At 38.1% G+C, this 43912-nt stretch carries 50 protein-coding genes and 1 pseudogene; 28 read left to right on the forward strand and 23 right to left on the reverse strand.

The features are described from left to right. A partial coding sequence (locus C4E06_RS18580) for an RNaseH domain-containing protein (protein WP_157951183.1) occupies positions 1–1632 on the forward strand: 1632 nt, incomplete at its 5' end. Between the two features lie 254 nt (positions 1633–1886). Then, positions 1887–2045, forward strand: a complete 159-nt coding sequence (locus C4E06_RS28165) for a hypothetical protein (RefSeq protein ID WP_198648805.1) — start codon at positions 1887–1889, stop codon at positions 2043–2045. Here C4E06_RS28165 and argJ read toward each other — a convergent pair. The 5 genes from argJ to C4E06_RS18605 all read right to left on the reverse strand — a co-directional run bounded on the left by argJ (position 2023) and on the right by C4E06_RS18605 (position 5958). Further along, positions 2023–3267 carry a bifunctional ornithine acetyltransferase/N-acetylglutamate synthase gene (gene argJ, locus C4E06_RS18585; protein ID WP_107669568.1) on the reverse strand — a complete coding sequence of 415 codons (1245 nt, stop codon included), beginning with the start codon at positions 3265–3267 and terminating at the stop codon, positions 2023–2025. The two genes, C4E06_RS28165 and argJ, sit on opposite strands and share 23 nt — an antisense overlap. 244 nt (positions 3268–3511) lie before the next feature. Further along, positions 3512–3934 (reverse strand): ferredoxin, encoded by a 423-nt coding sequence (locus tag C4E06_RS18590; protein WP_107669570.1) that lies wholly within the window; start codon positions 3932–3934, stop codon positions 3512–3514. Then, positions 3934–4320 (reverse strand): DUF1257 domain-containing protein, encoded by a 387-nt coding sequence (locus C4E06_RS18595; protein WP_107669572.1) that lies wholly within the window; start codon positions 4318–4320, stop codon positions 3934–3936. The genes C4E06_RS18590 and C4E06_RS18595 overlap by 1 nt, the downstream gene beginning before the upstream one ends. Positions 4321–4376: 56 nt before the next feature. Then, positions 4377–4592 carry a DUF2997 domain-containing protein gene (locus C4E06_RS18600; RefSeq protein WP_107669574.1) on the reverse strand — a complete coding sequence of 72 codons (216 nt, stop codon included), beginning with the start codon at positions 4590–4592 and terminating at the stop codon, positions 4377–4379. 253 nt (positions 4593–4845) lie between these two features. Continuing rightward, positions 4846–5958 (reverse strand): ABC transporter permease, encoded by a 1113-nt coding sequence (locus tag C4E06_RS18605; RefSeq protein WP_107669576.1) that lies wholly within the window; start codon positions 5956–5958, stop codon positions 4846–4848. Between the two features lie 139 nt (positions 5959–6097). Between C4E06_RS18605 and C4E06_RS18610 the strand changes: the two genes are divergently transcribed. Both C4E06_RS18610 and C4E06_RS18615 read left to right on the forward strand, forming a co-directional pair. Continuing rightward, the gene (locus C4E06_RS18610; protein ID WP_107669578.1) at positions 6098–6991 is read left to right on the forward strand and encodes a carbohydrate ABC transporter permease; all 894 of its coding nucleotides are present in this window, start codon (positions 6098–6100) and stop codon (positions 6989–6991) included. Between the two features lie 34 nt (positions 6992–7025). Next, a complete protein-coding gene (locus C4E06_RS18615) occupies positions 7026–8006 on the forward strand; it encodes an adenosine deaminase (protein WP_107669580.1) in 981 nt (326 codons plus the stop codon). Here C4E06_RS18615 and yidD read toward each other — a convergent pair whose 3' ends face one another. Then, positions 8007–8231, reverse strand: a complete 225-nt coding sequence (gene yidD / locus C4E06_RS18620; protein WP_107669582.1) for a membrane protein insertion efficiency factor YidD — start codon at positions 8229–8231, stop codon at positions 8007–8009. 125 nt (positions 8232–8356) lie between these two features. Between yidD and C4E06_RS18625 the strand changes: the two genes are divergently transcribed. Further along, a complete protein-coding gene (locus C4E06_RS18625; RefSeq protein WP_107669584.1) occupies positions 8357–9232 on the forward strand; it encodes an alpha/beta fold hydrolase in 876 nt (291 codons plus the stop codon). Between the two features lie 259 nt (positions 9233–9491). Here the strand turns inward: C4E06_RS18625 and C4E06_RS18630 are convergent, their stop codons facing one another. Beyond that, positions 9492–10829, reverse strand: coding sequence for a hemolysin family protein (locus C4E06_RS18630; protein WP_107669586.1), 1338 nt, complete (start codon positions 10827–10829; stop codon positions 9492–9494). A gap of 219 nt (positions 10830–11048) precedes the next feature. Between C4E06_RS18630 and C4E06_RS18635 the strand changes: the two genes are divergently transcribed. After that, positions 11049–11231: a DUF4278 domain-containing protein gene (locus C4E06_RS18635; protein WP_107669588.1), complete on the forward strand. Its 183-nt coding sequence runs from the start codon at positions 11049–11051 to the stop codon at positions 11229–11231. Between the two features lie 59 nt (positions 11232–11290). Beyond that, entirely contained in the window at positions 11291–11695 is a 405-nt protein-coding gene (locus tag C4E06_RS18640; protein WP_107669589.1) for a hypothetical protein, read from the forward strand. Between the two features lie 82 nt (positions 11696–11777). On the opposite strand, the gene C4E06_RS18645 is transcribed toward C4E06_RS18640, so the two are convergent. Together C4E06_RS18645 and C4E06_RS18650 are read right to left on the reverse strand one after the other, a co-directional pair. After that, positions 11778–12248, reverse strand: a complete 471-nt coding sequence (locus tag C4E06_RS18645) for a PAM68 family protein (protein ID WP_107669591.1) — start codon at positions 12246–12248, stop codon at positions 11778–11780. Positions 12249–12389: 141 nt separating this feature from the next. Next, the gene (locus C4E06_RS18650) at positions 12390–12722 is read right to left on the reverse strand and encodes a hypothetical protein (RefSeq protein ID WP_107669593.1); all 333 of its coding nucleotides are present in this window, start codon (positions 12720–12722) and stop codon (positions 12390–12392) included. Between the two features lie 519 nt (positions 12723–13241). On the opposite strand from C4E06_RS18650, the gene C4E06_RS18655 reads away from it, so the two are divergent. From C4E06_RS18655 to C4E06_RS18665, 3 genes are all read left to right on the forward strand, one after another. Further along, a complete protein-coding gene (locus C4E06_RS18655) occupies positions 13242–13619 on the forward strand; it encodes an alr0857 family protein (RefSeq protein WP_107669594.1) in 378 nt (125 codons plus the stop codon). A 228-nt stretch (positions 13620–13847) separates the two neighbouring features. Continuing rightward, complete coding sequence (locus C4E06_RS28170) at positions 13848–13997, forward strand: hypothetical protein (RefSeq protein ID WP_198648806.1); 150 nt, start codon at positions 13848–13850, stop codon at positions 13995–13997. After that, positions 13987–14181 carry a hypothetical protein gene (locus C4E06_RS18665; protein ID WP_107669596.1) on the forward strand — a complete coding sequence of 65 codons (195 nt, stop codon included), beginning with the start codon at positions 13987–13989 and terminating at the stop codon, positions 14179–14181. The genes C4E06_RS28170 and C4E06_RS18665 overlap by 11 nt, the downstream gene beginning before the upstream one ends. Positions 14182–14234: 53 nt before the next feature. Here C4E06_RS18665 and C4E06_RS18670 read toward each other — a convergent pair. Then, a pseudogene (locus C4E06_RS18670) lies at positions 14235–14606 on the reverse strand (transposase); the annotation flags it as partial. Positions 14607–14938: 332 nt separating this feature from the next. Here C4E06_RS18670 and C4E06_RS18675 point away from each other — a divergent pair. After that, the gene (locus C4E06_RS18675; RefSeq protein WP_107669598.1) at positions 14939–15433 is read left to right on the forward strand and encodes a pentapeptide repeat-containing protein; all 495 of its coding nucleotides are present in this window, start codon (positions 14939–14941) and stop codon (positions 15431–15433) included. Positions 15434–15494: 61 nt separating this feature from the next. Here C4E06_RS18675 and C4E06_RS18680 read toward each other — a convergent pair whose 3' ends face one another. Beyond that, complete coding sequence (locus C4E06_RS18680; RefSeq protein WP_107669600.1) at positions 15495–16037, reverse strand: transposase; 543 nt, start codon at positions 16035–16037, stop codon at positions 15495–15497. Positions 16038–16272: 235 nt separating this feature from the next. On the opposite strand from C4E06_RS18680, the gene trpB reads away from it, so the two are divergent. From trpB to C4E06_RS18705, 5 genes are all read left to right on the forward strand, one after another. Beyond that, on the forward strand, positions 16273–17514 hold the full coding sequence (gene trpB / locus C4E06_RS18685) for a tryptophan synthase subunit beta (RefSeq protein WP_107669602.1): 1242 nt from the start codon (positions 16273–16275) through the stop codon (positions 17512–17514). Between the two features lie 96 nt (positions 17515–17610). Next, complete coding sequence (gene rnc, locus C4E06_RS18690; RefSeq protein WP_107669604.1) at positions 17611–18333, forward strand: ribonuclease III; 723 nt, start codon at positions 17611–17613, stop codon at positions 18331–18333. Positions 18334–18335: 2 nt separating this feature from the next. Beyond that, the gene (locus C4E06_RS18695; RefSeq protein WP_107669606.1) at positions 18336–19079 is read left to right on the forward strand and encodes a dienelactone hydrolase family protein; all 744 of its coding nucleotides are present in this window, start codon (positions 18336–18338) and stop codon (positions 19077–19079) included. Positions 19080–19299: 220 nt separating this feature from the next. Continuing rightward, complete coding sequence (locus tag C4E06_RS18700) at positions 19300–20247, forward strand: TAXI family TRAP transporter solute-binding subunit (RefSeq protein WP_107669607.1); 948 nt, start codon at positions 19300–19302, stop codon at positions 20245–20247. Positions 20248–20271: 24 nt separating this feature from the next. Beyond that, positions 20272–20868 (forward strand): DUF3011 domain-containing protein, encoded by a 597-nt coding sequence (locus C4E06_RS18705; RefSeq protein ID WP_107669609.1) that lies wholly within the window; start codon positions 20272–20274, stop codon positions 20866–20868. A gap of 91 nt (positions 20869–20959) precedes the next feature. Here the strand turns inward: C4E06_RS18705 and C4E06_RS18710 are convergent, their stop codons facing one another. Both C4E06_RS18710 and C4E06_RS18715 read right to left on the reverse strand, forming a co-directional pair. Beyond that, positions 20960–22159 carry a glycosyltransferase gene (locus C4E06_RS18710; protein WP_232826298.1) on the reverse strand — a complete coding sequence of 400 codons (1200 nt, stop codon included), beginning with the start codon at positions 22157–22159 and terminating at the stop codon, positions 20960–20962. 17 nt (positions 22160–22176) lie between these two features. Next, positions 22177–22932, reverse strand: coding sequence for a DUF2993 domain-containing protein (locus tag C4E06_RS18715; protein ID WP_107669613.1), 756 nt, complete (start codon positions 22930–22932; stop codon positions 22177–22179). Between the two features lie 266 nt (positions 22933–23198). Between C4E06_RS18715 and C4E06_RS18720 the strand changes: the two genes are divergently transcribed. From C4E06_RS18720 to C4E06_RS18730, 3 genes are all read left to right on the forward strand, one after another. Then, on the forward strand, positions 23199–23558 hold the full coding sequence (locus tag C4E06_RS18720; RefSeq protein WP_198648809.1) for a hypothetical protein: 360 nt from the start codon (positions 23199–23201) through the stop codon (positions 23556–23558). Positions 23559–23692: 134 nt separating this feature from the next. Continuing rightward, the gene (locus tag C4E06_RS18725; RefSeq protein ID WP_157951185.1) at positions 23693–25300 is read left to right on the forward strand and encodes a ShlB/FhaC/HecB family hemolysin secretion/activation protein; all 1608 of its coding nucleotides are present in this window, start codon (positions 23693–23695) and stop codon (positions 25298–25300) included. A gap of 47 nt (positions 25301–25347) precedes the next feature. Further along, the gene (locus C4E06_RS18730; protein WP_107669617.1) at positions 25348–25941 is read left to right on the forward strand and encodes an ACP phosphodiesterase; all 594 of its coding nucleotides are present in this window, start codon (positions 25348–25350) and stop codon (positions 25939–25941) included. Position 25942: 1 nt separating this feature from the next. Here C4E06_RS18730 and C4E06_RS18735 read toward each other — a convergent pair whose 3' ends face one another. Continuing rightward, positions 25943–26155, reverse strand: coding sequence for a DUF2839 domain-containing protein (locus tag C4E06_RS18735; protein ID WP_107669619.1), 213 nt, complete (start codon positions 26153–26155; stop codon positions 25943–25945). A 494-nt stretch (positions 26156–26649) separates the two neighbouring features. Here C4E06_RS18735 and C4E06_RS18740 point away from each other — a divergent pair, with 494 nt between their 5' ends. The 3 genes from C4E06_RS18740 (at position 26650) to C4E06_RS18750 (ending at position 28297) form a co-directional block, all read left to right on the forward strand. Beyond that, complete coding sequence (locus C4E06_RS18740; protein WP_107669655.1) at positions 26650–27069, forward strand: DUF1824 family protein; 420 nt, start codon at positions 26650–26652, stop codon at positions 27067–27069. Positions 27070–27164: 95 nt separating this feature from the next. Next, entirely contained in the window at positions 27165–27926 is a 762-nt protein-coding gene (map, locus tag C4E06_RS18745; RefSeq protein WP_107669621.1) for a type I methionyl aminopeptidase, read from the forward strand. A 2-nt stretch (positions 27927–27928) separates the two neighbouring features. After that, positions 27929–28297, forward strand: a complete 369-nt coding sequence (locus tag C4E06_RS18750; RefSeq protein ID WP_107669623.1) for a glyoxalase — start codon at positions 27929–27931, stop codon at positions 28295–28297. A 3-nt stretch (positions 28298–28300) separates the two neighbouring features. Here the strand turns inward: C4E06_RS18750 and C4E06_RS18755 are convergent, their stop codons facing one another. Then, positions 28301–28903 (reverse strand): Uma2 family endonuclease, encoded by a 603-nt coding sequence (locus C4E06_RS18755; protein WP_107669625.1) that lies wholly within the window; start codon positions 28901–28903, stop codon positions 28301–28303. 103 nt (positions 28904–29006) lie between these two features. Between C4E06_RS18755 and C4E06_RS18760 the strand changes: the two genes are divergently transcribed. Together C4E06_RS18760 and sbcD are read left to right on the forward strand one after the other, a co-directional pair. After that, complete coding sequence (locus C4E06_RS18760; RefSeq protein WP_107669627.1) at positions 29007–29615, forward strand: hypothetical protein; 609 nt, start codon at positions 29007–29009, stop codon at positions 29613–29615. A 58-nt stretch (positions 29616–29673) separates the two neighbouring features. Beyond that, the gene (gene sbcD / locus C4E06_RS18765; protein ID WP_107669629.1) at positions 29674–30894 is read left to right on the forward strand and encodes an exonuclease subunit SbcD; all 1221 of its coding nucleotides are present in this window, start codon (positions 29674–29676) and stop codon (positions 30892–30894) included. 22 nt (positions 30895–30916) lie between these two features. On the opposite strand, the gene C4E06_RS18770 is transcribed toward sbcD, so the two are convergent. Together C4E06_RS18770 and C4E06_RS18775 are read right to left on the reverse strand one after the other, a co-directional pair. After that, positions 30917–32503, reverse strand: coding sequence for an FAD-dependent oxidoreductase (locus C4E06_RS18770; RefSeq protein ID WP_107669636.1), 1587 nt, complete (start codon positions 32501–32503; stop codon positions 30917–30919). 108 nt (positions 32504–32611) lie between these two features. Further along, complete coding sequence (locus C4E06_RS18775) at positions 32612–33391, reverse strand: response regulator transcription factor (RefSeq protein WP_107669637.1); 780 nt, start codon at positions 33389–33391, stop codon at positions 32612–32614. A 322-nt stretch (positions 33392–33713) separates the two neighbouring features. Between C4E06_RS18775 and C4E06_RS18780 the strand changes: the two genes are divergently transcribed. Next, positions 33714–33965 carry a DUF6761 family protein gene (locus C4E06_RS18780; RefSeq protein ID WP_107669639.1) on the forward strand — a complete coding sequence of 84 codons (252 nt, stop codon included), beginning with the start codon at positions 33714–33716 and terminating at the stop codon, positions 33963–33965. Between the two features lie 59 nt (positions 33966–34024). Here C4E06_RS18780 and grxD read toward each other — a convergent pair whose 3' ends face one another. The 3 genes from grxD to C4E06_RS18795 all read right to left on the reverse strand — a co-directional run bounded on the left by grxD (position 34025) and on the right by C4E06_RS18795 (position 36238). Further along, on the reverse strand, positions 34025–34348 hold the full coding sequence (gene grxD, locus C4E06_RS18785) for a Grx4 family monothiol glutaredoxin (protein ID WP_107669641.1): 324 nt from the start codon (positions 34346–34348) through the stop codon (positions 34025–34027). A 172-nt stretch (positions 34349–34520) separates the two neighbouring features. Next, positions 34521–35795 carry an RNA-guided endonuclease TnpB family protein gene (locus C4E06_RS18790; protein ID WP_107666431.1) on the reverse strand — a complete coding sequence of 425 codons (1275 nt, stop codon included), beginning with the start codon at positions 35793–35795 and terminating at the stop codon, positions 34521–34523. Between the two features lie 188 nt (positions 35796–35983). Continuing rightward, positions 35984–36238, reverse strand: coding sequence for a BolA family protein (locus tag C4E06_RS18795; protein ID WP_107669643.1), 255 nt, complete (start codon positions 36236–36238; stop codon positions 35984–35986). Between the two features lie 286 nt (positions 36239–36524). On the opposite strand from C4E06_RS18795, the gene lepA reads away from it, so the two are divergent. Beyond that, positions 36525–38336 (forward strand): translation elongation factor 4, encoded by a 1812-nt coding sequence (gene lepA / locus C4E06_RS18800; protein ID WP_107669645.1) that lies wholly within the window; start codon positions 36525–36527, stop codon positions 38334–38336. Positions 38337–38520: 184 nt separating this feature from the next. After that, on the forward strand, positions 38521–39489 hold the full coding sequence (locus C4E06_RS18805) for a ribonuclease III domain-containing protein (protein WP_107669647.1): 969 nt from the start codon (positions 38521–38523) through the stop codon (positions 39487–39489). 54 nt (positions 39490–39543) lie between these two features. Here the strand turns inward: C4E06_RS18805 and hemN are convergent, their stop codons facing one another. Together hemN and C4E06_RS18815 are read right to left on the reverse strand one after the other, a co-directional pair. Beyond that, entirely contained in the window at positions 39544–40941 is a 1398-nt protein-coding gene (hemN, locus tag C4E06_RS18810) for an oxygen-independent coproporphyrinogen III oxidase (RefSeq protein WP_107669649.1), read from the reverse strand. Between the two features lie 140 nt (positions 40942–41081). Further along, positions 41082–41837 (reverse strand): heme oxygenase (biliverdin-producing), encoded by a 756-nt coding sequence (locus tag C4E06_RS18815; RefSeq protein WP_107669651.1) that lies wholly within the window; start codon positions 41835–41837, stop codon positions 41082–41084. Positions 41838–42438: 601 nt separating this feature from the next. Here C4E06_RS18815 and C4E06_RS18820 point away from each other — a divergent pair. Further along, on the forward strand, positions 42439–43479 hold the full coding sequence (locus tag C4E06_RS18820; RefSeq protein WP_107669653.1) for a catalase family protein: 1041 nt from the start codon (positions 42439–42441) through the stop codon (positions 43477–43479). Between the two features lie 35 nt (positions 43480–43514). Here C4E06_RS18820 and C4E06_RS18825 read toward each other — a convergent pair. Next, positions 43515–43912: pirin family protein (locus C4E06_RS18825; protein WP_370051348.1), on the reverse strand; the 398-nt coding region annotated here is incomplete at its 5' end.

Raw genomic sequence — 43912 nt, forward strand, 5'->3', positions numbered from 1 at the left:
CATAAAGCAGAAACAGAAAAACAATTTCAAGCTAGAAAAAGAAGATTAATCAAAACTCACGAAACTCAGTTAAGAAACTGTAAGCAGAAAAAAAGAGAGTTAGAAGATGAATATCAAATCAGACGAGAAGAATTAATCAATAAACAAAAAAGAGAACTCGAAGATTTAAAGTCAAAACCAGCAGAAAAAGACGAAGAATTTAAAAGAAGATTGGAAGAATTTAAACAAAAAAAAGAACAATGGCAAGCAGAATTAAGAACCGCTATTGTTGATTCTGGTATTAAAAACTTAACTCTTTGGCTATGGCATTTTAAAGACTATAATCTACAAGATCGTCTCAAAGCTATTCAATATTGTTTAGGTATTTCAAATACAGAAGATGGTAGTTATTCTTTTGATGAAGGATTAACAATTAATATTAAAACTCAAGAAATGGGCAGAATTGCAGAGAGATTAAATTTATCTGTTGACGAAAGACCAGATAATCAGACAATAATTGAAGCTACCGAACAAAGAATTACTGAAATTAGAGAAATAGTTCAATCTAATAGAGATAATATTGCCGAACATACAGCAGTCTGGGTCGAACTATATGGTCAGGAAATTTATAAATTTACTAATAGAAAATATACTCCTTGGTGCGATCCAAAAAATGCTATTAAATTGGGGTTTGCCAAGCTAGGTTTTGTCAGCAAGTTTATAACTCCACAAAGAAAAAGCTACAAACACAAAGCAATTACTAGCTTAATAGAATTCTTGCGACAGTTAGGGGTTAGAATTGCACCTTCTAATATTCAATTAAGTAACGTAGATTCTAATACTTCGATTAATGAAGTAGCATTATGGCTAGTAAATAAAACAGGTGGAACTACAATTAATAATCAATCTTTAATTTTACCTGTAATGGTGAGAATGGGTTCAGATTCTCAACAAATAGAAGCAATTTTTCCTGGTAATGATGTATGGATACCTTATCGGGAAGTATTAACTAAAATCAATGATGCTGAAAGCTGGAAAAACGACGATAAAGGCAAAAATAAAGTTAGAACTTTTATACAACAAACACTTAAAACCAAAGAACTAAGAAATAAACCCACAATACTTTATTGTAAAGCAGAAAATATCCGTTCAGCTTGGTCTTGGTTACAAGATACACAAATATCTAACAAAGGGCTATCCTTTTCAGATAAAAAAGATAAAAAGCAAATATTTGAAGAATTTCTAGGTTTAAGAGTAATTCGATTACGAAATAGCGAAACCCCCGAATGGTTTGCTGTAGATGGCGAAAAAATATCGGGATTCGTGACGGGTTTATTTAAAAAAGAAAATAGCGATCGCGTATTCTATAGCTTGGGAAACAAAAGCGCACAAATGACTGGGCAAAACTCGGATTCAAAAATTAAAAATCCCGAAAAAAGTTGGGGACATCCATCACTTTTAGAAATAACGATCGCCTATCATCAACCAAAAGATAACTTGACAGAATTAGCGGCGATCGCACACGAATCAAGAAAAGGTATTTTACAATATGCAGATTGTTTGGAAGTCCCGAGAGTTTTACACTATGCCAAGCAAATAAATGAATATGTCTTGATGGCCAATGAAACGGAAAACGAAGATGAAGAAAACTGAAAGCGATCGCACTAAACTAAACTTGCTATTAAAATAATTTCTGAAATCAGATTAAATCGATGAAAGTCAGATTATTTACTGTTATCGTCTCCTAATTACCTTCTAAATACAATTGTGTCTTATCTAAATTGAATTGATTATAACATCCCCCAAAAGCATGAAAAAAAATCATCTGTTATGGGGAGGTGACATAGAAAAATAAATTGTTTGAATAGAAATAACTTTAATTGAGATATATTTGAGGAGTGCTACTTATGTTATACAAACCCCTAAAAATAATGGTTATTACTGCTACTATTTTCGTGTGGATCAGACTCCTAGCAGGAACCGTAGAAGTCTTTAATAATCCTGATCAAAGCTTATTAGATAATCAGAGGATCGCTTCAGAATCTAAGTCGTATATTCAGCGTTAATCTTGACATAATCATAACTTAAATCACAACCCCAAGCGATACCTTTTCCTGAACCATTGCCGACGCAAACGGAGATTAAAACGGTATCTTCTTGTAAATAGGTTCCTTGTGCAGCTTTTTTCATGTAATCACTGGCTGCATCACGATCATAGGGCAAGGGTTGTCCATTTTCCATCATCACATACTCACCCAAGATAATGCGTAAATCTTCTTGATGAAACATCACCCCAGCGCGGCCGGCGGCGGCTGCAATACGGCCCCAGTTAGGATCACGACCAAAAATAGCCGATTTAACCAAGGATGACCCCACAATGGTTTTAGCAATGTGTCGGGCTGCCTCATCATCTGGCGCACCGGATACTTGTACCTCCACTAAACAAGTCGCTCCTTCTCCATCTCTGGCGATCGCTTTTGCTAAATGTTGACACACAGTGGTTAACATTGTCTGCAAGGTTTGAGCATTTTTACTATTCATATCCGTAATGGCCGGAGTCCGAGATTGACCATTAGCCAGAGCAATTAAACTATCATTGGTACTGGTATCCCCATCGACAGTAATCTGATTAAAGCTTTCATTAGCTGCTTTGCTTAACATTTCTTGCCATAACCCTGTTGAAACCGCAGCATCACAGGTGACAAAGGATAGCATGGTGGCCATATTGGGGTGAATCATCCCGGACCCCTTAGCGATACCTCCAACCCTCACGGGACGGTTATCGATCATGGTTTCTAGAGCAATTTCTTTGGTCACTAAATCAGTGGTAATAATGGCGTTGGCTGCGGCTTCGTTGCCATCAGCCGACAAATTTGCCACTAATTGAGGGATTCCAGACCGTAACGCCTCCATCTTGATCCGTTGTCCGATCACCCCCGTAGAAGCCAAAAGAACTGCCTCTGGAGCGATGTTTAAGGCTTGGGCAACTAATTGAGAGGATTCTACTGCATCTTGCCACCCTTGTTTGCCGGTTCCTGCATTCGCTTGACCGGCGTTACAGAGAATAGCTTTTGCGCTGGCTTTTTGTTGTAGTTTTTGGCGACAATAATCAACACAAGCAGCCCTTACCTGAGACGTAGTAAACACCCCTGCTGCGATCGCTTCTGCATCCGAGATAATTAGGGCTAAATCGGGTTTTCCTGACGGTTTTAGCCCGGCGGCTATTCCTGAGGCTTTAAACCCTTTGGGGGCGGTTATTCCTCCTGCAATTTTGCTGTAGTTTTCCATAGTTAATCCAAGTCCTCTGGTGGTATTTATTACTTACGGTTACTGTGCGATCGCTGTTTTGTCTGTGGAGATCACAACTCGATCTATCTTAAAGCTTTGTTTAAAGGTTCTCTAATTCTCTCTTTTTTTCTTTATCTCAAGGACATAAAAATAAGGTGAGCAGTGATTAATTCATGGTTGATCGAACCTAAATATCACAACTGCTCACCTTATCGATTGTTTACGATGATTGATCAACAGGGACTTAATGGCTTTTTGGCGGTTTTCTTTTTCTGTCAGGATTATGATGAACTTGAGGAAAACCAAGGGGTTTAACCTGTTGATGTTGACGAATCGCTTCGAGTTCATTTAACTCTGTGTAATCAACCCAGTGGATACAATCTACTGGACAAGTATCCATCGCTTCTTGAATGGTATCTTCTTCATCTCCGTCTTGATTGTAAACCCGCGATCGCCCATAATCTGACTCAATATAAAAGGTATTTGGTGCGACATGGGCGCAGTGCTTACAGCCAATACAAGTAATCTCGTCGACGTAAACTCCTTTTTGTCGTAGTTCGCCCCCTAATTCTGGCTCATTACCAGTTCTGTCGGGGGCATCTCGAAAAATACCCCCTAGTTCTGGTTCTAATCCAGAGCGATCGGGGGTTGGGGAAAAATCAGTCATTACGCACTCCAGCGTTGGACAACAAGGCGAATTGAACCATCTTCATTCTTTTGTTGTTGGGCTACTTGGAACCCTTGTTTATTGGACTCATCAAGGATAGTATGCAGGGCATATCCTTGGGTCACTTTTTGCAAAAATCCTTCAACGGATAGGGGCTGTTGCCAATATTGCAAATCGGCGATTAATTCGTATTCGCTACCATTCCAGCTAAAACCAATGTCATAGTTATTTTCTTGTTCAACTACGATTTCAGCCGTACGGGTTTGACCTTTGTACCCTCTGACGGTATGGGGTCCTTCTTTCCAGTCGATACCCATGTCATTTAATGATGCTTTGAGGGAGGTGAGGTTACGAATTTGGGTTTTGATGTTACTAAAGTGTGACATATTTCTTTGGAATTTTAAACGTTACAAAGGGGGACAAAATCAAGGGAATTTCACCCTTACCAATCGCTAAAAGAAGCTTGATTCTTGGCTTCTGTGGATTGAGTAACCGGTTGAGCGTAGTATTGAGAAGTCTTTTCATTAGAAACGACTCTCCCTAATTGCGCTTCGATCGCTGCTGTTACCTCTTGACAAGAGGAACCTATTATGCCTGTCACTGTTTCTTTGACACGGCCATCAGGGTAAATAATAAATTCTAGGGTTTCCATGTTCATGGTTGATTCTAGAATAGGGGTCTCTAGGGTGGATAAGGACTGTTTTGCTCCAAAAAAGGATTAATTTTGCCCACTTTTCTCAAGATATTAATCTTGATGAACCGTAGCATGATTAATCAAATTTTAGCAAAAGTTAACATTTAATTAGTGGTCTACTTATGTTACTGTAAGTTTCCCTTAACCTTCAAAAAAAAGTCAAGGGAGACTTTTTCGCCTTAGTACGAAGTTAACAAAAATATACAAAATGGACAAATTATTCAAGACTGCGGGGGTCGAGGGCATCCCGTAAACCGTCTCCGAGTAAGTTAAAGCAGAGAACCGTCAAGATAATCATCAGGGCTGGTGGCCAAATTAACCAAGGCTGCAGCACTAAAATAGAAGCATTGGTCGATACAGACAGTAAATTTCCCCAACTTGGGTCAGGTTGTTGAATTCCTAAGCCGATCAGACTTAAGATTGATTCGGAGACAATAAAGCCAGGAATGGCTAAGGTTGCCGAGATAATAATATAGGTTGCTGTTTGGGGAAGCACATGACGAACAATAATACGCCAAGGGGTTGCCCCCATGGCCTTGGCGGCCTGTACAAACTCTTGTTCTTTGAGAGAGAGAACTTGACCCCGGATAACCCTAGCGAGTCCTGACCAACTGATAAAAGAAGTAATTAAAACAATCAATAAAAATCGTTGTGCGCTGGTGAGACTAGGAGGAAGAACAGCCGCCAAAGCCACTAATAAATAAATGCCAGGAATGGTCATTAAGACTTCTACCAAGCGCATTAAAAAAGCATCGATCCAGCCTCCAAAATAACCAGAAATGCCCCCAACTATCATACCCAAGGGAAAAGAAACAACAATACCCACAACACCGATAAATAAGCTAATTCTTCCGCCAAATAGTAAACGACTGAACTGATCTCGTCCTTGTTCATCTGTTCCCAAAAGATTCAAATGAGCCGGGCCAACGGTTCCAAACAGATGACGGTCCATGGGAATACCCGGAAAAAGTTCCACTTCTTCAAAAGTAGGGGGTAAAGGGAGACGAATTTGTAATAATCGATAGTTGTATCCTTTAGCAAATAAGGTAATGGGTGAGGGTTGCTCAAAATTGACGTTTAAACTCCGTTTTCCCGTCTCAAGATCCGTCGGACTTTGGGTTGTCGGATAAACATGGGGTCCAATAAACTGGCCGTCTTGAGTGGTCAAATAAATGTTGGTGGGAGGAAGGAGTGAACCGTCAGCTTGGGATGAGTAAGGATCATAAGGCGCAACAAAATCTGCAGCAATCACGGCTATATAGAAAATTATCAGTAAGACTGCCCCAAAACGGGCCAGAGGATTATCTTTAAGTTTTTGCCACCAGTTCATAATTAAAGCTTAATAATTTACCGACAATTATAAACCGAGACTCACATCTTGCACGTTTGTATTTAACACTTCACTTCAAACTCCGAACGCACATTATGTTATTATTTTCTACAATTTCTAATCAATTAAAGCAACTTTGATGAAAATCTCTTTTAAAAATACTGCAACTCAACCTTTTAATTTTGTTCCCTATTTATTTTTACTGCCGGCTTTATTATTACTGATTATTACTGTTTTTATTCCTGCCATTCAAGCCTTTTCTTTAAGCTTTACCCAATACAATTATGATATTACTCAACCGCCGCAATGGGTGGGGTTAGAAAATTTTCAAAGATTACTGCAAGATTCAGTATTTTGGTTGACCTTAACGAACACAATTTTATACTTAATTGGGGTGGTTCCTTTATTGGTTATTTTGCCTTTATTCCTCGCTATTTTAGTTAACAATAAACTGAAAGGGATTAGTTGGTTTCGTTTAGCTTTTTATGTTCCTGTGGTTATTTCTATGGTTGTTGCCGGTATTGCCTGGAAAGCTTTGTATAGTTCTAATGGTTTATTTAACCAAATATTACAACAATTAGGATTCAGTGAGGGTATTCCTTGGTTAACCAGTCCTGAGTTAGCATTATGGAGTGTGATGTTAGTGACTATTTGGAAAGGATTGGGTTATTATATGGTCATTTATTTAGCAGGATTACAAGCTATTCCAGCAGAATTATATGAAGCAGCGGCTATTGACGGATCGGATGGTTGGCGTAAACATTGGGATATAACCATTCCCTTAATGCGTCCTTATTTACTATTAGTAGCTGTTATTTCTTCTATTGCTGCCACTAAAGTGTTTGAAGAAGTTTATATTATGACGCAAGGCGGCCCTTTAAATCGCTCGAAAACTATTGTTTATTATGTTTATGAAAGAGCATTTGAAGATTTAGATATTAATTATGCTTGTACCATTGGCTTGATTCTATTTTTGATTATTTTGGTACTCTCATTTATCAACCTAAAAATTTCTAAAAATCCGACACTTTAGGGTTACTTTTTTCTAAGTAGCTATTATTAAAACTATGAAAAAAATAATTAAAAACTTACCAAAAGCAGAATTACATATACATATAGAAGGTTCCTTAGAGCCTGAATTAATGGTAAAAATAGCCAAACGTAATCATAAAAAATTGCCCTTTAATTCTGTAGAAGAAGCCAAACAAGCTTATCAATTTAACGATCTTCAATCTTTTTTAGATATTTATTATCAAGGGACAAATGTTTTATGTACCGAAGAAGATTTTTATGACTTAACTTGGAACTATTTACAGAAAGCAAAAGAACAAAATATTTGTCATACAGAAATTTTTTTTGATCCCCAAACTCACACCCATAGAGGTGTACCATTTGCCGCCATTATTACAGGAATTAGTGAAGCATTAAAAGCGGGAAAAGAACAATTAGGAATATCGAGTTACTTAATCCTTTGTTTTCTTAGAGATTTAAGCCTAGAATCAGCCTTTGCAACCTTAGAAAATGCAATTAAATATGGGGACAAAATCAAAGCCATTGGGTTAGATTCAGCCGAAAAGAATAATCCACCTTCTAAATTTAAATCGGTGTTTGAGAAAGGAAGAGCCGCAGGATTTTTAACCGTTGCTCATGCAGGAGAAGAAGGATCTTCGGACTATATTTGGCAAGCAATTAACCTATTAAAAGTCTCTAGAATCGATCATGGAGTACGTTGTATTGATGATCCGAAATTAGTTGAATATTTAGCTAAAATGCAAATTCCTTTAACGGTTTGTCCTTTATCTAATGTTAAATTAAAAGTGTTTAATTCTTTAGAGGAACATAACCTTAAAATTTTATTAGATCAGGGATTATGTATTACCATTAATTCCGATGACCCGGCTTATTTTGATGGCTATCTCAACGAAAATTTTATAGGGATTTCTCAGGCTCTTAATTTAACAGAAACTGATCTCAAAAAACTGATTAATAATTCTTTTAAAGCCTCCTTTCTTGACCCCAGAGACAAAGAAAAATTGTATCTTAACTAATTATTTTTTTGTGATAGGAGGAACCGGATCGTATCCTCCAGGATGAAACGGATGACAGCGTAAAATTCTTTTTAAACCTAACCAACTCCCCCGTAAAGCCCCAAATTTTTCAATCGCTTCTAAGGTATATTGGGAGCAAGTAGGACGAAAACGACAACTCGGAGGAAATAAAGGAGAAATCAAGGTACGATAACCTTTAATCAATAAAATAAGAATTTTTTTCATTAATCTTAGTAAAGAGAAAACTTAGCGTAAGAGAGCCTTTTAATTTATAATAGAAGATGGTGATCATTATCGAGTCGTTTTAACTAAAAACGTCGTGACGACTTTTTGAGAGGGTAAGATAATTCATGCCAACCATCGATATATCGGGAGTGCCTCATGCTTATGAGCTAACGACTCCCTCTGCCAAACCTTCGACCCCTGTGTTAATTTTTATTCATGGCTGGCTCTTAAGCCGTCAATATTGGCTACCCTTAATTAATGAATTATCCCCCGACTATCCTTGTTTGACTTACGATCTCAGAGGGTTTGGAGACTCTCAACCGTTAGATAATTATTTATTAGAAAAAAATAAGACTTCCTCTCCCTACACTTTAGAAGCATATGCTCAAGATTTGATTATTTTACTAGAAAAATTAAATATTCAACGAGGGTGGTTAATTGGCCATTCTTTGGGAGGTAGTATTGCCTTATGGGGGGCTGATCTGTGTCCCGAAAAAATACAAGGGGTTGTTTGTTTAAACGCCGGTGGAGGTATCTATTTAAAAGAAGAATTTGAGCGGTTTCGCCTCGCTGGACAACAATTAGTTAAATATCGCCCTCGGTGGTTATCTAATGTGCCGTTAATCGATATTCTCTTTTCTAGAATTATGGTGGCTAGTCCGATTGAGCGACAATGGGGGAAACAACGAGTGATCGATTTAATGAGGGCAGATTCAGAAGCAGCCTTAGGCTCCTTATTAGATTCTACGACAGAAAGTGAAGTTCATTTATTACCCCAAATTGTGTCCCGTCTAGTTCAACCCGTTTATTTCTTTTCAGGGGACAAAGACACGGTAATGGAACCCCAATATGTTCGTTATTTAGCTAGTTTTCATGAACTCTTCAAATATCAAGGTCAGAATGTCATTGATGTTCCTAATTGTGGTCATTTATCTATGGTAGAACAACCTGAATTATTAGGGGAAAAAATGCTGAATATTTTAATGACGCATGAAGTTTAACAGTGATTAATTAATTATTAGTTAATAACATCTTTCTAGAATCTATAAAAACTAAACAAGAAACTAGAAAAAATCTATTTTAAAATCGTTACAGTCAAAAACAAATACTATTGCCACCCCCTCTAACTCTCCCTTTTGTGAGGGGGAGAACCCTTGCCTATTGCCTATTGCCCTGCCCCCAACCCCCCACACCCCCCACACCCCCCTTTAAAAGGGGGGCAGGGGGGGTTAGGTTTATCGAAGGTGCAAAATATGGGAATTAATAAATATCATTAGGGGTTTGATTTAATAAAGGTTGACTAACGGGCATGACTAACACTTTATCCACTCGATTTCCGTCCATGTCCATTACTTCAAATTTTAAGCCTTTCCAATTAAAACTATCGGCTGCTTTAGGAATTTTGCCTAGATAAGTAATGACAAAACCCCCTAATGTATGGAAATTACCCTGTTTTTCGCCAGGAATCATATTCAGTCGGAAGACCTTCTTAAACTCATCAACGCCTACGGTTCCATCCATTAACCAAGACCCATCTTCTCGCCGTATAATTGAAGGGATAACGGTTTGATCGATGCGAGGAATATCACCGACAATGGCTTTTAACATATCATTAATAGTCACTAATCCTTGAACAATTCCATATTCATCTACCACTAAAGCAATATGATTTCCCGTTTGTTGAAATAATTGTAAGACTTTTAATCCTAGGGTACTATCAGGAACGAATAAAGGTTGTCCCAAGGATGCCGTTAAATCAAACTGTTGACAAGATAAACAACCAGATAATAAAGTAGTGACCTGAACAATCCCTAAAACTTCTTCTAAACTGCCTTGACACACAGGAAAACGAGTATGGGTACTATGGACGATTTTATTACGATTCATCTCAGCCGAATCTTCTAGATTTAACCACACAATTTCAGGCCGAGTGGTCATTAAACTGCTTACTCTGCGATCGCCTAATTGTAAAACCCTCTCCACCATATCCTGTTCCACTTCTTCAAACATTCCTGCTTCTTTTCCCTGTTTCAACATGACTTTAATTTCTTCTTGAGTCACCGGCGGTTCAGTAATCGTCGTGGTAACCCCCAACAAAGATAAAATAAAATCTGTCGAAGCCCCTAATAAATTGACAATAGGGGAAACTAAACGAGAGACATATAACAAAGGAACGGCCATCAATGTGGCAATTCCTTCGGGATCACTCAAGGCTAAACGTTTAGGAACTAATTCCCCAATCACTAACGACAAATAGGTTAAACAAAGGACAACAATGGTAATGGCGATGGTTTCGCTATGAACCATTAAACCAGGAACACGCTGTAACACCACCGTTAGATGGGCTGAGAGGTTAGCTCCTCCATACACTCCGGCCAAAATGCCAATCAGGGTAATACCGATTTGTACCGTTGATAAAACCTGGTTGGGGTCATTGGCTAATTCTAAAGCAATTTTTGCTCTGCGATCGCCTCGAAGACTCATTTGCTCTAAGCGAATTTTGCTAGAGGAGACTAGCGCTATCTCCGATAGGGCAAAGATAGCATTACATAAGACCAATAGAAGGATAACGAGAAGTTCGCTTGCGATCGAAACCATAGAAACTTGGTCTCAGCTTGAGTTCAAGATAGCTGATCACTTCTAGTATCAACCATTAATCCCCTGAAAAACAGGGTGATCCTTAGTTAAATTTTTATGAAGTCCTGACATTTTTTTGATAAAAATGTAACAATAGATACAGAAAGTATTTTAAAAGTTCTCAATCTTCCCGTCAAATTCGGGAAAGATGGGGGAACAGTAATCGGAGGAAAATAAATTATGAAACTGTCATTTCGCGGAATCAGCTATAATCATGACCCGATGACCATAGAAACCAGCAATACAGAGGTCGAAGGAACTTATCGGGGTGTTCATTGGAAAAATCACCCTTATGCAAAATCTCGTCATAGTCATGGCAACAAGCAGATGACCTATCGTGGTATCCATTATGTAGAAAATTAATGTTTTTACTTTGAGTGTTTTGATGTTGGTTTAACTTAACTTTTTTAGGAACAGTGGATATGAAATTTTCAGAACGTCGTTTTAGAGGGGATGAGCAGCCCAATGCTTTAGATAGGGGTAATGAAACCGTCATCCAAAGACATTGTAGGCAAAGATGGAAATACGAATATCCTCGACATATGAGACCTCGCCCTTGTACTGTATCGACACAAAATCCCCTGACTCATTCTCCTGTTGAGTCTCAAGTGGTGATTGATCGAGCATTAGAGGGTCAAGTTTGTCCAATTTCCATCAAATCCCCTGAACCATTGCCTGTGAATGAAGTATCAAAAACTCATTTACAAAATGTTTGTCGAAACTTAGAACGACGACTGAAAAAAGCCCAACTAAACGGAGATCAATGGTTAATTAGTCTATTAGAGAAAGAATTTCAGGATATGGGTCAATTGTGTGTTTTTTCCTAGATTTTTGTTGTCAAGAAAATTTAAACCCCATCTAAATATCTTAGATGGGGAATTCTTTTAATATTTATATTTCATTTGTTGATTAATTTTTTTTAGCTTCTTGTCTAGCACTGCGCCATGCTTGAATGGTACGACCCAAATTTTGGGTAAATTCTTGCCATCCCCACCAACCTCCGGCTCGATGTTCATCCCAGGAAGCCGAAAAGATACCATAACTGAGTCCTAATACCCCTAAACCAAACAATCCTAAACTAACCGCACCAACGGCAGAATTGGGAATATCTAACCAGTCATGACTGACTATCCAATAAAAGACAAAAAATGAAGACATTCCTAGTCCTGTGGGAATACCCGAAAAAATAGCCATGCGTTTGATCATGCGTTTACTAACGCTGTCAGGAATTGCGCTAAGACTGGCATCATTAGAGCGTTTTTTCTGTTTTTTAGGGGTTGTAACTGAGGTTGTATTAGTTGCTGGAGCTTTTTTTTCTTTCTTCTTTTTTTTCTGACGGGGTTCAAAAGGGATAGAGTTCCGTGAGGAGTTGGCTGCCATAAGTCTTGAATTGAAATAAAAAATAAAAATGTGATCAATCACACACTTTCGTTGATTTTAACTTACTGTAGGGATTAATTGCTATTTTATCGGTGATCAGTGATTGTCAACTGATCACTGATCACTGATTACTGATTACTGTTAACTGATACTATCTAGACTGAGTGGCACAAAATCACCATAAATCGTTAATCCTAATAACATGGGTTGTCCTGCTTGAATAAGTTTTCCGGTTAATACACAACTTTCGTCCTTTCTAGCCACTGATTCAATGGTGGCCCGAATATCGACAGCCGAAAATTGCGGTCGATAATCTCCTGATTTTTGCTGTACATAGTTCCAGAGAATATCCCTGATTAATGCTTGATAACCTTGATGGCCAGAAAGCTCTTTAAGCTTGTCTTTGAGGGTTTTTTCTAAACGGATGCTGGTAACTTCCATTTCGGTGGTTGAAGTACGGGGAAGAGTTTTCATGATTTTTTTCCTCATTAAAAGGTAGACATTTCAGTAATATAAGTGTAGTATGAAAAAGTCTCTTTTAACACGGTTGAAAACCTTCATGTTACTTTTTTCTGGCCTCAATTTATTTCTCCGAGTCTTCAGTGGTTGCCAAGGGTGGCCAACTGTGATCATCGGAAAGAGGGGGTTAGAGATAAAAAGTAATTGTCCGACTAAGCAAGCAACAGTCTTTAATTTTCCGATATGGAGTCTATTTCATCGAGATTATCCCCTCTCAGGCGATAATGAATCTCCAGAGATTAGAACATCCCTAACCCTCAAAAGCGGGTGGTGGAGGCAAATCTTCCCTATCCTTAGATAAATACCTAACTCCTCAAGGTTTGTCTGACCCCCCGCTTTACTCCTCTAGTAGAAAGTGGGGGGTTTTGTTAGATCAACCAGAGTAAAAAAATGTGATATTTATCTATTATTGTTGTTCTCTTACGTATCGACTCACATCAATGATTTCTGTCATTTTTAAAGCCACAAAAGACGATGTTAAAACTAACTTATACCCATAATGGATTTTATATTGATTATCTTCAAGAGTCCTTAGAGACTTGGGTAACAACTCGTGTCATCTTAGCGTTACGGTCAGGAACCAGTCTTTGTGTTGAACCGAGTAGTGCTTCTTTTTTAATTTCTTTAGACTTACCTTATGTGAATCAACTATTAGAAGATGTGAACGAATTTACAGGAGAAATTGTCGAGGTTAACCGTTGTGATGAAGAAGCAATGGAAGTTGTTCTAGAAGGTACTTGGTTAGGTTCAGATATCGCTAGTGAAGAAGGGATATTTATCTGTCGTTTAAGCGATCGCTTAGAATCTCTTCTCTATCAAATCTGGCAAGAGTCACCAGTAAAAATTAATTAATGGTAGTGCGATCAACTAAATTAATGTAGTGTGATCGCGCTTTCTTGTAGCAACTGTCTTGATGATCAAGCGATCGCTAAAATAATGAATAATTAGCTGAATTTTAGCTATCTGCTCCAATCAATATGCAACTTTTTCTGACCATAAGCTCAGAATAAAGTAAAATTAGAGGTATTATAATTGAGGATAGGTCAATTTCGTTAACCGTAGCACAAGCCATTAAATCGGTTGAAATTTGTCAAAGTCTCTCGGATCTTCATCAAGATATTGTTTCGTTTTGATGATGTTAAAGAAGAGATTTATATCTTAGCTGGAAAAGATATTGAAGTAATTATTTATCTTAATGGAGATTGGGAGTTTTTACCAAATGAAACCTAATTTTGAGATAATGAGTAAGGCAGAATTAAGAGCCTATGTGTTAAAACATAAGGAAGATAAAGAAGCGTTACGAGTGTTAATGAGTCGTCGCGATCCTAATTTTATTAAATATAATTTTCCTAATACTGAAGAGGGAATAGAACATATAAAAGAAGTTATTAAACGTAAAATTGAAGGTCATTAGCGATCGCCGATCTCGTAGTTGAGGAACGAAACCCAACAAAATAATATAAGAAATTACTCCATCCCAACAGAAACATCAAAAACAGGGATTTCTGAACGTCCCCAGTCAACATCATAAACACCGCGCTGCACATAACGATGAAAACTGGAATATTCCCAATGTTTTGGACGTGAAACTAAGCCATGATGCACGGGGTTATAATGAATATAATCTACATGATTAATAAAATCTTGTTCATCTCGGATTAAATGCTCCCAAAATCGTCTTTGCCAGATAGCTCTCTCTTGTTTACTTTGTCTTGACGTGGAAACGTTGCCTTGATATTTGCGATCGCATCTACGGCTAAACCAACCTTTAATCAAACGCCACCGAGTCGAAAACTCAGCATCTCTTTCGGGTAATGTCCAAATACAATGAAATTGATCATACTCAAGATGTTATGCGTTGGGTTTCGTTCCTCAACCCAACCTACTGAACTATAGGCAAATTCTGAACTTTGAACTGCGAACTCTGAATTCTCAAATGGGGTGGAGTCGATAAACCAACCGACTCCGTTGCCGTTGTAGTCGATGAGGATGGTTCCTGCGTTGGGGCGACCGAAGGAGTCAAAGCCTGTGATGGTGGCTTCGGCTAATTGTCCGGTGGGTAGGTCAGTTATTTCCAGGTTTATAGTAGGTAGGGTGGGGAGGTTTAGGTAATTACTCCAGAGGGTTTGAGCGGTAGAATTAAGGGTGTTGAGTATTTGAGGATTAAAACTATGAAGATGACTGCTGATGAATTTTTGGCCCGGTATGCTGCTGGAGAGAGAGATTTCTTCGGAATTGAACTGATTGATGCTGACTTGAGTAGAGCTACTGGTTGGGAACAAAACAATCCCGTCGGACAAACTATTACTGGAACTGTTTTGGGAGAAGGAGATCTCAGTGGGACTAACTTTGCTGCCAACGATATGCGTGCCTGCAATTTCAGTCGTTCCAAAATGGTTCGATGTCAGTTTATTGCTGCTAACTTGACTAGATCCTGCTTTGTAGGTGCTGATTTGAGTGGTACTACTTTTGAAGGAGCCAAGTTGATCCGTGCCGACTTGAGAGAAGCTGATCTCCGTGGAGCCAATATGACTGGAGTTGATTTGACTGGAGCCGATATGACTGGAGCTAAAGATGATGGAGCTTGGTATGAGAGTGCTTTCTTCTGTGATACTATTCTCCCAGATGGAACTTTCTTGGAAGGGCCTCATCCCGTCGAAGATTAAGCTAGTGCGATCGCCGATCTCGTAGGTTGGGTAGAGGAACGAAACCCAACAATATCATGAACTATTCCATCCCAACAGAAACATCAAAAACAGGAATTTGTGAACTTCCCCAGTCAACATCATAAACACCGCGCTGCACATACCGATGAAAACTAGAATATTCCCAATCTTTTGGACATGAAACTAACCCATGATGCACGGGATTATAATGAATATAATCGGCATGATTAACAAAATCTTGTTCATCTCGGATTAAATGTTCCCAAAATCGTCTTTGCCAGACAGCCCTTTCTTCTTTACTTTGTCTTGACGTGAAAACGTTGCCTTGATATTTGCGATCGCATCGACGGCTAAACCAACCTTTAATTAACCGCCACCGAGTCGAAAACTCAGCATCTCCTTCGGGTAACGTCCAAATGCAATGAAGATAGTTAGGTAAAATAACAATGGCATCAATGACAAAAGGATGTTTTTCGATGACGCTACGAAATGAATCTCGCAATAACACTATATTTTCTGCTTCACAGAGAAATGAACGTCGATTATGGGTAACTAAGGTAAAAAAATAGCTACTTCCTGGTTGTTTGGCCCGACGATATTGCATAAATTAATCATACTTAAGATGTTATGGGTTGGGTTTCGTTCCTTTACTCAACCTACTGTCTGGTTGTTTTGCCCGACGATATTACATAAATTGATCATACTCACGATGTTATAAGTTGGGTTTCGTTCCTCAACCCAACTTACAGACTATGGAAAAAAGTCGATAACCCAGTTACCATGATCATAATGAGATTAAACGCTTTTTCTTCAATCGCAACACCAAGACGAAAATAACAATGACAACCACACCCATTTCCCCATCATCAAACCAAACCCAATACCCTGATGACATCGGACGCTTTGGCCAGTATGGGGGAAAATATGTGCCTGAAACATTAATGCCGGCTTTAAGCGAACTCGAAACCGCTTATCGTCGCTACAAGGATGATCCTGACTTTCAAGCAGAATTATCACAATTATTAAAGGATTATGTCGGTCGTCCCAGTCCCCTCTATTTTGCTGAACGCTTAACCGAACATTACGCCCGTCCCGATGGTACTGGCCCACAAATTTACTTGAAACGGGAAGATTTAAACCACACCGGCGCCCATAAAATTAATAATGCCCTGGGTCAAGTTTTATTAGCGAAACGCATGGGTAAACAGCGTATTATCGCAGAAACTGGAGCAGGGCAGCATGGAGTGGCAACGGCCACGGTTTGCGCTCGTTTTGGCTTAGAATGTGTCATTTATATGGGCATCCATGATATGGAACGGCAAAACCTCAATGTCTTCCGCATGAAACTATTAGGGGCGACGGTGCAACCCGTAGAAGCAGGAACCGGAACCCTCAAAGATGCTACCTCAGAAGCCATTAGAGACTGGGTAACGAATGTAGAAACCACTCATTATATTTTAGGTTCGGTAGCTGGTCCTCATCCTTATCCGATGATTGTACGAGACTTTCATCATATTATTGGCCAAGAAACCCGTCAGCAATGTCAAGAAAAATGGGACAGTTTACCCGATATTTTACTGGCTTGTGTTGGGGGTGGATCGAATGCAATGGGACTGTTTTATGAGTTTGTTAAGGATGCTGAAATTCGTATTATTGGAGTTGAAGCAGCCGGGGAAAGTATTGTTTCTGGTAAACACGCTGCAACCCTCACAAAAGGTCGTCCAGGGGTGTTACACGGGGCGATGAGTTATTTATTGCAAGATGAAGAAGGACAGGTCATAGAAGCTCATTCTATCAGTGCAGGGTTAGATTATCCTGGAGTTGGACCAGAACATAGTTATCTTAAAGATAGTGGTCGGGCTGAATATTATAGTGTTACGGATGCTGAAGCAGTGGCGGCCTTTCAACGGTTATCGGAGTTAGAAGGGATTATTCCGGCCCTAGAAACGTCCCATGCGATCGCTTATTTAGAAACCCTTTGTCCTCAACTTGAAGGCAGTCCCCGTATTATTATTAATTGTTCGGGCCGTGGGGATAAAGATGTGCAAACGGTGGCTAAATATTTAGAGAATAAAGAATGAAGAATGAAGAATTTAGAATGAAGAAAAAATTAAATTCTAAATTCTAAATTCTAAATTTGTCTCTTCCCCAAATTTAAACGAGAAGAAATATTAATAATGGTCTTCGTAGATAGTCGCAGAAAAAAACAATTAGAAACCTGTCTTCAAAAATTAGGGATATCTAACACCTCAGTGGTTAATTTAGAATTGCTGGATCTGGCCCTAACCCATCCGACAATATCTAGGGAAACGAATTATCAACAATTAGAGTTTGTGGGAGACTCAGTGGTTAGATTAGTATCGGCTGAGATATTATTAGAAACCTATCCCGATGAATTGGTAGGAGAATTTGCTGCTATTCGTTCCATTTTAGTGAGCGATCGCACGTTAGCGGAGTTTGCTGAACAATATGGCTTAGATCGTTATCTTCTCATGGCTGATAGCGTGGCACAAGATACAATGGGTCGAGTGTCTTGGTTAGCGGATGCCTTTGAAGCGGTATTAGGGGCATTATATCTGAGTACCAAAAACATGACGTTAGTGCGTCCTTGGTTAGATCCTTTATTATTAAAAAAAGCAGCCGAAATTCGTTCCGATCCAGCCCGTCAAAATTATAAAGATGCACTGCAAGAATGGACTCAGGCTCAATACAAAATATTACCAGACTATCGGGTTATTGAACAACATAAAGATCGCGGCCATGATGAACGATTTTTTGCCGAAGTTTCCCTTAAGGATCGTAAACTAGGATCAGGCTATGGTCGTTCTAAAAAAATGGCAGAACAAGCAGCGGCCAAAGATGCTTTTTACTCTGTTGTTCATCAAAAAATTGAAGGTTAAACATGACACAGTTAGACATTAAAACCGAAGACATTGTTATCAAGAATGGTGACTTAAATATTGATGGTTATTTAGCAATGCCTACAGAAGACGGAGAATTTCCGGCGGTGATCGTTGTTCAAGAAATTTTTGGGGTTAATGATCATATTAAAGATGTCACCAGACGCTTTGCTAAAGAGGGATATGTGGCTATTGCTCCTGCTATTTATCAACGGTTAGATCCTGGGTTTGAAACCGGTTACACTCCTGAAGCGATTGAGATCGGGCGAAAGTATAAAAACCAAACTAAAGCGTCTGAATTATTATCAGATATTCAAGCAACAATTGACTATCTTTATACATTACCCGAAGTGAAAAAAACAGGGGTAGGAACCATCGGTTTTTGTTTTGGGGGTCATGTGGTTTATTTAGTGTCAACCTTGCCAGAAATTAAAGCAACGGCTTCTTTTTATGGAGCAGGAATTGCTAACTGGAAACCAGGAGAAAAAGATAAAGCGACAGTTGATTGTACGCCAGATATTAAAGGGACTTTATATGCCTTTTTTGGTAAAGAAGATGGGAGTATTCCTCAAGAACAAGTTGACATGATTGAAAACGCTTTAAAAGATAATAATATTCCTCATAAAGTGTTTCGCTATGATGGTGCAGAACATGGTTTTTTCTGTGATCAACGAGGTAGTTATCATGCAGAAGCGGCTCAAGATGCTTGGGCAAAGGTCTTAGAATTATTCAAAAGCGAGTTATAAGTGTGTTTTTTCTGGGTAAATAGTCTTAATTTTAGAATTTTACTCATTTTTAACAAAAATTAAAGACTTCTACTGGGGACTCGATGGTATGATAAAACAGAAATATTGAGGTTATAAAAAGGTTATGACTTGCCTCGTGTTTTTTGTAAGTTTCAACCTTAATTCTTAACTTTAATATGATCGCCTTAACTTCAAAAGATCATACCTTCTTTCCTCAGTCATGAAAAAGAAATTATATTATTTACTGTGTGGATTTCTAGGAATAATGGTCATGTTCCTCGTTTTTATCCCGTCTCACACAGTCGCCCAAAATTCTCCGATGGAAATTAAAATCGCCACAGGAAATGAGTCAGGAGAATATTACTCAGTTGCCAAAGATTTAGAAAAATTTGCCCTCACTAAAAACCTCGATATTGATCTGATTCCTACCCGAGGAGCATTAGATAATATTGATAATGTATTTCGTCATGAAACCATCCCTTTAGGAGTGACACAAAGCGATCTTTTAGCCTTTCTTAATACCTTTGCTAACAAGGATGAAATTGCACGGTTGCAAGCGGAATCTATTCGAGCGGTTTTACCTTTGTATGATGAAGAAGTGCATCTCATTACCCGAAAAGACATTAATTCCGCCTCAGAATTGACAGGAAAACGGGTTTCCATCGGAGAGTCAGGCAGTGGAACCAGTACCACCGCTTCTACTTTAATGTATCATTTAGATATTCAACCGAAAGCTATACAAGCGTTAGATATTAAACGCAGTATTGATGCCCTTCGTAAACAAGAAATTGATGGCTTTTTCTATGTAGTTGGTGTTCCTGCGAAAGTGTTAGAAGAACAGATTTTACCAGAAGATAACTTTCATGTTTTACCGTTAGCGTTACCGACTCAACCCAATGACGAATTTTTATCGAAAATTTACGCAAATGCGGTTCTCCCTGCGAATACTTATGGTTGGCAAACAGAATCTGTTAATACCTTAAACGTTAAATCCTATTTATTTACCTTTGCTGATGAAGACTGTAACCATGTCACTCCTGTGGCTAAACTAATCACAGAAAATTTAGCTTGGTTACAAGAAAATGGTGATCCTGTTTGGAAAAAAGTCAACCCCAAAAATTTATCACAACTCAATTCTCAACGGGTGTCGAGTTGCCCGGTTATGTAATTTCTCTTTTAAGGATGAATCATCATGATCATTAATTGCCTAAACCGTCTTACTATTATTACTGGTATTAGTCTGGGACTTCTTTTACAGACTATTCCGGCAGAAGCGAGACAGACCATAAGCTGTGAATCTTTTAAGTATCGTTATCAATTTTGTCGCGCTAATACTCGCGGAGGAGTCAGACTTACCCGACAACTGAGTAACACCCGGTGTGTCGAAGGAGATACCTGGGGCTATGATCGAGACGGGATCTGGGTGGATAGAGGTTGCGCTGCGGAGTTTAGCGTGCGCGATCGCAACCCTGGTTATGATAACAGTAATAATAGTAGTGGCGGTAGCGATGCGGCTGCTATTGTGGGAGGGGCGTTAGTGGTTGGGGCGATCGCTGCCGCCATTGCTGGTGGATCTAATAATAATAGTAGTGATGGCCGAACCATTACTTGTAATTCGGATAATGGTCAATATACCACTTGTCCTGTCTCTTTGGGTAGGGATGATTGGATCGTTCTTGATCGCCAGTTAAGTCAAGCGGGTTGTTGGGAAGGGGATACCTGGGGCTATGATAGTCAAAAAATTTGGGTTGATAATGGCTGTCGAGGTGTCTTTGAAATTAGACGCTAATTAATAATTGTTGATTCTCAGAATGTAGAATGTGCAATTAAGAATGTTTAATCACACCAATTCTAAATTCTACATTCTAAATTTTCAATTTTTAACCTTCCCAGATGCCTAATTCTTTTAACCCATTGCGTAAATTTTCGGCTGCAACTTGATTATTTTGGGCTTCATAAAGGCTAACAGCTTTTTTAAAGGCTTCGGAACTTTCAGGAAGTTTCTTCAACTTAAATAAAACAACACCTAAGTTTTGATAAGCTGCTGCATAATTGGGACTTAAAGAGATTAATTTTTCATAAATAGCCACCGCGTCAGCTAACTTTCCCATAGCACTCAAAGTCATGGCAAAGTTATAGTATCCCGTGATAAAACTGGGGTCAATTTTGAGGGTAGTTTCGTAAGCTTGGGCTGCGTTCTTATAGTCTCCCATGCTTTGTAAAACCACACCAATATTATTATAAGCCCCTAACTTTAAAGGTGCCATAATGGGCTGATCAATGGCTTTTTGAAAGTGTTTAATTGCCTTTTCTTTCTCTTCTTGTTTACTGAGGAGGTTTCCTAAGTGATAATGGAGTTCATATAAAACATGAGTATCCGCTTTATTGGATTTTAAACCCTGTTTAAATAATTTAATGGCTTGTTTTTCTTTGCCAATTTGGGCGTATAAAGCCCCTAATTTACTACAAGTATAGGGATCATTCGGATTTTCTTTGATAAAGTTTTCCATCGCTTGTTGGGCGCGATTATACTTATCTAAAGAGGCGATCGCCCCTGGAGTGTAACCGTAATGAAACACGGTAATTGCAGGAAGATCGACAATTTTCCAATGACTTTCTTTTTTTAATAATTCACTCACACTATCGTCAATAATAGCGTGATAAGGTCGAGAAAAATTGACCTCTGGATGTTTCCGAAATAAACGAGAAACTAAAGAATAAGGAGACTGAGAAGAACCAATTTCATGACGAACTAAATTAACCACTAAATTTTCATCTTTTTCGATAGCTTCTTTAATTTGTGGTGCTACTTTTTTATTTAAAACTTCATCCGCATCGAGAACTAAAACCCAATCACCTGTAACATATTTTAATGCCTCATTTCTGGCCTCTGCAAAATCATCGCCCCACTCAAATTTCGGTACATTAGCCCCAAATTTTTCAGCAATTTCTACAGTTTGATCCGTTGATCCTGTGTCTAAGATCACCATTTCATCAACAACATCTTGGACACTTTCTAAACATTTAGAGAGGGTTGCTTGTTCATTTTTGACAATCATGCAGAGGCTTAATTTTGTCATGATGACTCCCAATATTGCTACTTCTTACGTTGAGGAAAGTGGTCGATTTTGGCGATACCATAAAAGATGAGTTCATTTTTACGGATACGCACTCGATCTACTTTCAACTGTGTTCCATCGAGGGCAAATTGATCTAAGTCTAGCAAGTTATTTACATGATCAATCAAAGATTTTCCTAAATTTTTCGCTTTGTCATCCCCTTTATAGGTGACGTTGACGAATTGAATTTTGCGCCGGTCTAACACTTCAATTTCTGAAGTCATATCTAAGTCAACGGTTTCCCCGGTTTTCCCTAGTTGAATTTGACTTCTGAGGGTCAATGATTTATCTTCATTGACTAGCATTTCTGTTTTTTTGAAGTTTAACGCCTGTCCTTCGTACTGTAAGCGTTGTAGCTTTTCTACGACAAAGGGAGTGTTGAAAGAAGTGGTTAAGTCTTCTTCGGTGAGAACAACTCTCATGGTTGCTTGAGTCGGTTGTCTTAGTTTGATCTGACCTTTAAAAATGGCACTAAAATCAATGGACACTGCTTGCACATAGAGTTCCATCCCGTCGATGCGGAGGCCATTATACATCAGCATTCCGTTACCGATGAAGTCAAAACCGTCCACACTGCCTTGTAATAACTTGGCAACGGGTTCGGCCCTCACCATCGCTTCTATTTTACCTGTTCGCTTGAATAAAGCCGCGATCGCGGTACTAACGGCCTTACTGACGATCTGATCGCCACCTTGATTGGGAAAAGGAAGGGTTCCAAACACAACTGCTGTCATTATCCATTACTGGGTTGTACGTTGTTTGATCTTAACATTACGAAATATTAAATGCTGTAACTTTTCTTTATGTTTTGTATTAGATATGATCAATCATAGATTTAAATCAATTACTACGATTCGTATATGCCTAGGATAAGGTTAAGAGTCGTTAATGTCATCGATTACCTTAAATCTATCCTAAATTTAACCTAGGGCAACAACAATGAACGTTAAGATGATACACGAAAAGCCAAATGATAGACATTAAAAAAGGACTATAATAAATGAAAAATTTAAGACTGACTCAATCAATTATCTTATTAACAGCCATGTTAGCCGGTGGTGTTATTGCTTCGGATGCTTATGCAGAAGCTGATACACAAGATGAAATTAGCTATGTTAAAAAGGCTGTGGAATATTTGTATGAAGAAGCTCCCAATCAATCATTTACAGTGCGAGAATTGTTAGATGATGGTTACGAAATGTGTAAAAAGATTGCTGATAATTCTAATAGAGATCCTTTAGAAAGTTTAGCAGAAGATGCTATTCGCTCAGGGTTAGGTTTAGGACGTGGTCAATCTGAAGAATCTCAAGAAGATGTTGAAATGATGAGACTGGCTGAGCGATATCTTTGTGATAGTTAATTCAATAATATTGATACACCCAATTGCAAACCCCTATCATCTAAGGGGTTTTGCTATTTCTAAAAAAATGATCTATTTTATAACCATCTATAATTTTTTTATGAATTTTCAGTCATAAAGTCGTGAAAAAAATTTTGATTTTGATCGTCTACTTATGTGGCTTACCAACTTTTGTTTTAAAAACCCTTGCTCAACCGTCTCAAACCTTCAGTCAAGTTGATGCTTCTCTGGCTCAAACTTCGTCTTGTTTAACATCTTTACCAGAAACAGAAAATGAAAGCTTTTTTATTCAATCTATTAATATAGAAGGAAATACCGTACTTCATACAGAAATTTCTCAGCTAACTCGTCCCTTTAATGAACAAACAGTAACCTTAGAAAGTTTATTATGTTTGCGATCGCAAATTACTGATCTTTATCTGGCTAATGGCTATATCAATTCTGGGGCTTTTTTACCTAATAATCAAGATTTAAGTCAAGAAATTGTTACGATTCAAGTCAGAGAAGGAACCTTAGAAGAAATACAAATTATTGGGTTACAACGTTTACAAGATAATTATATTCGTAGTCGTCTCCAATTTGCTACCGAAACCCCTTTAAATCAAAAGAGTATCGAGGAAGCCTTAGAATTATTAAAATTAGATCCTTTAATTCAACAAATTAACGCCGAATTAACCGCAGGAAAAGCACCGGGGCAAAGTATTTTAATGGTTGAAGTTCAAGAAGCTTCCGCTTTTCAAGCAACCATTGGCACAGATAATTATCGTCCTCCTAGCATCGGTTCGACTCAAGGAATTGTGGCTTTAAATCATAATAATTTATTAGGTTGGGGAGATAGTATTTATGCTGAATATGACCGCACCGAAGGACTTGATTTTTATAATTTTTCCTACACGGTTCCTGTTAATGCTGACGATGGAACCATTAGCTTTCGTTATTGGAATAGTGATAGTGGTATTATTTCTGAGGAATTTGATGAATTTGATATTAATAGTGAAAATGAAACCCTTTCTTTTACTTTTCGTCAACCCATTATTAAAAATCTTAATCATGAATTGAGTTTAGGAATTACATTTGATCGTCGTCGAGAACAAACTTTCTTATTAGATGAACCGTTTTCTTTATCGATTGCAGCAGAAAATGGTACAATCAAATTAACAGGAATTCGTTTTTTTAAAGAATATTTAAACCGAGGAAAAACCACTGTATTAGCGGTTCGTTCTCAGTTTAATTTTGGGGTTGATTTATTTAATCCAACCATTAATAATATTGGAGTAGATGGGCGTTTTTTTTCTTGGCAAGGTCAAGTACAATGGGTCAAACAATTATCCCCCAGATTGTTATTCTTAACCAGTATTGATACTCAAGTTACCCCAGATTCTTTACTTCCTTTAGAACAAATTCCTATTGGTGGTATTAATAGTGTGCGAGGATATCGTCAAAATAAACTCTTAACTGATAATGGTTTTATTGCTTCGATTGAAACTCAATTTTCCCTTTTAGAAAATTCCAGAGTCTTACAATTAACTCCTTTTTTTGAATTAGGAACGGGATGGAATCATTTACTACCAGACCCCGATCCTGCTACATTAATAAGTGTTGGATTAGGCTTACGTTGGGCAATTACCTCTAATATTGGTCTTCGTGTTGATTATGGCATTCCTCTAGAACCCACCAGAAAACAAGGTAACTCTTGGCAAGAAAATGGGTTTTATTTCTCCTTACGTTATCAACCTTTTTGAATAGGAAAAGATCGGTTAAAATACTAGATTAGAATTACTTTTTAGTTATGAATTATTTAGCTCATTTATTATTAGCAGAAAATACCCCAGACTCTCGCATTGGAAACTTATTAGGAGATTTTGTCAAAGGAAGAATCGATCAAGAAAATTCTCCCTATTCTCCAGGAATTATTAAAGGAATTAGAACCCATTTTAAAGTAGATGCGTTTACCGATACCCATGAGGTTTTTAAACAGAGTAAAAAAAGAATTTATTCATCTCAGGGACGCTTCTCTGGGGTTTTAATTGATGTTTTTTATGATCACTTTTTGGCTAAAAATTGGGATTTATTTTCTTCAGAAAAGTTAGAAACCTTTGCTGACAATATTTATATTATTTTACAGAAAAATTATTATTTACTTCCTGAAAAATTACAGTTAATTTTACCTAGAATTATTCTAGAAAACTGGTTAGTTTCTTATCAAAAAACAGAAGGAATTCAACAAACCTGTCAACGACTGGGTAGACGAATTAAACGACCCAATCATTTTGCGATCGCTCATCATGATTTACAACAAAACTACCCTGAATTAGAGAGGGATTTCTTTTCATTTTTCCCTCAACTTGTCAAGTATGTTGAGCAAAATCGTCACACTTTTTAACCTATTGAACATCCCACCAACCCAAACCGGGGCCGACAACACGAACCGTTAGCCAAATAGCGACCATAATACCAATACCCACCCAAGCGCCTTTTGTGGTCCATTGATAAAAAGCTTGAGCTTGACGTTTAGAAACAGGAACCCAAGGTAAAATACGTTCTTCTTGACCGTACTGTTCTCCTAAAGCTTCTTTGCGACGTTTGGCTTCACCCATATCTTATCCTACAACTCATCTTTTTTTATCATAACCGTTGAAGGGAAATCTTAAAAACATCGGGAATTCATTCCCCAAAGACCCTTACCGTCGTAGCATAGATCATGAAACTCAATTTTTTGGGGTTGGTGACACTTCACCCAACTTGACTTATTCAGTCTCTTTTCCCTGTCGGCCCTACCTTGAATATTACCCATGATCACTCTATTTTAGATATAGCTCAAGCCGTTAATATGACCTAAACCATAGGGTGTTTTGAACAGACCTTTAGTGAAAAAATTTTCTTAACCTAGAACAGATACAAGCTGAATAGACAGTGACACTGATATGATTGATCCTCGTTTAGATTATATCCTAGAAACCCATCAAACCTCTGTTTTGTCGTCTCAACCTTTATATTTTCTTCAGCCGTCACCCAACAAAAAATCATCCATCAATTGACGAGGCTTTTGTTAGCAAGTCTTCTCCTTAACCCACTCATTAAAATGATTACCATGACTCAAGCGAATAGTAATTTAAGTGTTGATGAAGCCCTCAAAATCCTTAAAGACTATAGTTGTCTCCAGATTAAAATTGTAGATTTTGAAGCAGATAAACATAAATTACGTCAAGCTATCAAAATTGTTTCAGATTTGTGTGTCACTGAAAATCTTGGTATTTGTGCTGATAGCTTTGAAGAAGGATTCAAAACCCTGAAAAGTTATCTCAAAGCCTTAGACATCTCTGAAAATGTAGACCCCTCTCCTACAGCCCCCAGACAAACCCCCATCTACATTAAATTTAATACTGAAACCATGTCTTACTATGTGGATTACTACACAGGAAGTTACCGAGGGGTTTTAATTTCGTGTCAATCGGATAACCATAACTTAGTGGGAACCTACGGTCATTTTCCTCTCAATTTATTTGAGTAATTCTGCTTGGTTAATCGATGCTCCTGAACCCTAGGGATCAAGAAATTTGGTATCATAGAAAAAAAATCATTATTAGTTAATTTCACCTCGAAAACATGGGAGAAACCATTACCTTATTATCGAAACGAGAAATTGAAAAAATGCGTCGGGCTGGCCGCTTAGCCGCCGAATTGTTAGACCATTTAGCCGACATGGTTAAACCAGGGGTTAGTACCTTAGAAATTAATGATGAAGCGGAAAAATGGACTCAAGCCCACGGCGCAACTAGCGCACCTTTAGGGTATCATGGTTTTCCTAAATCGATTTGTACCAGTGTTAATCATGTCATTTGTCACGGTATTCCTAACGCCAAACAAATCCTTCAAGAGGGGGATATTATTAACATCGATGTTACCCCTATTTTAGATGGCTATCACGGGGATACCTCAAGAACTTTCTTTGTGGGTACTCCTTCTCCTTTAGCCAAACGATTGGTAGAAGTGACCGAAAAATGTTTAACCGAAGCCATTCAAACCGTTAAACCTGGGTCAAGAATTGGAGACATCGGGGCTGCTATCCAAGAATGTGCCGAACCTCAAGGATTTTCTGTGGTCAGGGATTTTGTCGGCCACGGCGTGAGTAATATCTTTCATACTGCCCCCCAAGTTCCCCATTATGGAAAGCGCGGAAAGGGCAAAAAACTACGGCCTGGGATGGTATTTACCATTGAACCTATGATTAATGAGGGGACTTGGGAAGCCGTCATTTTAGAAGATGGTTGGACGGCTATCACTAAAGATGGTAAGTTATCGGCACAGTTTGAACATACCATTGCTGTGACAGACACAGGCGTGGAAATTTTAACCCTTCCTGATTAAAAATGTTGCAATATCGCACTGCTTTTTTAACCTTAGGGACGACTAATTTTGAATTAGTCGTTAATTTTTACAGTCAATTATTATCCCAACAACCCCACCCCTATCAACCCAAACGTTATGCTCAATTTAACTTATTGGGGTTACGGTTGGGGATTTTTCAGCCTCAAAGTAGCCATGAAACTGAGTTTAACAATGCAGCCAGAAGTGGTTTAAGTTTGTGTTTAGAAGTGGAAAACTTAGAAAATGCGATCGCTTTTTTAACAGAGATGGGTTATCCTACTCCTGGAAAGATTAATGTAGCGTCTCATGGTCAAGAAATTTATGCTTATGACCCCGATGGTAATCGTTTAATTTTACATCAATCTTCCTAAATATTAGCGAGGTAAAATATCATTTAAACAAAGTTTTAAACTTGGTAAACTAGGAGAAATAATGGATTCTGTTAAACGATATTGTTTTTGTTGATAATCTTCATCAATCAGTTCACAAACTGTAAAGGTAGGTTGTTTCGGTTTGCCGATAAAAGCAACACCACCTAACCCTTGATAATCCACAATCCAATATTCCCGAATTCCTAATAAAGCATATTCTTCTACTTTTCTAGCATAATCTGTTTCCCAATTACTACTTACCACTTCAACCACTAATTTAATGGATTTCCCTAACGTAATTACTGGTTCTTTTTTCCATAGGGGTTCATGTACTAAAACCGTTTCATCGAGTACAATAATATCGGGACGGCGAGCGGTTGGGGTGTTAGCAAACGGACGAATTAAACAAGTTCTAGGAATAAACCAAGTGGGTTGTTCTGCTGTTAAAGCAATACCCATTTGAGTTGCTAATTTACCACTAACAGTTTCATGGAGTCCTGTTGGTTCCATATCAATTAATTCTCCATCAACCAATTCATAGCGAGGGGAATCACCATATTGATTAATAAAAGTTTCTAAAGTAAGAAATTGAGAGGATGTTACCATGATACATAATATTCGTTATACAATTTTTTGTCTGTGTAACGTGCGGCATGAGTTACTTTAATGCAAAAAATAACTTATCAATTTAAGAACTGAGCCTTTAATCATGTATATTTTAACAGAATTACAGTATAAAAAAGAAGCAGAGCCAATTTTAAAAAAAATATTTATTGATGATGATCCCTTTGGAAAATGCGTTAATTCAAGTATAGAGGAAAGTTTGATAGTTTTTCCTTGTCGTAGTTATATTGAACCTCACTTAATAGAAGGAATAATTAAAGTTGCATATAAATTAAAAGAAAAAAACTGCTATTTAACAAATATATTTAGATATGATGATACTCCGAATCATTATTATATTTCCTTATCTGAATTATCTGAAGAATATCTAAGGTCATCATCTAATATTTCCTCAAATGAAGTAACATTAAAGATAGATGATTGGATTGAATATGTAATCTATTCTGAGAAGGGAACTTGGGGATTGATGATATCTCATGAACGTCATGGGATACTTGCTGGATCATCTCAATTCATTAATATTATACGTCAGTCTGTTTCTGATTTAGATAATCAAGTACATCTTTTTCTTGACAAAATTGAATCGTTGAGGTTTAGTCCTAATGCTACATTAGAATGGGTGCCAGAATTACTCTATCACATTTATAATAAAGAAAAGGCTCAAGAAATGCTATCTCGAATAAAAATGCTGTAAATACTTCTATTTATTAATTTAGGGAGAATATTGATTTTATCAATTATAAATTATCATTATGATCAAAGTTCTTCACTTTTCTGATATTCATCTCGGTAGCGGATTTTCTCACGGAAAAATTAACACAAATACTGGTTTAAACACTCGTTTAGAAGACTTTATTAATTGTTTAAAGTTATGTATTGATCGGGCAATTAACGAACCTGTTGACCTCGTTTTATTTGGGGGTGATGCCTTTCCTGATGCCACACCCCCTCCTTATATTCAAGAGGCCTTTGCTGCTCAATTTCGACGCTTAGCTGATGCGAATATACCCACCATTTTATTAGTGGGAAACCATGATCAACACTCTCAAGGAAATGGAGGGGCAAGTTTATGTATTTATCGCACCTTAGCGGTTCCTGGTTTTATTGTTGGAGATAACTTAATTACCCATAAAATAAGCACTAATAATGGTGATATTCAAGTGATAACTTTACCTTGGTTAACTCGTTCTTCTTTATTAACCAAATCCAAAACAGAAGGGTTATCTTTAGACGAAATTAATCAGTTATTAATCAAAGCATTAGAACCGGTTTTAGAAGAAGAAATAAGAAAATTAGATCCCAATCTTCCTACTATTTTATTAGGTCATTTAATGGTCAACCGTGCCAGATTTGGGGCAGAACAATTTTTAGCCGTGGGACGAGGGTTTACTATTCCTATTTCCCTATTAATCCGTCCTGAATTTGATTATGTTGCCCTCGGCCATGTCCATAAACATCAAAATCTTAATCCTACTAATGATCCCCCTGTCATTTATCCAGGAAGCATAGAAAGGGTTGATTTTAGTGAAGAAAAAGAAGAAAAAGGGTATATCTTAATTCATCTTAAAAAAGGGGAAGTTAATTGGGATTTTTGTCCTTTACCGGCTCGTCCTTTTCTCACCATAAAAGTTGATATTTCCCAATCAGAAGATCCTCAAGGGGACTTAGTTAAAGCCATTGAAAAAAAGACTATTGAGAATACGGTAGTCAGAGTTAATTATCAGATTCGTTCTGAACAATTAGAGCTAATTAATAATACTGTCATTCATGAAGCTTTAAAAGCTGCCCATAGTTATACCATTCGTCCTGAAATTATTAGTCAATTGTCCCGTCCTCGTTTACCCGAATTAGGAATCGGAAAAAGTTTAGATCCCATCGAAGCATTAAAAACCTATCTTGATAATCAAGAAGACATTAAGGACATTAGGAATGATATGTTAGAAGCAGCACAATTATTATTAACTGAAGAATAACTATTATCAATTAATAATTCTATCAAACCCTATCAATCCAGTTAATTTTTTGAGTTTTAACGGTGGTTGCATCGGGCATTTTTTGTTGACGCATTAATTCGGAGATAGCAGCGATATCTCGATCTCTGTTCACTCCTGCTACTGCCATAATTTTATTATTTTGCAGATAAAATGCTAGAAACTCAGGTGAATCTAAATTGCCATCGATCGCTATTTCGTCCCATTGTTCAGCGTGTCCGACATAACGCAATTTTAAGTTATATTGTCCTGACCAAAAGAAAGGCACAATTTGAGAAACGTCTTGTAATTGATGGCGGCCTAACATATTTTTAGCGGCAATCCGTCCCTGTTGGGCTGCTAGTCGCCAATGTTCGATACGAGTTAATTTTTCCATGGGTAAGTAAGGAAACAGTGCCATATCCCCGGCTGCATACATATCTTCTATGTTCGTCTGTAGATATTGATTAACGGCGATACTGTTATCTTCTGCTTTGAGATCCCTATCGGTTAGATAGTCTGTATTGGGTACGACACCAATACCCACAATAACGAGATGGGTAGCAATGGTTTCTCCATTGTCTAATTTGACTGACTCTACTTTCTCATTACCCTGAAATTCAACCGCTTTTGTGCCAAGTTTAAAGGTGACTCCATTGGTTTCGTGGAGTTTTTGAAACCGCTTACCTAACTTATCCCCTAATATTTTTTTGAAAGGAACCTCACTCGGAGAAACCACTGTCACGTTTAATCCCTGCTGAGTTAAACTAGCAGCTGCTTCGGTGCCGATAAAACTCGAACCGATAATTAAAACGTTTTTGACATCTTTAGCTGTTTCTAAGATTAAGTTCACATCTTCCGGTTGACGTAAAGTGAAGATATTAGCTAAATTTGACCCTGGTATCTTTAATTGTTTAGCCTTTCCCCCTGTGGCTAAGAGTAAGGAATCATATTCAAGACGAGAATTATCGTCAAAAGTCAGGGTTTTCTGGGATGGGTCGACTTTTGTGACGGTTTTGCCCAATTTTAATTCGATATCATATTGATCGTAAAATTCATGACTCCGTAAAGTTAACCCCTTTTCTCTGGTTTTTCCTTGTAAATACTTCTTACTTAATAGTGTGCGATCATAAGGTAATTTTTCTTCGGCACTAATGAAAATGATTTTACCCTGAAACCCTTCTTGTCGTAATGTCTCCACTGCGTTGATTCCTGCTGCACCGGCACCCAAAATAACAAAGGTGCGATTATCGACATTAGGAACATATTGAGCCATTTCTAAGGTTCGATGATGGGAGGTTTCCTCAGGCAACTGAACGAATACTTGTTCTCCTTCAACTCTAGTTATATAACTAAATAAAGAGTCTAATCCGGGTGGTTTTTCTTGTTGCCCTGCGATCGCATTAAAACAGGCATTATGCCAAGGACACACTATTCTTTCTCCGGACAAAATTCCTTTTTCTAAAGGTGCGCCAAAGTGGGGGCAAAATGCGCCAGTTGCATAAAATTTATCGTTAATTTTAGAGAGTAATATTGGTGTATTGTTAACAGTAATTTGCTGCATTTGACCGTTTTGTAGGTCATTGATGTGGGCTACCGCTATTTCTTTCATGGACAACTATATGGGTTGCGTCTTGTCAATATTCTCCTTAAATCAAATTAATTTGACATCTAGCTATAGACTGAGAATCATTGAACAGAAATTTTTGCCCATCAAACTTTATGAGGATAGCTTTTTAATATTAATCGGCTCAACTGCTGCTATTTTGGCTGATTGAGTTGTGGTTGAAGTGGTAGGAGAAGCGGAAGATTCTTTGATGACTTCTGAGTTGAATCGATAACCCACATTGCGTACCGTTTGAATTAAACTCGGTTGACGGGGATCGGTTTCAATTTTCTTCCGTAAAGACAACACATGGGTGTCAATGGTACGGGGATTATCGATCGCCTCTGGCCAAGCTCGTTGTAGCAATTCTGCGCGACTGAGGGGGTTTCCTTCTGCTTGAGCTAGGACGTACAATAAACTAAATTCTTGGGGGGTCAAATCCACAAAATGTCCTTGAAACTGAACCCGACGTTGGACGAGATCAATTTTTAGGTCACCATAATCTAGAAACAAAGGAGCAGAAGCAACCCGTACCCGTCGAATTAAGGCTTCTACCCTAGCCATAAATTCTTGCATTCCAAAGGGTTTGGTTAAATAATCATCGGCCCCTGCACTGAGTCCCTTAACAATATCTTTTTCTGTGTTCCGGGCTGATAAGATCAGAATCATTGATTGCCGTTGTTGATGAAGCCACCGGCACAATTCTAGTGGATCTCCGTCAGATAGATCAGCATCGAGGATCACTAAGGTGGGTTGGCGACGGTTAAAGACACTCCTGGCCTGTTGCAGATTGGCGCATTGTTGCGCTGTATAACCGGCTTGTTGCAGATGCCAACCTAATAATGAGCGTAGATGAGGATTCCCCTCAACAATAGCAGTATAAATGAGACTCACCTTAGTTTTCGTCCTTCTAATTTGACAGTCCTTAGCGTAACAAACGTATTGTCAAGAATTTGTAACATCGGCTACGCTGCCTTTCCGCATTTCCTAAGAAAACCTTAAGATTCTACAAAATTCTTTCTTGTCTTGCTCAACTAAGCGGTACGGTTTTCAAATGAATAAGACAGAGATAGAATGGAAAATACCGAACCGGTAGGATTTTCTTAAAATTTTTGATTTACTTAATATTGTAACTTGTTTTTCTCTTAATGATTCATTAAGATTAAGTCATTTATTTTTTACCAACGCCCCTGGAGACTATTCCCATTCATCGATTATGCTGCAACATCCCTTGGCAATTCGTTATTACCAAAACCTAACAGACGGCATGGTGGAACTATGGAACCGAGGCCGTCGCTTTGATGAAATTCAATGTTATATGGATGGTTATCTTGCTTGTCTGCGACAGGTAGATGTGTTAGAACCCTATGTAATTCATCGTTTAGAGGAGGATGCTTGGCGTTTTTTCCGCGATCCTTCTAATTTTGAATTCACTGCTTTAGAACGGGAGACTGATTTTTACCGATAATAATGCTCTAAAAAAGTGATGAAACAGAACGTTAGCCCGCATATGCGGGCTTATTTTTTTTAAGAAGCGAGCGCCACTTCTACCATTTGTTGTAGCTCACCATTTTGGTACATTTCGATCATAATATCAGAGCCACCGACAAATTCCCCGTTAATATAAACTTGGGGAATGGTGGGCCAATTAGAATACTCTTTGATGCCTTGACGAATATCAGGATCGGCTAAAACGTCAACAGTCTCGAAAGGAACCCCTAGGGTACTCAAAATTTGTACCACATTGTTAGAAAAGCCACATTGAGGCATTAATTTATTACCTTTCATAAAGACCAAGATTTTGTTATTGTTCACCATTTGGTCGATTTTTTCTTTGATGTCTGAGGTCATACTTGCTCCTTGAGGAATTTATTCAATGATAATTGGCTCAAACTGAGATCCATTAGCTGATTTAATCACAGAGGAATAGAACTGTTTTTGTTAGGCTACCAGCAACAGATAGACCCATCAGCCTTACCTCTATAACCAGGTTATTTCATCTCAGTTTGACATACTCCACTCGTTAAGCTCCTACGTCGCTATAACGAGGGATTCTTAAACTCGCGCTTAAGATTTCCTGCTTCACAGATTGGTAACTAGGCAAAGCCCCCGTCCCATCATCTCCACAGGCATTTTCAGATACGCTATGCCCTAGCGCATATTCTTCTACACCACGATTTCTGATAACTTGCGCTGCTGCCACGTCTCGGTGGGTTTTATACCCACATTCAGGACAATTATGCTCTCTAACATCAAGGGTTTTCTTACCAGTATGAAACCCACAATTAGGGCAAATTTGAGATGTAAAATTCTTGTCAACTTCATTAACAAAAACATCTCTTTTCCATGCTACCCATTTAAGAATGGTTATGAATTGTCTAAAACCAGCATCAAGACAATGTTTAGATAACATTCCTTTAGCCCATGACCTAAAATCAATATCTTCAATAAATATTGATTGTGATTGGTCACAAAGACGATGAGCTAACTTGAAATGCCAGTCTTTACGAGTATCAGAAATTCGTTGATGTAATCTAGCTATCTTTTTGTTTAACTTGTGTCTATTATTAGAGCCTTTTTTCTTATTTCTTAATCTACGCTGTAGCAATTTCAGCTTACGATGTAGTCGATTTAAGAATCGAGGTCTATCCACAAGTTCACCATCGGAAGTAGCCAAGAATTTATCTAAACCTAAGTCAATACCTAAAGGATGTCCATGAAAAGAAACGTCAGGAATATTAACATCTAACTGTAAAGAAAGCATCATGAAGTAACCATTAGCTCTCCTTACAATGCGAGCTTGTTTTAACTCAAACCCATCAGGTATTTCTCTAGACTTTCTAAACTTTACCCATCCTAGGTGTGGTAATTTAATTTCGTTACCTTTAATACAATCTTTTAGCATTTGAGGATATACATAAGACCGCATTCTATCCCTATTTTTAAAGCGCGGAAAGCCTAACTTTTTGGACTGCATATCGGCAAAAGCTCTATCTAAAGTCCTCAAGACTTGTTGTAAAACTTGAGCGTTTACTGATTTGAGTATGTCATTAGTTTTCTTGGCCTTTGTTAATGCTTTAGCTTGATTGTGATAATTAGGGTAAGGTACGTCAGGAGAAATAATATATTCCTGAATTAATGAGCAAGAATTAACAGGGGATTTTCTAGAACTTAGCCAGTCCTTACGATCTCTTAAAGCATAATTCCAGACGGAGCGACAAACATTTAAAGTATGTTCAATTACCTCAATTTGTTGCTTATTTGGGATTAGCTTAAATTCGTAAGTTAATGTAAGCATTAGTTCGACCACTATTAATACTTTCCCTAGTTTAAATTAATCTACACACAATGTCAACTCGTGTAAGTTGTCTCCCGCTGGTCGGTTTATTTGTTGGCAAAAATTCATCTCCCGTTAATTTCTATGAGTCTTTTTTTGGGGAGAAATATAACGGGAGTCCTCTTTTTGTATTTCAGGATAGAGGGAATTTATTTTTGGGCGGCTTCCCAACCTTGAGGGGTGTATGTTTTTAAGGCCAGAGCATGAATCGCTTCAGATGCCATGGCATCTTGGAGGGCCCCATAGACGATTTGATGTTGCTTAATCATGGTTTTTCCTTCAAACTGAGCAGAGACAACGATCGCCTCAAGATGATCACCACCACCGGTGAGATCCCTGACTACCACCTGAGCGTCGGGGAGTTGGGACTTAATCATATCTTCAACTTGTGCAAGTGCAACCATTGGCTTTTTCTCTGGAAAACGAATAAAAATACTACTCTTAATCTTAGCGGTTTTTGCTCACTTGATCTGCTCTTTTTTCTGGCAGGGAATACCCATATAACCTAGAAGGTATCCAGGTTTATGTCTTGTTGGTCCCTCATTATTGAAAGTGTTAATATTTCCTGATTTAACCCATCACAAACAAGATCCCTAAGAAAAAGCCTCCAATTGGTGGTAGTTAAAGCAAAAAAATCTTACACTAATACACAAGGCCAACTTTTGTAAACTTACCCCACCAACAGATTCTATGACCGACGTTCCTGTGTCTCGTATTCGTAACTTTTGTATCATTGCTCATATCGATCATGGTAAATCAACCCTAGCCGATCGAATGCTACAAATGACTGAAACCGTTGCTCAACGGAAAATGAAAGAGCAGTTCCTCGATAACATGGACTTGGAACGGGAACGGGGTATTACCATTAAACTCCAAGCGGCTAGGATGAACTATCGCTCCAAAGACGGGCAAGAATACGTTCTCAACCTCATTGATACCCCCGGTCACGTGGACTTTTCCTATGAGGTATCCCGTTCCTTAGCAGCTTGTGAAGGGGCGTTATTAGTGGTGGACTCCTCTCAAGGGGTAGAAGCGCAAACCCTAGCTAATGTTTATCTGGCCTTAGAAAATAATTTAGAAATTATTCCAATTTTAAATAAAATTGACTTACCTGGATCAGAACCAGAACGGGTAACCAATGAAATCGAAGAAGTGGTGGGGTTAGATTGTACGGGTATTATTAAAGCGTCGGCCAAAGCAGGGATCGGGGTGGATGAAATTTTAGAATCCATTGTTCATTTAGTTCCCCCTCCTAGCGATACGGTGGATAAGCCGTTGCGGGCCTTGATTTTTGATAGTTATTACGATCCCTATCGGGGTGTGATTGTTTATTTTCGGGTCATGGATGGAACAGTAAAAACTGGCGATCGCGTTCGTTTAATGGCTTCTGGTAAGGAATACGAAATTGATGAGTTGGGGGTATTATCTCCTGGTCAAATAGAGGTAGAATCCCTCCATGCAGGGGAAGTGGGTTATTTTGCTGCCGCTATTAAAGCGGTAGAAGATGCAAGGGTAGGGGATACTATCACCTTAGCTGAAGCACCCTCAAAAGAACCGTTACCCGGTTACACTGAAGCGAAACCCATGGTTTTTTGTGGTCTATTCCCCACCGATGCGGATCAATATGAAGATTTACGAGAAGCCTTAAACCGCCTTAAACTCAACGATGCAGCCCTATCCTACGAACCGGAAACCTCGAGTGCCATGGGGTTTGGTTTCCGTTGTGGGTTCTTGGGGTTACTGCACATGGAAATTGTTCAAGAACGCCTAGAACGGGAATATGATCTCGATTTAATTACCACTGCCCCTTCTGTAATTTATCGTGTCACCACCATTGATGGGGAAGTGATGCAAATTGATAACCCCAGTTTACTGCCACCCCCCCAAGAACGGGAAAAGGTAGAAGAACCCTATATTGAAGTGGAAATGATTACCCCGGAAACCTATGTAGGGACGTTGATGGAACTCTGTCAAAGTCGTCGGGGGGTGTTTAAGGATATGCGTTACTTTACCCTCTCAAGAACGTCTTTGATCTATGAGTTACCCTTAGCTGAGGTGGTGACGGACTTTTTTGATCAGTTAAAGTCAAGATCCCGTGGTTATGCCAGTATGGAGTATCAATTGATCGGTTATCGGGAAAATCCCCTGGTTAAATTGGATATTTTGGTTAATAAAGACAGTGTGGATGCCTTGGCCATGATCGTTCACCGTGATAAAGCTTATCATGTGGGTCGGGCTTTGACGGAGAAGTTAAAAGAATTGATTCCCCGTCATCAGTTTAAGGTTCCTATTCAAGCTGCGATCGGGGCCAAAGTCATCGCGAGTGAACATATACCAGCATTGCGTAAAGATGTGTTAGCGAAGTGTTACGGGGGAGATATTTCTCGTAAGAAAAAACTGCTACAAAAGCAAGCTAAGGGTAAGAAACGAATGAAGGCGATCGGTACGGTAGATGTGCCTCAAGAGGCGTTTATGGCCGTGTTGAAGCTCGATCCTCAATAGTGTATCAGTCGCTCAGTTATTAGTGACCATTAATATTAATAGCCCTTATCATGGCGCGGTTGAAGGAAAATTAAACAGTAGGGTGGGCAAGTCAAAAACTTATTGAAACTAACTTCATCCTTGGAAACCTTGCCCACCCTACAAAATTCGTTGTTATTATTTCTTTAGGTCGCAAAAATTATCTATGCAGTGGAATTCATCCCCAGTTGAAACAAAAATTAGCTTAAACTTTAAAAATCCCGATCTGCTTTTTCTTGCCTTAAGTGATCCTTCCTATGCCAAACAAATTAATCAGCCTGAAAGTGATAATCAACGGTTAGAATCCTTAGGAGAAACCTTACTGGATCTGATTATTATTGACTATTTATATCATCATTTTCCTTATTTAACTATTAGTAAAATGACGGCATTACAGGATAAGTTATCAGCAAAAGAAAAACTCACCAATCTCTGGTTTAGTTTAGGATTAGGGGAAAGTTATCCCTTTTTAGATGTTAATCAAGAAAGACATCGTTTACGGGTTAAACCCAGTAATCCTTTTGAAAAATCTCTCAAAGCATTAGTAGGGGCCATTCATATTGATCGGGGGTTTTCTCATTCCTACAATTGGATTAATAAACACTTAATGGCCCCTTTATTAGAACGGCATCAAAAAGATGATCTAGAGCGCGTCAATCCTGAAAAACAGTTGAATCTTTTAGGCTCTACCCTATTAAACGTAGTTTCTTTTGATTATTTATACCGTCTTTTACCTTATGTTAATCCAGGGCGATTAAAAACATTATCCAAACGCTTAATTTCCAAAAAACAACAAACCGAATACCTTAAAAAAGTAGCAACAGAAGACTGGGAAATGATCACCACTGAACAAGATAAAATCTCTAAAAAGTCTTTTCCCTCTTTAGTGGGTGCAATGTTTATTCATTTTGATCATGAAAACCCGAAAACTCGCTATCGAAACAGTCGAAAATGGTTCAAAGAAAACTTTATGGATGAAGACAAAATTTTATACGAGGCGATCGCTTCACTCCTCAAAGATGGTATTCCGCAAAAATGGATTATTCGTGAAATTTTAGGCTATAAAAGTAAAGATTATGATCGAGGGAGAGCGAGATTTCATGAACTAATGGATCAAAGTTCCAATCAAATATAGCTTCCCTGGAAAAAACCCCGCACCGCACTAAAAAGCGGTGTCGGGGTACTACTATTAAATAGCCTTAGAAAAAGACTGTTCTTTACGTCCTTTGAGATAAGGATCAAATACCGCCGCAATATTTCTAATTAACCAGCGGCCAGTATTAGTGACTTCTAAGCGATCGCTATGTAAATGAATTAATCCATCGGCTTCTAAGGGTTTAAGATCGATTAATTCTTGAGCAAAATATTCGTCAAAATCAAGATCAAAATGAAGATTATACTTCTCTTCAATGCGATCTTTATAGAGTTGAGATTGACACATTAATTCCATAATCACGGCGCGACGAATGATGTCATCTTTGCTTAAGGTAACGCCTTTTTCGATGGGTAAATGTCCCTCGTCTAAGACTTTATAGTAATCTTTGATCTTCTTATGATTTTGAACATAGACATCATGTAACATACTAATTGATGTCATGCCAAACGCTAAAAGATCGGATTCTGGTTTTGTGGTGTAACCCTGAAAGTTGCGATGTAAATCCCCTTGAGATTGAGCGATCGCCAGTTCATCATTGGCTTTCGCAAAGTGATCCATTCCGATGAATAAATAATCGTTATTATTGAATTCTTCGATGGTCATTTGCAACATGGCTAACTTTTCTGACGCATTAGGAAGTTCATCAACAGGGAGATTTTTTTGCGCTGGTTTAATCCAAGGAATATAAGCAAAATTAAACACAGCAATGCGATCGGGATCTAATTCTATGGTCTTTTGAACGGTCTTTTTAAAGGTGTCTCTGTTTTGATACGGTAGTCCATAAATAAGGTCAACATTGACACTTTCAAACTCAGCTTCTCTCATCCAACCCATAACATTAAATAACATTTCTTCGGGTTGAACACGGTTAATAACTTTCTGTACTTTCGGGTCAAAATCTTGTATTCCGAAACTAATACGATTAAACCCTAACTGTCTCAAGAAAAAGATTAAATTACGATCAAGATATCGGGGATTGACTTCAATGGATATTTCAGCATCTTTGTCAATATTAAAGTTTTTGACTAACGTATTAAATAAGCGATCAATTTGGGATTGATTTAAGTAGTTTGGAGTTCCACCTCCCCAGTGAATTTGATTAACTGCACGATTGGGGGAAATTAATTCGGCGGTTCTTTCAATATCTTTAATTAAATATTCTAAGTAAGGATCAGCAACTTTTTTATTCCCTGTAATAATGGTATTACAACCACAAAAATAACAAGCGGTTTCACAAAAAGGAATATGACAATACAGAGAAAGAGGTGTTTTTTTATGGTTTCCTGCTGCGATTCCTGCTCTAAATTCTACTTCACCTACCTTAGTTTTAAGTTCTGTTGCAGGGGGGTAACTGGTATATCTGGGTAAAGATTTGTCGTATTTTTTGATTAAGTCTTGGTCAAATTCAATGGTTTTAGCTGTTAAGTTCATAGTCTTAATTAGCCTCTCAAGAGTTTAGATAACTTAGGTAGGATCGAGCAGAAAAAAAGGGGAAGTCAGTTTAATAAAAATAGCAACTCAATGGTTTATTTTTCTAACTTTTCCCCTTTGTAATAACAGGATTGACAGCTTTATTCGGCAATAGCTACATTATGGGGATGACCCTGACCATGAGGGTGTTCAGTTGCCCCAGGAATTGCCTGACGAGTGATTAATTCAAACACATGATCGCCGATGGCTTCTTTAACATCAGCTTCTAATTCATGTACTACGTCACGGTTTAATGTAAAGGCGTGGTTGGCCTCATCAATAATCTTTTGTTCTAAGGTTTCATCGATGGGTACAGCGTTTAAACCATCACGATATTTTCCTTTAAATTCTCGTCTGGCTTCTGCGGTAGCAATTTGCTCAAATTCGTAGAATTGGGTTCCTTGATTTTCAGGTAATTCTAAGGCTGAACGAGCAATATTTTTTAAGCTTTGACCCCCAGATAAATCACCCATATAACGCACATAAGAATGGGCAACTAATAAGGCAGGTTCAGTTTGAGAAACTTCTCGAATTCTTGCTACATAGGTTTGACCTGCTACTGATGGAAAAATATCGGCCGCCCAATTTTCTCCGTAGTAGTATTCTAGGTCTTTTACTAAGTTTTGTTTACGGTTTAATTCGGGAAAATAAATCTTACTAATAACGGGATCGTCTTTATGGCGTTCTAATTCTTCCTCTAGAGTAGAATATAAGAAATAAAAGTCAGCTAACAGTTTACGAAAGGGTTCTCTTTCTACAATACCCTTGAGGAAACACTTGGTAAAGGCTGTATTCTCCGCTAGGGTGTGAGAATGACTGGTTCCTTCCCGAAGCTTGAGGGCTAAGTTATTACTCATGATCAATACCTCTTAGTAGCAGTCAGAGGTTAGACTTTAGACGAAAATTACTCTCTCTGTCTTCAGCCCTAAATCCACTGCCTTAATTTCCATTTCAGTTTATTACTATACAGTTATATTATCACTTAACTGCTAAACGTAGCAAAACTTAACATAGACTCATAGCGGTTTTCAATTGGGTGTATCAATATTTTAGTTAAGTTGAGTGTGGGGAGGATTTGCATTTTAATGTTTAATCTATGCAAATGAAAACCGCTATCATATCTTACACCTTCAATCGTTCCCCACACCCCCCACACCCCCCACACCCCCACACCCCCCACACCCCCCTTTAAAAGGGGGGCAGGGGGGTAGGGGCAGGGGGGGTAGGGGCAGGGGTAGTAGGGGGCAGGGGGGGATGGCTATAGTTTTGACTGTAACGACTTAAATATTAATTTTTTTTAGTTTGTTATTTAGTTTTTCTGTACTGATGCAAAGGGTCAGTAGAGTGAGTTCGGCGTTGAATTTTAAAAAGAAAATGGTTTTTATTGTTAAATTTAATACAAATAACTGAAAATTTAGGTATAAAAAGAGAAACATTAGGGAAAACTAAGGGGTCATTATGTCACAATTAGGTCAAGAATATTTTCCAGAAGACGAACAAGAAACCATTAAAAAATTAGTTGAAATATTTGAATTTTTGATGAGGGATTATCAGTTTTCTCCGAGTCCAAGAACCCAACATCCTAAGAGTCATGGTTATGTTCAAGGGGAGTTTATTATTGAAGAAAATATGTCCGATCAATTCAAAGTCGGAATTTTTTCCAAACCGCAAACTTATCCGATATGGGTTCGCTTTTCTAATGGCAGTGGGGCCTCTGATGAAACAGGGAATTTCCAACCCGATACAACGGGAGATATTCGAGGGGTTTCCATTAAATTATTAGGAGTTAAAGGGTGCAAAGCATTTGAAAATTCTGCCCCCGATGAACAAGATTTTATTGCAGTGAATACCCCAATCTTTTTCCTCAGAGATGCTAAAGCTTATTTAGATTTCTTTCCTATTGTTAATGGTATTCGAGAGGGAAAAATTATTATGAATGCTGATGGAAGTCCTAAACAGATTCCTGATGAATTAAAAGCGTCTTATGAAGCGATCGCTTATTCTTTACCTTTATTAAATCAAGTCAGAAGTCAGGTTATGACCAGTCCTTTGGAGGCAAATTATTGGAGTGCAACCCCTTATAAATTTGGAAATACTGCCATGAAATATGCTATATTTCCTCATCTTGAAGGGGAAAAATTTAATATTGATACGGCGGAGGATAAAACGAATTATTTAAGAGAAGCAATGACGAAATATTTAGCCACAAAAGATGCTTACTTTGACTTCTGCATTCAACAACAAACTGATGCAGAAAAAATGCCCATTGAAGATCCGACAGTGTTATGGGATGAGAAAGAATCTCCTTTTATTAAAGTAGCAACTATGAGGATTTTTCAACAGGAATTTAATAGTCAAGAACGGATAGAAAATGATGAAAAACAGTCTTTTTCACCTTGGAATTGTTTACAAGAATATCGACCATTAGGGGGAGTGAACCGGGCGCGTAAAATTTATGCAGATATGGCTGATTTTCGTAATGAAATAAATCAGAAATAATTGTTGTATAAGTTTTAACCTTTCTCCATTAATAATTAAGCTAAGTCAAACAGTAAAATTTCCGTATCGTTACTAATAGCAATTAGGTCAATTTTAGTTTCTTGAGTAATAGCGACACCATCCCCACTGTTAATAGTTTGACCATGAATTTGTACTGAACCTTTGGCAACTTGAATCCATAAAGATCGATTACTATTAATACTATAGTTAATCTGATCACCTTGATCTAGAAAAGCAACATAAAGCTGCACATCCTGATTGATTTTGACAGAATCATCTCTTCCTCCCCCAGAAGCGACTAATCTTAATTTCCCCTGTTTTTCTTCCGCAGGAAAATGCTTTTCTTCATAGCTAGGTTTTAGTCCCCGTGTGTCAGGAAGAATCCAAATTTGTAGCAAGTGAACCTGAGCAGTTTTTGAAGCATTAAACTCGC

The organism is Cyanothece sp. BG0011 (genome assembly GCF_003013815.1).
In the GTDB taxonomy this organism is placed as follows: Bacteria; Cyanobacteriota; Cyanobacteriia; order Cyanobacteriales; family Microcystaceae; genus Crocosphaera.

Excerpts from the sequence above, each read along its gene's own strand:
- C4E06_RS18760 (WP_107669627.1), top strand. The coding sequence starts at position 29,007 with ATGTATATTTTAACAGAATTACAGTATAAAAAAGAAGCAGAGCCAATT.
- hemN (WP_107669649.1), bottom strand. The coding sequence starts at position 40,941 with ATGAACTTAACAGCTAAAACCATTGAATTTGACCAAGACTTAATCAAA.
- C4E06_RS18750 (WP_107669623.1), top strand. The coding sequence starts at position 27,929 with ATGTTGCAATATCGCACTGCTTTTTTAACCTTAGGGACGACTAATTTT.
- C4E06_RS18590 (WP_107669570.1), bottom strand. The coding sequence starts at position 3,934 with ATGACTGATTTTTCCCCAACCCCCGATCGCTCTGGATTAGAACCAGAA.
- C4E06_RS28165 (WP_198648805.1), top strand. The coding sequence starts at position 1,887 with ATGTTATACAAACCCCTAAAAATAATGGTTATTACTGCTACTATTTTC.
- C4E06_RS18740 (WP_107669655.1), top strand. The coding sequence starts at position 26,650 with ATGACTCAAGCGAATAGTAATTTAAGTGTTGATGAAGCCCTCAAAATC.
- C4E06_RS18595 (WP_107669572.1), bottom strand. The coding sequence starts at position 4,320 with ATGTCACACTTTAGTAACATCAAAACCCAAATTCGTAACCTCACCTCC.
- sbcD (WP_107669629.1), top strand. The coding sequence starts at position 29,674 with ATGATCAAAGTTCTTCACTTTTCTGATATTCATCTCGGTAGCGGATTT.
- C4E06_RS18790 (WP_107666431.1), bottom strand. The coding sequence starts at position 35,795 with ATGCTTACATTAACTTACGAATTTAAGCTAATCCCAAATAAGCAACAA.
- lepA (WP_107669645.1), top strand. The coding sequence starts at position 36,525 with ATGACCGACGTTCCTGTGTCTCGTATTCGTAACTTTTGTATCATTGCT.
- C4E06_RS18665 (WP_107669596.1), top strand. The coding sequence starts at position 13,987 with ATGAAACCTAATTTTGAGATAATGAGTAAGGCAGAATTAAGAGCCTAT.
- C4E06_RS18645 (WP_107669591.1), bottom strand. The coding sequence starts at position 12,248 with ATGGCAGCCAACTCCTCACGGAACTCTATCCCTTTTGAACCCCGTCAG.
- C4E06_RS18675 (WP_107669598.1), top strand. The coding sequence starts at position 14,939 with ATGAAGATGACTGCTGATGAATTTTTGGCCCGGTATGCTGCTGGAGAG.
- C4E06_RS18730 (WP_107669617.1), top strand. The coding sequence starts at position 25,348 with ATGAATTATTTAGCTCATTTATTATTAGCAGAAAATACCCCAGACTCT.
- grxD (WP_107669641.1), bottom strand. The coding sequence starts at position 34,348 with ATGACCTCAGACATCAAAGAAAAAATCGACCAAATGGTGAACAATAAC.
- C4E06_RS18795 (WP_107669643.1), bottom strand. The coding sequence starts at position 36,238 with ATGGTTGCACTTGCACAAGTTGAAGATATGATTAAGTCCCAACTCCCC.
- C4E06_RS18710 (WP_232826298.1), bottom strand. The coding sequence starts at position 22,159 with ATGACAAAATTAAGCCTCTGCATGATTGTCAAAAATGAACAAGCAACC.
- C4E06_RS18625 (WP_107669584.1), top strand. The coding sequence starts at position 8,357 with ATGCCAACCATCGATATATCGGGAGTGCCTCATGCTTATGAGCTAACG.
- map (WP_107669621.1), top strand. The coding sequence starts at position 27,165 with ATGGGAGAAACCATTACCTTATTATCGAAACGAGAAATTGAAAAAATG.
- C4E06_RS18695 (WP_107669606.1), top strand. The coding sequence starts at position 18,336 with ATGACACAGTTAGACATTAAAACCGAAGACATTGTTATCAAGAATGGT.
- C4E06_RS18610 (WP_107669578.1), top strand. The coding sequence starts at position 6,098 with ATGAAAATCTCTTTTAAAAATACTGCAACTCAACCTTTTAATTTTGTT.
- C4E06_RS18805 (WP_107669647.1), top strand. The coding sequence starts at position 38,521 with ATGCAGTGGAATTCATCCCCAGTTGAAACAAAAATTAGCTTAAACTTT.
- C4E06_RS18735 (WP_107669619.1), bottom strand. The coding sequence starts at position 26,155 with ATGGGTGAAGCCAAACGTCGCAAAGAAGCTTTAGGAGAACAGTACGGT.
- C4E06_RS18700 (WP_107669607.1), top strand. The coding sequence starts at position 19,300 with ATGAAAAAGAAATTATATTATTTACTGTGTGGATTTCTAGGAATAATG.
- C4E06_RS18715 (WP_107669613.1), bottom strand. The coding sequence starts at position 22,932 with ATGACAGCAGTTGTGTTTGGAACCCTTCCTTTTCCCAATCAAGGTGGC.
- C4E06_RS18755 (WP_107669625.1), bottom strand. The coding sequence starts at position 28,903 with ATGGTAACATCCTCTCAATTTCTTACTTTAGAAACTTTTATTAATCAA.
- C4E06_RS18635 (WP_107669588.1), top strand. The coding sequence starts at position 11,049 with ATGAAACTGTCATTTCGCGGAATCAGCTATAATCATGACCCGATGACC.
- C4E06_RS18605 (WP_107669576.1), bottom strand. The coding sequence starts at position 5,958 with ATGAACTGGTGGCAAAAACTTAAAGATAATCCTCTGGCCCGTTTTGGG.
- trpB (WP_107669602.1), top strand. The coding sequence starts at position 16,273 with ATGACAACCACACCCATTTCCCCATCATCAAACCAAACCCAATACCCT.
- C4E06_RS18815 (WP_107669651.1), bottom strand. The coding sequence starts at position 41,837 with ATGAGTAATAACTTAGCCCTCAAGCTTCGGGAAGGAACCAGTCATTCT.
- C4E06_RS18770 (WP_107669636.1), bottom strand. The coding sequence starts at position 32,503 with ATGAAAGAAATAGCGGTAGCCCACATCAATGACCTACAAAACGGTCAA.
- C4E06_RS18720 (WP_198648809.1), top strand. The coding sequence starts at position 23,199 with ATGAAAAATTTAAGACTGACTCAATCAATTATCTTATTAACAGCCATG.
- yidD (WP_107669582.1), bottom strand. The coding sequence starts at position 8,231 with ATGAAAAAAATTCTTATTTTATTGATTAAAGGTTATCGTACCTTGATT.
- C4E06_RS18680 (WP_107669600.1), bottom strand. The coding sequence starts at position 16,037 with ATGCAATATCGTCGGGCCAAACAACCAGGAAGTAGCTATTTTTTTACC.
- rnc (WP_107669604.1), top strand. The coding sequence starts at position 17,611 with ATGGTCTTCGTAGATAGTCGCAGAAAAAAACAATTAGAAACCTGTCTT.
- C4E06_RS18820 (WP_107669653.1), top strand. The coding sequence starts at position 42,439 with ATGTCACAATTAGGTCAAGAATATTTTCCAGAAGACGAACAAGAAACC.
- C4E06_RS18650 (WP_107669593.1), bottom strand. The coding sequence starts at position 12,722 with ATGAAAACTCTTCCCCGTACTTCAACCACCGAAATGGAAGTTACCAGC.
- C4E06_RS18600 (WP_107669574.1), bottom strand. The coding sequence starts at position 4,592 with ATGAACATGGAAACCCTAGAATTTATTATTTACCCTGATGGCCGTGTC.
- C4E06_RS18640 (WP_107669589.1), top strand. The coding sequence starts at position 11,291 with ATGAAATTTTCAGAACGTCGTTTTAGAGGGGATGAGCAGCCCAATGCT.
- C4E06_RS18655 (WP_107669594.1), top strand. The coding sequence starts at position 13,242 with ATGTTAAAACTAACTTATACCCATAATGGATTTTATATTGATTATCTT.
- C4E06_RS18615 (WP_107669580.1), top strand. The coding sequence starts at position 7,026 with ATGAAAAAAATAATTAAAAACTTACCAAAAGCAGAATTACATATACAT.
- C4E06_RS18780 (WP_107669639.1), top strand. The coding sequence starts at position 33,714 with ATGCTGCAACATCCCTTGGCAATTCGTTATTACCAAAACCTAACAGAC.
- argJ (WP_107669568.1), bottom strand. The coding sequence starts at position 3,267 with ATGGAAAACTACAGCAAAATTGCAGGAGGAATAACCGCCCCCAAAGGG.
- C4E06_RS18705 (WP_107669609.1), top strand. The coding sequence starts at position 20,272 with ATGATCATTAATTGCCTAAACCGTCTTACTATTATTACTGGTATTAGT.
- C4E06_RS18630 (WP_107669586.1), bottom strand. The coding sequence starts at position 10,829 with ATGGTTTCGATCGCAAGCGAACTTCTCGTTATCCTTCTATTGGTCTTA.